Genomic DNA, 57,671 nt, shown 5'->3' on the forward strand with positions numbered 1-57,671 from the left:
TCATATCTGTCCAGCTCCGGCTCCTAGGTGCTCGAGGTCACAATCCATCTTGCTGCGGTGGTTGAAATACTACCTCCTCGCAAGCTGTCTTGTGCTTGTCGCACCTGAACAGTCGCCTCTGCTTTTCTTCTTCCTTAGAAAGGAGGTGATCCAGCCGCACCTTCCGATACGGCTACCTTGTTACGACTTCACCCCAATCATCTGCCCCACCTTCGGCGGCTGGCTCCCGTAAGGGTTACCTCACCGACTTCGGGTGTTGCAAACTCTCGTGGTGTGACGGGCGGTGTGTACAAGGCCCGGGAACGTATTCACCGCGGCATGCTGATCCGCGATTACTAGCGATTCCGGCTTCATGCAGGCGAGTTGCAGCCTGCAATCCGAACTGAGAATGGTTTTTTGGGATTGGCTCCACCTCGCGGTTTCGCGACCCTTTGTACCATCCATTGTAGCACGTGTGTAGCCCAGGTCATAAGGGGCATGATGATTTGACGTCATCCCCACCTTCCTCCGGTTTGTCACCGGCAGTCACCTTAGAGTGCCCAACTGAATGCTGGCAACTAAGGTCAAGGGTTGCGCTCGTTGCGGGACTTAACCCAACATCTCACGACACGAGCTGACGACAACCATGCACCACCTGTCACTCCGTCCCCCGAAGGGGAACCCTCTATCTCTAGAGGTAGCGAAGGATGTCAAGACCTGGTAAGGTTCTTCGCGTTGCTTCGAATTAAACCACATGCTCCACCGCTTGTGCGGGCCCCCGTCAATTCCTTTGAGTTTCAGCCTTGCGGCCGTACTCCCCAGGCGGAGTGCTTAATGCGTTAGCTGCAGCACTAAAGGGTGGAAGCCCTCTAACACTTAGCACTCATCGTTTACGGCGTGGACTACCAGGGTATCTAATCCTGTTCGCTCCCCACGCTTTCGCGCCTCAGCGTCAGTTACAGACCAGAGAGCCGCCTTCGCCACTGGTGTTCCTCCACATCTCTACGCATTTCACCGCTACACGTGGAATTCCGCTCTCCTCTTCTGCACTCAAGTCTCCCAGTTTCCAATGACCCTCCACGGTTGAGCCGTGGGCTTTCACATCAGACTTAAGAGACCGCCTGCGCGCGCTTTACGCCCAATAATTCCGGACAACGCTTGCCACCTACGTATTACCGCGGCTGCTGGCACGTAGTTAGCCGTGGCTTTCTGGTCAGGTACCGTCAAGGTACCGCCCTGTTCGAACGGTACTTGTTCTTCCCTGACAACAGAGCTTTACGATCCGAAGACCTTCTTCGCTCACGCGGCGTTGCTCCGTCAGACTTTCGTCCATTGCGGAAGATTCCCTACTGCTGCCTCCCGTAGGAGTCTGGGCCGTGTCTCAGTCCCAGTGTGGCCGATCACCCTCTCAGGTCGGCTACGCATCGTCGCCTTGGTGAGCCGTTACCTCACCAACTAGCTAATGCGCCGCGGGCCCATCTGCAAGCGGCAGCTTGCGCCGCCTTTCAACCTTCCTTCATGCGAAGGAAGATATTATCCGGTATTAGCCCCGGTTTCCCGGAGTTATCCCCGTCTTGCAGGCAGGTTGCCCACGTGTTACTCACCCGTCCGCCGCTAACTTTCAAAAAGCAAGCTTCTTGAAAGTCCGCTCGACTTGCATGTATTAGGCACGCCGCCAGCGTTCGTCCTGAGCCAGGATCAAACTCTCCAAAAAGAAATTTGACTTGGCTTGTTTCAATTGAAACATTGGTTTACGCTTCGTTTTGTTCAGTTTTCAAGGATCCATCTATTGTATTGGAGCGGGTGATGGGAATCGAACCCACGACAACAGCTTGGAAGGCTGTGGTTTTACCACTAAACTACACCCGCATCTCCAAATCGGGAAGACAGGATTCGAACCTGCGACCCCATGGTCCCAAACCATGTGCTCTACCAAGCTGAGCTACTTCCCGATGCGACATTTTTAATTGTACATGGCGCGCCCAAGAGGAGTCGAACCCCTAACCTTCTGATCCGTAGTCAGACGCTCTATCCAATTGAGCTATGGGCGCATTTGCCGATGCGGTCGAGAGGACTCGAACCTCCACGGGGTCGCCCCCACTAGGCCCTCAACCTAGCGCGTCTGCCATTCCGCCACGACCGCATTTTAAAGAACGTTTCTTATTATACTATTTTTTTAGAATAAGTCAATAATTTTTTTGGTGCGGGTGAAGGGAGTCGAACCCCCACGCCCGAAGGCGCCAGATCCTAAGTCTGGTGCGTCTGCCAATTCCGCCACACCCGCAAAATGTGAGCCATGGAGGATTCGAACCTCCGACCCTCTGATTAAAAGTCAGATGCTCTACCGACTGAGCTAATGGCTCATTTATAAGTTGGCTGGGCTAGCTGGATTCGAACCAGCGCATCACGGAGTCAAAGTCCGTTGCCTTACCGCTTGGCTATAGCCCAACAAACAATGGCGGTCCCGACGGGAATCGAACCCGCGATCTCCTGCGTGACAGGCAGGCGTGATAACCGCTACACTACGGGACCATAGATAGCAACAGCCAGTCCAACTGTTGCCGATTATAGATGGAAGTGACCCGTACGGGATTCGAACCCGTGTTACCGCCGTGAAAGGGCGGTGTCTTAACCACTTGACCAACGGGCCACGGTGGCGGAGAAGGCGGGATTCGAACCCGCGCGCCACATATCTGCGACCTAACGGTTTAGCAAACCGTCCTCTTCAGCCACTTGAGTACTTCTCCTTCATAAAGTGGCTCCGCAGGTAGGATTCGAACCTACGACCGATCGGTTAACAGCCGATTGCTCTACCACTGAGCTACTGCGGAACAATTGAAATAACTTATTAGCTTGTCGACTCTTCATATTATAATGACCTATATTTAACAAGTCAAGCATAAAATGAAAAATTTTTTTATTACCATGTTCTTCAAATGGGCATTCTATTTACGATCCCACCATCACTTTGCAACAAATTTTATGTTGGTTCCATTACACCCTGTCACTTACTGTCTCCATTCCCGCCTCAGGTTATTTCAAAATAACAAAAATGATATAAAAAACTTTTGAACAGTCAATGGAAAGTCGTCTTCTGTTTAATGCCTTACAAAATGACTTTCCATTAAAGAGAGTCGCCCTTTACATTTTCCGCAAACAAATTTCTTAGTATCCACCCTTCTCATACGCTTGAAAATTTGTTTGCACGATTGACATTGATAAATATATTGTTTTGTCGAGCGCTTTTTCTGAACAGTGGTCAAGGTGGAACAAAAACGAGGCGCTTTCACGCGATGCATTAATTCTTTAAAATCCCTGTCACGATGACGGTAGCCCTTCCCCTCTAGATGTAAATGATAATGGCAAAGCTCGTGCTTTATAATTCCTATTAATTCTTCTAAGCCATACTCTTCATAATGCTTCTTATTCACCTCTATATTGTGAGAATTCAACAAATACCTTCCGCCGGTAGTTCTAAGCCTCGGGTTAAAAAGCGCTTTATGAGTAAATGCTTTACCAAACCATTGTTGCGAAATAGTCTCTACTAGAGACTGCAATTCTTTGTTATCCAACCTCAACACCCCTCTGGAAACTTGACAAACCTATTCAGCATACTTATTAGTATTCGGATTTTTCTTTTGATTTTAAGCTTGGCATATTCTGTCACAACATCCGGCGCCTTCGTTTGATCGCATCATACAAACTGTATTTCGTGCCACTCGGTAAAAAAACGTGCTCATCCTTCGACCGCAAAAGAATCCTGTGCTTATGGCATCAAGAAAGCCGCAGCACCCGCCTTCAAAGCTAGAGTCCTGCGGCCCGTTTAGACGGTTGATTATCAACACTGGGAGGGTTTGATATGCCTAATTGGCTAAAAAATCAAATGCGAATGGCGTTTTTGCAAAAAGACCGAAGCCAAATCAAGTTATTGAACCAATGCTGGTTTTTTTACACGGAAAGAGAATTGAAGCAAAACGTAAAACCGCTCAAGTCAGTATAGACTGATGACATCCCACACTGCGATAATGCACTCTGGTGCATGTCTACTCATTAGGAGCAATCATCGTTAATGAAACTCTTCCTTTATTTAAGTCAACCTGATCGACCCAGACAGTAACCAAGTCGCCCACTGACACTACATCGAGAGGATGTTTCACAAACTCTTTTTTCATTTTGGAAATATGAACAAGTCCATCTTCCTTCACTCCGATGTCCACAAAAGCTCCAAAGTCTACTACATTGCGAACTGTTCCCTCGAGCTCCATGCCCGGTTTGAGGTCTTCCATTTTCAAAATATCTTTCTTTAAAAGCGGTTTAGGCAGTTCATCACGAGGATCTCTTTCCGGTTGAATAAGAGCATCGACAATGTCTTTCAGAGTCAGTTCACCGATGCCTAACGATTCAGCTGCATCTTTAATGGAAAGCCGTTCCAACGCTTCCCGCAATTCAGACGTGCCAAGATCAGCTGTCGTAAATCCTAGTTTCTCAAGCAATTGGCGGACTTGCGGATAGCTTTCCGGATGAATAGGAGTCCGGTCCAATGGCTCTTCCCCATCTAAAATTCTTAAAAAGCCAATAGACTGTTCAAACGTTTTTGCTCCTAACCTCGGAATGTCTTTTAGCTGCATCCGATTAGTAAACCGGCCATTTTCATTTCTATACTTCACAATATTGTTGGCAACGGATTTAGAAAGTCCAGAAACATATTGAAGCAAAGAGGCTGAAGCCGTGTTGACATTTACCCCCACTGAATTCACAACCGTCTCCACCACAAAATTAAGGGATTCCTGCAATTTTTTCTGTGAAACATCGTGCTGATATTGTCCTACACCAATGGATTGCGGGTCGATTTTGACTAGTTCCGCCAAAGGATCTTGAAGCCTTCTGGCAATCGATACGGCGCTTCTTTCCTCCACTTGAAGATCGGGAAACTCCTCGCGTGCCAAATCAGAAGCAGAGTAAACACTCGCGCCGGCCTCGTTTACAATGAGGTAAAAAATATCTTTTTTCATATTTTTTAAAATGTCCGCCACAAATTGTTCTGTTTCCCGAGAAGCCGTTCCATTGCCAATGGCTACTACTTCAATTGGAAAACGTTCCAAGAGATCAATAAAAAGGCGTTTCGCTTCTTCTTTCTTTGCTTTCGGAGGATGAGGATAAATCACTCCGATATGAAGCACTTTTCCCGTTTCATCGACTACGGCCAGTTTGCATCCCGTACGATAAGCCGGATCCACTCCAAGAACGGTTTTCCCTTTTAAAGGTGGTTGCATTAACAACCTTTTCAGATTTTCTGAAAAAATATGGATCGCCCTGTCTTCCGCTTTTTCCGTCAATTGATTGCGAATTTCCCTCTCAATAGAAGGTTGTATGAGCCGTTTGTAGCTGTCTTCCAGCGCTTCTTGAACAAAACGGGCAGATATGCTTTCCTTATTTTGAATGACCTTTTTCTGTAAAAAGCGTAAAATGTTTTCCGCATCTGTTTGAATTGACACCCGCAAAATCTCTTCTTGTTCTCCGCGGTTCACGGCCAATACACGGTGGGAAGCTGCTTTAATGACCGGTTCTTCATATTCGTAGTACATTTCATAAACCTTTTTTTCATCTTTTTCCGCATCTTTCACCGTACACTTTAACGTTCCATTTCGAAATGTTTCTTTTCGAATCCAGTCTCTTATAGAAGCATCATCCGAGACCATTTCCGCGATAATGTCTTTGGCGCCTTGGATGACTTCTTCTATCGAGAAAAGTTCTTTTTCGTCTGATAAATAGTTCGTTGCTTCTTCTTCAACAGACCCCGTCACCGGGAAACTTAGCAGCCAAAGAGCGAAAGGTTCCAATCCTTTTTCCTTGGCAATGGTCGCTTTTGTCCGTCTTTTTTGTTTATACGGGCGGTAATAGTCTTCTACCTCTTGCAGTTTATCAGCAGCTAAAATCTTTTGCTGCAATTCTTCCGTCAGCTTGCCTTGTCCTTCAATGCTGCGCAAAACTTCTTCTTTTCGTTTCTCCAAGTTCTGAAGGTAGTCCCATCTTTCCATAATCGAACGAATTTGAACTTCGTCGAGCGCTCCGGTTGCTTCTTTTCGGTAACGAGCGATAAACGGGACTGTATTGCCCTCTTCCAACATGGAAATAACCGTTTGTACTTGTTTCCATTTTAGTGATTGTTCTTCAGCTATCTTTTTTAGTAAATTCATTTCTCTGTCAGTCGATTGTTCAATCATATTCGTTCCGTTCAAAACGGAGTTCACTCCTTTTCCTAAACTTCTAGAAAAAGCAAAAAAGTCTTCCAAATGGAGAATCGAGGAAGTCCTTTTCAATCGATACACTATCGATGAGCAGCAAAAGCTTCTTCTTATCCGTTGAGTGATTAAGCTGCCCTCTAGTCGGATGATTCAACAACCCTCAGGTTGAGCTAATACATGCTCTCATAGACATTCGATTGATCATATATGTGTTCTCCCATTTTATCATAATTTCCTCTTTAGCAGATAAGGTGAGACGGAATGAGGAAGAAAGTAGGGGGTTGGTTGGGACTCTGGGAGCTCATTGATTCAATTTTTTCCAAAAAAAATGACTAGAGAACCCTTCTCGCCCGTGATCGCCATCGTCATTCTTTTTTAGAAAAAATCAACCAAACTGCTAATTCCTCTCAAAAAATACTTTCTTATCATTGGTTTCAAACGAAAAATTATGCTTTTTTGGTTTCACCAATCTCTATGTTCAAAAAAACTGTCTATGCCCAATTTTTTAAGAGATTGGGAAGCAGCAAATGACACACCAATTATGGATCGGTTTCATTTTTCCGAATTCATCGTTTCGGATCGAATGGCTTTTTTTAATTTTTGAACGGCGCGACGTTGAAGACGGGACACATGCATTTGGGAAATTCCCAACTTTTCGCCTGCATCTTTCTGGCTCATATTTTCCAAATACGTATACTGAATAATTTTCCATTCTCTCTCGTTCAGTACAGGAAGGACCTTTTCCAAGTCGAGGCGCTGATCCACTTTTTCATATCCTTTTTCCTCATTCCCCACCATATCAAGCAATGTCATGGTGCCGCCTTCAGAATCGGCTTCAATCGTATGATCAACGGATAACGTCTGGTAGCCTTTCACCATTTCCATTGCTTCCAGTACCTCTTCTTCCGTGATATCCAAGTAAGCAGCGATTTCCTTTACTTGAGGTGATCTTTGCATTTCACACGTCAATTTTTCGACTGTTGACTGTATTTTAGGACCTAGTTCTTTAATTCTGCGGGGAACATGAACACTCCATGTCTTATCGCGCAAATATCTTTTGATCTCACCGACAATCGTCGGTATTGCAAATGCTTCAAAGCTTTTGCCAAAAGATCGGTCATAGCGGCGGACGGCCCCTAAAAGCCCGATCATTCCAACTTGTACGATGTCCTCATGGTAAGATTTTCCCTTTGAATACTTTCGTGCAATCGATTCAACCAAATGATGATAATGCGTCACGATTTTTTCCTGCGATTCTTGGCATTTATGACGCTGAAACTCTTCGATCCATTTCATAACCTTTTGTTTAAAAGGACATTCATTAGGTTGAGATGGTTTTCGCATCCCTCTCCACCTGCTCTCTTTTAAGATATTTTGTCATAAAGACGGATACCCCTTCTTGGTGATGGATTTTCACATCATCCATAAGCATTTCAATCAAATATAATCCTAATCCTCCTTCACGAAAAAATTCTCCTTCCCTTTGTTCAAGATGGCACATCTCCTTTTTCAAATCAGATGATTGGAAACTTTGACCTCTATAGGCCACCATTAATTCCAATCGATCATGATATAGAGAAAATCCAATGACCATTTCTCCTTTTCCTTGTTCTTGGTACGCATACGGTATTGCATTGAGAATCGCTTCGCTGACAACAATTTTCAAGTCCTCAATAGCCTCATACATAAAACCCATTCGACTTGCGATCCCAGATAGCGTTAAACGGATTACTCCTATATACTCCGGCTTGGCAGGTATTTTCATCTCGATATAATCAAAAGGCTGCCCCATGACACTCCATCCTCTGCTTTCTTGTTAAATGTTCAAGATATCCACAAAATCTGATGATGTCAAATCATCTATTGAATCGTTCTGTAAGCCTCATTCAATAAAATTTCTTATGAATCTGCCATTTGTAAAAAGAATAACAAATACTTCGAGGCCTGTACTATCCAATTATTTCAAGTCGAACCAATCCACAACTACCTAATTCTCCTTTTCCTCCGCATAAGAATCGTAATTTTCTTAACTCATGGAAAACGCAATCTTTTCTTAATCGCTGCTCTTTTTCCATACCGTTCTTTATTCGGCTATATCTCATAGGTTTAGATATTAAAATGATCGAAGTACAATGAATGGTATAACTGGTTGCCAAGGTAGACGCCTGTCTCAATAAAAAACCAAAAACCGAATTGAAGAATTTCTATCAGTTAGTCCTATAACCTGTGTTAGGCAGCTGCAAAACTGGGTGTTTAAAAGGCTGTATCTATTGCGGCCCAACTTGCGTACTATTTGATGAAATGTAATGATGAGGCACACAGCATACGGGGGTAAAAATAAAAACCTTGATATTAATCCCCTAATTGTTAAGAGATCAAGTTTTTTGCTTTTTTTCCGTCTAAAAACCACATAAACAATCTAAAAAATACTACAAAAAACAAAGATTGTATCATGTTTTCAGTCCAATTGAATGTATTATTTTCAACATAATCAAAAATAACTAAAACAAAATATAATACGATGGATAATATGAAATTCTTATAAAAGACGTTCATATCATTCCTCCTTGAAGTGTTTAAAAACGAAAAACCATTTCTCTCCCACTCTAAAATTCCAACACAAATAGAGAATCCCCCATTCCATTTTACCTAAAATTTTCTATATTTTCAGATAATAATATCCGCTTATAAACATAAAACGAGTCATTTTAGTACTATTGAAAGTTTGCTGATTTCTGTCATGTAAACCACTTTAGTCAATCATAAACTATTCTCAGTCATATTTCTAATTTTCAGAATAACGGTTTTCCTTTTTCAAACAAGGCTGACTGAAATGCGTGCATCGGGTAAATAGATCAAAACAAACGGAAGTAAAAGGCGGGTTCATGTTGAATGCTATCCTTGCAAATCCGCAGAGTATGCTTTGCTTGACGGCAATCACACACCTACACGAAGGTGAAGGTGAAGATTTTTGAAGCAGATAGGCAGTCCAAAGAGAAAATCTTTTTTCTCTAAAGATAAGAGCCAATTTATTAAAGTAGACTTTCCGACAAATAAACGGCTTTTTTTGCATTTACACGCAACCGCAAACGTTTTTAAATGTGAGTAAATAACAACGCCCCTTTAGACAACCAAGGAGCGTTCATTTAAAAGTCTATTAGACCTAAACTGATTTGCAAGGCTTCGTCCACTTTTTCCATCATTTCTTCATCTAAATGGGAAATTTTATCCGTTAAGCGTTGTTTGTCAATTGTGCGTATTTGTTCCAGCAAGATAACGGAATCCCGCTCAAAACCATATCGCTTTGCGTCAATTTCTACGTGTGTAGGCAGTTTGGCTTTTTGGATTTGCGCTGTGATAGCAGCAACAATTACAGTGGGACTAAACCGGTTCCCTATGTCGTTTTGAAGGACTAGTACTGGACGCACTCCGCCTTGCTCCGAGCCGACAACAGGGGAAAGGTCTGCAAAATACACATCACCACGCTTAACAATCAAAGGATTAGCCCCCACTTACTAATCGTTCTACCGTATTCTCTGCCTCATATTCCGCTTGAATAGCCTCGGAGGCAATAGCAAGATTGATTTTTGCCATTTCCATATAGCCTCGTCTCATCGTTTCCCTTATTTGACGCTTTTTGCGTTCTCGAAGATACGCTTTTGTGGCGCGATAAATAAATTCATTGCGATTCACATTTTCCTGCTCAGCAAATCCGTCTAATTCGTTTAAAAATTGCTGCGGCAATCGAATTAAGATTTCTGTCGTTGTGCTGGATTCAGACACGAACTACACCTCCACCGTTCACTGCAATAACCGTCTCTTTACACTACCAAATCCATGATACCATCAATTGAGCCGCCCGAAAAGATAAATTATGAAACCCGTGGTGCTAGATAAAACTCAGACAAGCATAAAAATAGCCCTTGCTGGCGGATCTCCAGTAGAATGAAAGTGTCACCCAACATTCGAAAGGAGAGATCCCCCATGCAAGAGCACTTTCATTTTACTACAGATCCAGCCAAACTTCAAAAACAATATGCCGCTATTTTCTGTTTTGTTTCTGCCCAACTGTCGTTGATTCAAATGTATCTTCATCGCCGCAACCGTCACTTGGTCAAGCAAGAAGACGAAGTGGTCATGGCGGTTCACCTTTTGGGGAAGCTGCTGGGCTTTTCTTCCGAACGAGCCTGGCATCGTTTTGTCACGGGAAATTTGTTCACAAACGGCTCGTTTCTTGAACGCTCCCGATACAACCGCCGCTGCCGAGCGCTTGGTTTCGCCATCAAATGGATCCGTCATGAGCTGGCGAAACGTGGCCAACACCATGCTTATGCGGTCGTCGACAGCTTGCCTCTTCCGTTGTGCCATCCCGCAAGAATGCAGCGCGTCAAGCGGTTTCGAGGGATCGCGGATATGGGGTATTGTGCTTCCAAAAAGCAATGGTACTACGGTTTCAAGCTGCATCTTCAAGTGACCAATCAAGGGCTGGCCATGGGCTATGTCGTGACGGAAGCGTCCTGCCACGACGTCAAAGCCGCTGAAACGGTGATGACTCAAATCCCTCATCCCTACAACTTTGGGGACAAAGGGTACATCAGCCACGCTCTTCGAGAAAAGCTGTACGAAGAACACCAAGCCGCGTTCTGGACACCGTCTCGACACAATCAAAAGCACGGCCCATCCAAGGCATGGGAAGAATGGATCAGGAAAAAACGCAAAGTCATCGAGACGGTGTTTTCGATTCTCGTAGACCAATACCGGATCACCGACATTCGAGCGAATTCCATTGCCGGGTTTGAAGTGGCACTCGATGGCATCTTGTTGGCTTATTCCTTGGTCACACTAGGGCTGGTTGAGCGCTGACACTCAACTAGCACCACGGGTAAATTATGAATTCTTCACCTATTATCGTCATAAAAACACGAAAATTATGCATTTATATTGACAAAGAAAAAAATTCACTGCTTACATTTTCCGGTGAGAAGACAAAAGTGGGTTTGAAACGTCCACAATCTTTCCGGATTCTATATAGACACGGGGAACTCGATGGGAAATCATACAACCAATTTCATAATGAATCGTTTCAAGCTTTGCTGCAATTTCATCCATCGTGATTTCATCCCGGCCTTGCTTACCGATCAAAACGACTTCCGTTCCTACGGGCACTTCCTCATCTAAGCGGATCATGCATTGATCCATGCAAATTCGTCCTACGATAGGAGCTCTTTTCCCGCCAACCAGCACTTCTTGGCCTTGAAGCTTGCGAATCCAGCCGTCTGCATAGCCGATTGGCAAAGTAGCGATCCATTCATCTTCCTTTGCTTCATATACACCCCCGTAGCTGATTCTTTCTCCCTTCTTCACCTTTTTCACATGAACAATTTTTGTATGCAGAGATAATGCCGGTTTTAATTCAAAAGGAAGAAGGGATTGGATGTCGGCAGAAGGCGACAGCCCATACATCGAAATTCCATAGCGAACAAGATTAAAAGCATGAGATGTTTCTTTAAACCTTAAAGTAGCTGCACTATTCGCGCAATGAATATATTTTGGTTTTTGTTCCAGAAGTTGCACCATCACTTGAAATTTTTCAAATTGTTTCCGGAAATAATCTGTATCTACTTCGTCGGCTGTCGCAAAATGAGTAAAAATCCCTTCTAATCGAAAGGCAGGGGAACGCATAATTCGTTTTTCCAATGCTTTCAACTCTTTTTCGGTCCTTACACCGATTCGGCCCATTCCCGTATCTACTTTCATATGCACACTTAACGAGGAGCCATTCAAAAATGGTTCCGCTCTTTCCAACCATTCTTCCTGAAACACCGTCAACGAAATACGATGGTCTGCTGCCAACTTGGCGTCTTCCGGCCTGGAAGCTCCTAATACTAAAATCGGCACTTCGATTCCGCTGTTCCTTAATTTCAAAGCTTCATCTAAAAAGGCCACAGCCAAACCTTTGGCTCCCGCCTTTATAGCGGTGTTGGCAACTTGAACATCACCGTGACCGTATGCATTGGCTTTTACCACAGCAAATAAATCCGTTGTAGACGGCAAAAGTTGCAAAGCTTCTTTTACATTATAAGCAATGTGATCCAAATTAATTTCAACCCATGTATCCCTGTAAAACTGAGATGTATCCACTCATGACCCTTCTTTCCACTAAACTCCCCTTCATTATGACAAATATTGTCGAATTTTTAAATGCAAAAAAAGAACTGACCTAAAAGTAAAATCGCTTTTGGGCCAGCGTTTTCTGAATCATATGAGTTTCCGTTGTTTAAATAGGGTAAAATTACCAATCGAAAAAGAATTCCCTCTTATTTTTCCGGATTTCCTTGCATGGAACTCGCAATTCTGATCATTTCTTGCTTCGTGAGGTTCTTCGATGCCAACGTGTAATCAACCCCATGATACGTCCAAGAGAGCGAGTGATCGGTTATGGACCCGATGGCAAAGCCAAGATCCGCCACTTCACCATCCAAATCAATTGGTTCGGAAGCCTCAACAGCGTGAGCTTTTTCTTGAACAATCGTAAACGATTTTTTCCCGCCATAGGTAAGAACAACCCGTTTCCCATTATCAGATGACAACTCATTTTCTTCCACCAGCTTTGTTCCTTCTAAATCAGCAAGAGGATATTGAACGGAAAAATCTTGATCACCCAAATTTGCAGCAACCGGTACTTCAAGCTGAGCTCCTGTCATATTCTTTTTCATATCAAAGGACGACGAATCAAAATTGGCATGTAGATCCAAATTTTTGAATTTGACGGTGACTAATGGATTGTGGTCGGTGTCCATTACTTTTACGGAGACAGGTGTTAAGTCTTTTTTGTTAAAAACGATTTCTTGGTAAGGAAGGATTTGCTTGTTTTGATAGCGGGTTTTGGTTTCAAATACATAGTGGTTTTTCGTTTCTTTAAAATTCGCCTCTTTATCTTCTAAAATGTCTTTCACTAACGACTCATATAAGTATGCTTGACTGCTGTTCTTAGGCCAATCACTTTGGAATCGAAAGCTTTTATTAAGGGCAGGAGTTAATACGTACACACCGGTATCATTTCGCAAAATCATTTGGCTCTGGTCTCTTTTGGCCGCCTTTAGTTCTACCCGGTAATATTGATGTTCTTTATTCCATACTTCCACATTATACGTTTGTTTTTCTTCTCCCACTTTTAAGGTCATTTGCGCTTCCGCTTTATACCCTTTTAATTTGCCGATTTTTTCATTTAGATCGGAAACAACCTCCTCTTTTGTCTTAGAACCGCAGGCAGCGAGAACAATCATTGTCAATAAGCCAATGAATAAGAGCGCCACATTCTTTTTCATTCTTTTCACTTCCCCTTTGTCTCATTTAAACATGAAAGGGAGAGAGAAGATGTTCATAACCTAAGATGAACAGGCACTTATGCCTCTTTCGTCCAGCGCTGTTGCCTGCAATCTCGGCTTTTCGATCTTGTCTCTCCTGCTGTTATCCAATATATGAGACAACCATAGGGAATATGTACTTTAAAAATCTTTTCCCATTTTTTCGATGATCACTTGAGCAGCAGCAAATTCCCGGCTATGCGTAATAGTTAAATGAACTCCTTCTTTAAAAGGCTTGACGATCATCGGTTTTCCGTTCTCATTATATTGAATTTCGATGTCGTGAAACGTCAACTCTTTTCCGATTCCCGTTCCGTAGGCCTTGGAAAAAGCTTCTTTTGCCGCAAATCGCCCTGCCAAATATTCAGCTTGCCGTTTTGACGATAAAGATTGAAATATATTCATTTCATTTGCAGTCAGTATTCTACATGGAAATTTCGGTTGACGACGAATCAGCGTTTCAATCCTTTCCATTTCTACAATATCTAAACCAATGCCAATAATCATCACAGTTCGTCCCTTCTAAATGATTTCCGGCCGCATATAAATGGAGGTAGCATGTGAGAATCTTGCATCGAAATGCTTTTGGAACGCAGGATCGAAAAGCATTTCGTTGTTGCCCCAACTTCGTCACTCCCTTAACCAGAGGTGAAGTCCATGTTTCAGCACAGTGAACGAATGGCAGATTTTATCCGTTATTATCCTTGCGTTTCCACATTAGCCGGTATTCAGACTCTATTTTATTTGGCGACATGGATTCCTTTTTTCCCTGCTGTCGCTTTCTACCAATCTTTTTCCGGAACCAATATCGCGATTGCGAATGGAGAATGGTGGCGACTCATTTCCTCCATTTTCATTCATAGAGGATTCTCCCATTTTTTCTTCAACACGATCACACTGGTTTTATTCGCTCCTCCTTTAGAGATCATGTTAAAAAAAATCAAGTTTTTATTACTCTACTTATTATCCGGGATTTTCGCAAATGCCGCCACCTTTCTATTTATGCCTTTAACCTACACTCATATCGGTTCAAGCGGAGCCATTTTCGGGTTATTCGGGTCCTTTGCCGCTTTCTTGCTGGTGAAGCCCCCTTTGCTAGCCGATCATCATCAAAAAATCATTTTTCCGGTTGTACTCATCGCTCTATTGATGACGTTTATTCAAACCGAAGTGAATATCGTTTCCCACCTGGCAGGTTTTGCTTACGGATTCTTCATGGGCATCCTGTATCGAAAGAAACTCCTTGTTGAATGATCATCCTATTAAGAACGACAATGGCGGAAAGCAACCAGCCGTTTTCGCATTTCTCGCTCCAGATATTTGCAAACAAAAAAGCATAGGAATTCCTATGCTTTTGGAACGGATTTTCTTCGGCTCACGCGCGATCTTTGATTTTTGCGTTGATTTCCTTGTGTTTTATTAAAAGAACGTCTGCTCTCTTTTTTCATTGGCAGCGGCCCTTCCTCCGTAATATGGACAGGAGTGCGGTTCGGTTCTTTTGTAAGGAGTTTAAGGGCAGCGGCCACCACTTGACTTGGCGGGAACTGTGCCAGCAACTCGTTCGCTAATTCTTGATAGTCCTCTAAATTTTCATTATTTAAGCATGTCTCAATTTCATTCACGGCTGCTTTTTGTTGTCCGATGAGCGCTTCCGTCCATGTCGGCGGCTGCATCGGCGTCATCCGTTTTTTCGTCGTTCGTTCTACTTCTCTTAAATAGCCCATTTCCCTAGGGGATACGAACGTAATGGCAATTCCTTCTTTTCCGGCTCGTCCGGTCCTGCCAATACGGTGAACATAGCTTTCCGGATCTTGCGGAATATCATAGTTATAAACATGAGTAACCCCGGAAATATCCAATCCCCGTGCCGCAACGTCGGTCGCCACAAGAACATCGACTTTTCCTTCTTTAAACTTTTTCAGGACGTTCAAGCGTTTCATTTGGCTTAGGTCCCCGTGAATCCCTTCAGCAGAATACCCGCGCAAAGTAAGCGCCCTTGTCAATTCATCCACTCTACGCTTCGTTCTGCCGAATACAATCGCAAGCTCAGGAGATTGTACGTCCAGAAGCCGGGAAAGAACGTCAAATTTTTCTCTTTCTTGAATCTTGATAAAATATTGTTCAATTTGCGGAACCGTCATTTCTTTTGCTTTCACTTGAACTAATTCCGGATTTTTCATAAATTTTTCGGCAATAGCACGGATCGGTTCCGGCATTGTTGCAGAAAAAAGAAGGGTTTGCCGCTCTTTCGGCATATGGGAAAGGATGGCTTCAATATCTTGAATAAAACCCATATTGAGCATTTCATCCGCTTCGTCAAGAACGAGCGTATGAAGATGGTCTAATTTTAATGTCTGTCTATTGATGTGATCAAGAATTCTTCCCGGAGTTCCCACAATCACATGCGGCTGTTTTTTCAAAGCGCGGATTTGTCTTTGAATATCTTGGCCGCCGTACACTGCAAGAATGCGCACCCGTTTATGATAGCCGATCTTATATAATTCCTCTGATACTTGGATGGCCAATTCCCGTGTAGGGGCTATGATCATTCCTTGAATATGATGATTTTTCGTATCGATTTTTTCCATTAACGGAATACCGAAAGCGGCGGTTTTCCCTGTACCCGTTTGAGCTTGTCCGATCAAATCCTTTCCGTCTAAGCTTTTTGGAATCGTGGCCGCTTGGATCGGAGTCGCCTCCTCGAAACCCAGTTGGTCAATCGATTTCAATAGAGCTGGACTCAAACCTAATTCTACAAATTTTGTCAATTCTCTCTTCTCCTTCTTAAACCTAAATAAATGTTTGTTACACAATATGCAGTTTTTTTCGTCTTACTTTTCAAAAAGGCCTTCATTGTTTCACGATAAATTCCTTTTATTTATATTTTTCCTTTTGATGAAAATGATATGGATGAGAACAGTCAATCAAGAAAAAATATGGAAGTTTCAATCACATGAAACGGTCTTAAAACTAGTTTTTCAAAAAAACATGAATAAAACACCTTAAACAAAAAAATACTCTTCCCACTGAAGAGCGATATTTAGCGTCACTTTTATCCGCTAACTCAGTTTCCTACACACGGATACGAGTAAAGATATCGAAAAGCAATGAGCTTGAACTTTCCATTATAGTCTAGAAGTACACAATCGCTAACCCTCTTAATGGTGGAAATGAAAGGAGGCCTCCGGTTGGTATGCCGACTCCTTTGGCGGATTGATATGAAAGATGAATAACAAAGTGAAACTCCCACTAGCGGCAGCCTTTTTCGCTGAAACAATCGGCCTTTTGCGGGCAACTGACGTGCAACTACATTTTATGCCTGGCCTCATGGGCAGGGGCTGCCCATGAAAGCGTAATAAACAATTTACGGTAATCGTACCATTTCATTGAATAAAATTCAATTCCATCATCCTGATAACTTTATCCTTCTTAGTGGAAAAAAGCAAGGACTTTATTCCGTAAAGCAAATAAAAGCGTTCCGTTTTCATCGAAAAACAGCATTACGCTTGTAAAAGATGGACGACCTCTTCCAATTTCATACCTCGTGATGCCTTCACTAAAATCAGTTCATTTCCCGTTAACAAGGATTTCAGCTTTTCCACGAGTTTCTCTTTTTCCATAAAAGCGAAAACGCGGTGTTCCGGCAATACGGTTTTCGCACCTTTCGCAATATATTGGCCTAATGCACCAATGGTGAACACATAGTCAATAGCATGTGGATTGATTTCTTTTCCAATCTCTTCATGGTATTGCTTTTCTTTCGGACCGAGTTCAAGCATATCGCCCAGAACCAAAATTTTCCGTTCGTAGCCTTGAAGTTCGGAAACCAAATCAATCGCTGCTCTTACCGAGGTAGGACTTGCATTATATGCATCATTGATAATTTTTTCTCCTTTGCTTCCCTCTACAAGTTCCAATCTCATTTTAGTTAATTCGATCTTTTTTAAGCCGTCTTCAATCTCATCGTAAGAGATCCCCAATTCACGAGCAACGAGAATAGCAGCCAATGCATTAAACACATTATGCTTACCGAGCACTGAAAGAAAGAATTCTCGTTCCGGTTCTGTATTAATGGAAAACTGGCTTCCCTCATTGGTCTGACGGATTTTCGTCGGGTATAAATCATTTTTTGCCGATTCCCCAAACGTTTTCGCCGTCAAATGAGGCGTATTTTGGACTAGTCGCTCCAAAAGCGGTTCATCGCCGTGGTAAACAAGCACACCATTTTTGTCTAAGCCGTTAATAATTTCAAATTTTGCTTCTGCGATCGCTTCCCTCGAACCTAAATCTAACAGATGAGCTTCTCCAATATTGGTAATAACGGCTATATCCGGTCGAGCCATCCGCGTCAAAAAATCAATTTCCCCTTTTGAACTCATTCCCATCTCTAAAATCGCTGCTTCTGTATCTTGTTTTAAGGAAAGCAGCGTCAAAGGCAATCCGATATGATTATTGTAGTTTCCTTCCGTTTTTTGAACACGGTATCGACTCGACAAAAGGCTGCTGATGATATCCTTTGTAGTCGTTTTTCCGTTGCTTCCGGTTACACCTACCACTTTGATCGACAGTTCATCACGATATGCTTTGGCAAGACGTTGGAGCGCTTCCAATGTATCGTCCACCATAATGATCGGGAAATGTTCCGGTGGATTGGGAACATCTTTTTGCCAAAGGGAAGCAGCTGCCCCGTTTTGAAACGCTGTTTCGACGTAACGGTGCCCATCCGTATGGTCTCCCTTTAAAGGGACAAACAAATTCCCTTTTTCGATTTTTCGGGAATCAATACTCACTCCTTGAATCACAATGTCTTTATGGGAAAGTTCATATGGTGCTCCCATCATTTCAGCAACTTGTTGAATCGTTTTGACAATCATTTCCCTTCACCTTTTCTTCCTCGGAATAAACAGACGCGGCATTTTGAAAAACCGCGTCCACTCTATGAAACTGTGTATTTGATCTTTTAAACGGTGTATTTGATCTTTTGTTTTTCCTCATGCCTTTTTATGGCCAAATCAATTAATGTTTCAATCAGCTGAGGGTAATCTAAACCGCTATGTTTCCAAAGAAGCGGAAACATGCTGACGGGGGTAAATCCCGGCATCGTATTGACCTCATTAATCAGAACTCGGCCGTCTTCTGTCAAAAAGAAATCGGCACGAACCAGTCCGGAACAATCTAAAGCTTGGAAAGCTTTGATCGCTATTTGCTCCATCTCTGCCTTAACTTTCTCAGAAATTTCTGCCGGTATAATCAATTGCGTACTATTATCTTGATATTTCGCTTTATAATCATAAAATTCCTTTTTAGGAACGATTTCTCCCGGTACGGAACATTTCGGATCATCGTTCCCGAGCACTCCCATTTCTATTTCTCTCGCTTTTACTCCCTGTTCCACAATGATTTTACGGTCATAGTGAAAAGCTTCCTTAAAGGCCTTTTCCAATTCATCTCGATTGGAACATTTGTTAATTCCCACGCTGGAACCGAGGTTGGCCGGTTTCACAAAACAAGGATAGCCGATTTCTTTTTCCGTTAATTCGTATGTTTCTTCTTGATTTTTTTCCCAATGGCTGCGCGTAAACCAAACATAATCGACTTGGTCAAGGCCTGCTTCTGCAAATATATGTTTCATGATCACTTTGTCCATTCCCGCCGCCGAGGCTAAGACTCCATTTCCGACATAAGGAATGTTTAAAAGTTCAAGCATCCCTTGAACTGTGCCGTCTTCACCATTTGGTCCGTGCAAAAGCGGGAAGACCACATCAAACTCTTCACCGCCTTCCAGGAAAGCCGCTAACGGATGAGTGGATTCTTGGTTTTGAGGCGAAAACTGCAAAGCTTCCACGCTTTCTGCCGGCCTTTCCAATTTCGGTCCTTTAATCCATTGCCCTTCTTTATTTATATGAACCGGATACACGTCGAATTTTTCCAAATCCAACGCTTCCGTCACTGCTTTGGCCGTCTGAAGGGAAACTTCATGTTCTGCTGATTTCCCGCCATATAATAAACAAACTTTCGTTTTCATCACGAACCTCCAATAAAGTTGTTGATTTTCATTAAGAAAAATCATTCTATTCCTGTTCATTGAATAACATTTCTATTTTATCATTTCTTTACATACCGGAAAAACGTTTCTTCATATGATTATATGCAATCACACTATGAAATTTTAAGAAAATCTGGATAATACATGGCTTTTCGTTCTTTATTCAAGATTTCCTGTTTACTAAAGAAAGGCAGAAAGGTTCCAATTGGAATGGTCCGCCTCACTTTCCTGAAACGTACATCTTCTGGAAAAAATTTCTTCAAAGCTCTCCATTGCTTTTTCCACAAGAAACCGGAAATCAAGGGTCAATCCGAAAATAGATTAGAAAATGGAGATCGTTTTTATTCTTATATTCGCATTATAAAAACGCCAGCCGTGAACTACCCACCACCTACGCTTCGCTTAGAGGCGGGGGCTTCAAGCGACTTGTGCGTGTTCGCTGAACGGTAAGCCACACACAAGAACCCTTTACGCTTCCCTTCGTTCCGAAGGTGTCCGTTCTAGCTATATTCTATCCTATTAGTTGGCTATCGCCAACCAAAATTCATCCCCCACTTATCGTTGGGCTACGCCCTTCTCACGCTTGAAGTGGGAGACTTCTTTCGGAATATCTGTTAAAAAGAACAGCCCATGAATGCAAAAATAATGGAAACAAATAAGCCTTTTGATTTTTTTATCATTGACAAAATATAACCTTGACGTTAACGTTAAATGTAAATTGATGCCATATTGGATGAATACATGATTTTTTACAAGGAATAAACGGCAAAAAACGATCTTGGGCAACATCATTCCGAGTATCATTCAGGTGCCGGAAAGGACGTGAAAAAAGAAGCTGTTTGTTTTTCGGCAAAAAAGGAGGCTTGTTTTTTCCCGCATGCGTTTCGTTTCAAAAAACGATGGAACAAGCAAGTGCAAACGTCTGGCCACTCTCAATGAAAAACGAGCGAGCGAACGAGTGAGTCGACCTAAAAACGAGCCTGATTTTGTTTGGTCCATCGTTTTAAACCAATACAGAAAGGAAGGATTTTTCATGGAAGAAAGAAACTTTGCACGCGCGCGATTGATTACCGTATTTGCGTCATTTTTAGCGTTTATGGGGATAGGAGTTGTGGACCCGATCCTGCCGGTTATTGCCGAGCAAATCGGGGCTTCTCATTGGCAAGTAGAAATGCTGTTTACCGCCTATATTTTCATCATGTCCGTTATGATGATTCCCGCTGGCATTTTGGCCAGCCGCGCCGGAGATAAAAGGCTTATGGTTGCTGGTCTTATCGTGGTAACGATTTTTTCATTGTTATGCGGACTTTCCCAAAATATCCCGGAATTGTCCATTTTCCGAGGTGGCTGGGGACTTGGCAATTCGATGTTTTTCGCTACCGCTATGACATTATTAATCGCTCTGTCCGACGATGCCCAAAAAGCGGTTGGTTTATATGAGGCCGCCATCGGTTTAGGTATGGCCGGCGGTCCTTTAGTGGGCGGTCTGCTTGGGGATTTTTCCTGGCGGTTTCCTTTCATTGCGACCGGCATTTTGATTTTTACTGCGTTTTTGCTTGTGACGTTCTTTGTATTTGAACCGTCGTCTAAACAAACGCGTAAACCGGCCGGATTGAAAGACCTTAAAAACTTGTTTACGTTCCCGCCTTTTTTGATTGCCTCGCTTTCGGGAATGCTCTATTATTATGGATTTTTCGTTGTTCTGGCTTATACGCCGCTTACTCTTGGACTTTCAGCCATTCAAATCGGCTTGGTGTTTTGTGGATGGGGGCTTTTCCTTGCATACGGATCTGCCGGTTTAGCTCACAAATTAGAAGAAAAATATTCTCCAAAACAAATTTTGCCGTTTAGTTTACTTGTTTTTGCAATGTTAGTCGGGGCCTTATTCTTTGTGCATTCCAGCATCGCATTGATTACCATCGTCATCGTCTCCGGTTTAGCATGCGGGTTAAACAACGCCTTGTTTACAAGCTACGTGGTGGAAGTATCTCCTTATGAACGTGGGGTTACATCCGGTACTTACAATTGCATCCGCTGGATCGGGGCAGCCGTTGCTCCTGTGTTGTCAGGATATCTAGGAGAATCCATTTCTGCCCACACGCCATTTATCATTGCCTGTACCCTTGCGATTATTTCCATCTTGTTAATGATGATTAAGCCAAAGCAAGCAAAAGTTTCTGTCCGCAAAACCATCGCCAAATAATCAAGTTCGCATGCGTTGCTTAGTGTATACGAAAACTCCACCGAAAAAGGATCTGCTATAAAAGAGGGTGTCCCAAAAGTATAGCTTTTAGGGACACCCATTTTTTGTGAATGGTTCTTTGAACCTGGTCTGTTGATTTCCGTTCCAGGCGCTTCGCTTTCCGCGGGCGTGCCGGGGAGCCTCCTCGTCGCTTACGCTCCTGCGGGGTCTCCCCTGTCCCGTACTCCCGCAGGAGTCTTCGCGCCTTCCACTCCAATCAACAGAGTGAAAAATTAATCTTGAAACTCTGTACAAAAAAATAAAGAAAATCGTTCTTTTTTGGTATAATTTAGTCACTACAACCAATCTACCGGAAAGGAACGATTTTCTTATGTACATAAATTATACCACGACAGGACAATTAGTTCTACCAATGGATATAGAAGTTCTAATCCCCGAACATCATCTTTGCCGAATTGTGGATTTGGCAGTAGAAAAGATGAATCCAAACATCCTTCTTTCTCTTCATCCTGGTGGCGGCCGCCCGCCTTACCATCCCAAAATGATGTTAAAAATTATCCTTTATGCCTACGTCAATCGAATTTATTCTTCCCGGCAAATTGCTAAACAACTGGGAGAAAACATTTATTTTATGTGGCTTTCGGGAAACCAAAAACCTGATTTTCGTACAATCAATCGATTTCGCTCCAATCGTATGAAGGATGTCATTTATGAAACCTTCTTCGGAATTGTGGATCTTTTATGCCAGGAGGGGTTAGTAAAGCTTGAAGATTATTATTTTGATGGAACGAAAATTGAAGCTAACGCTAATCGATATACTTTTGTTTGGAGGAAGGCGACCGAAAAGTTCGATACAAAGCTGGATGAGAAATACAAACAGATCGTCTTATCGATTGAGGAAGTAATGAAAGAAGATGAGCAAGCTGAAAAAGAAATGGATTTTCAAGAAAAATTGGAGGCAGCTCCTGTTACCTCCGAGAAAATCCAAGAGACCATCAAAAAGGTAGAGAAAAAATTAGAACAGGAACCTACAAATCGAACCCTGAAAAAAGCAAAACGACAATTGGAAAAGGATCTTTTGCCCAGAAAGCAAAAATATGAAGAACAAAAAGCAACATTTGGCGACCGAAACAGCTATTCAAAAACGGATAAAGATGCCACTTTCATGCGCATGAAAGAAGACCACATGAAGAACGGTCAATTAAAGGCTGGTTACAATGTACAAATCGGAACGGAAGGACAATTTATCACAGGGTTCAGTCTACATCAACGTGCCGGAGATCCCGGCTGCCTAATTCCTCACTTTGAATTAATGAAAAAGTATAATCGGCCAAAACCAAAGACACTCATTGCCGATTCTGGTTATGGTAGCGAAGAAAACTATGATTATTGTGAAAAGGAAGAAATGGAAGCACTGGTTAAATACAACACATTCGATAAGGAACAAACAAAAGCTTGGAAAAATCAAATCGGTAAATTGGAGAACATGACTTATGACGAGGAATTAGACGAATGGATCTGTGCAAATAATAAACGACTTACCTTTAGTTACGAAAGAAAACGGAAATCAGAAAATGGGTATGAATCGGTGAAACGAACTTACATGTGCACAGACTGCTATGGATGCCCTTTTCAATCTTCTTGTGCAAAAGGAAAGAACACAAAAAGCATCAGTGTTTCCATGAAGAATCAGAAGCAGCGCCAAGAAGTCCGTGAAAGATTAACCTCGGAGGAAGCGAAAAAGAAGTATAGACAACGAAAAATAGAAGTGGAGCCAGTATTTGCTCAAATTAAGCACAACAGCCACTTCCAACGATTTACATTAAGAGGCCTTTCCAAAACAACGGTGGAATGGGGTCTTATTTGTGTTGCCCACAATTTGAAAAAGTGGGCAACATACACTGAAAAACAACAAAAAGTGAGGGAATAAAACAGGGGAATGATCTTCTGTGCACGAATTACAACCAATAATATCCAATAAATCATTCTAAAGAAAAAGGCTGAGCCCTAAAAAGTCGATTTTATCGACCTTTTGGGACACCCTCTTTTACACTCATTTAGGAGAACGCATATTTTTCCGTCAGAAAATACTAGCAGTTCAGATCTTTTTTCGTCTTAAGGAGAATTCGGAGCTCTTTCCAGTATTGGCTTTCACCATTCTATTGCTCTACTGTCTTGGCCAAAACATCATTTGGCCATGGTGGTTCACAAAGATCGCAAGCCAAGTGCTGCTTAACCTTCGTCTGGTATACAGAGTTCCTTCGTTTGTTTTGTCGGCTTCTCTATTTAAATAAAGCGCTCCATTCCCGCATTTTTTTATCATAGACCAGCTGCCCGTCCGGAGTCTCTCCCGTTTTATCCAAATAGTCATCCACCATTTCATCCATATTGATATAATCCCCTATGACCCAAACGGGAATTTCAATTTTATGTCGAGTTTGATTCGCTCTAGATATGGAGATGACCATGCCTTCTTTCATCTTGTCTTTGAAGGAAGCGATCACATCCCTCGGAACCGAAGGAAATTCTCTCCCTCTTTTCAGATTAAACAGCCCCTTTTCTCCTCTTATATGGCTCATTTTCAAAGCAATCACATGTCCGAGCATATAATAAAAATCGGTTAAAAATCGATAATAGGTTTTATTGAACCAGCCATCATCATGGGATAAATATACGTAGCGGTTATTCAGTTTGCTGTAAAAAGGACCGCTTAAATGCTGTTTGCTGTGCCCTAAATAAAGGAGCTCGGCGATTTCCTGCCCCTCCAATTCATTCAACCCGTCCGTGTCTTCAAAGTCAAGCCAGCAAAAGTCGCCATATTCATACACATCTTCTTTCAGCAGCCGATCCAAATTGTCTTTTTCCACATAATCTAAAAGAGTGTGCATGTTAAAATCGCTGTAGTCAAAGTTATGCTTCAAAAGTAAAACATTATTCAGTTCCTTGGGGAGACATTTTACAAACTCGCGGAACTCAATTCCATATGACATCGTATATTGATGAACCGCATTTAAATGAATATAAATAAGCTCCTTCATAATCCCATGATTTCTCAATCTTATGACCTCCGAATCTTCCCAATCTCCTTTTTCCATCCGATACACATATTCTCATTACTATTTTAGCAAAACTAGGTGAAAAGACGTATGATAAAATATGATTGAAGCAATAAAAATTCGTTCTGTCATTAGATTTATTCTATTTCTATCGTGATTTGGAATATAGGCCATTCTTCCTCCTCATTTCATCACGCCGGAGAACAGAAAGAGCCGGGAATTCCAAAACATACGACTCCATTTTTTATGTTTCGATTTATAATAATAAGGACTTAGCCCATTAAAGGAGGGAATGACGGTGATTCAAAATTTGACAGAAGATCAAATGACGCTTCTTGTCATTAAAGCCTTAAAAGAAGGGAAAAAAACAGACTTTCAAAAGCTTTTGGAAGAATTGCATCCCTACGATATGGCTACGATCTATAAAAATTTACCGGAAAAACATAAACTGCGTTTTCTTTTACAGCTAAACATTCCCGTCCTAACCGATATGATTCAAGAGCTGGGTCATGAAGAACAGCTTGAAGTTTTGAAAAAGCTCGGGAGAGAAAAATCACGGAAGGTCTTAGACGATATGGACAACGACGACCTTGCGTCCTTGCTCGACGACATGTCTCCCGAAAGAATCAAATCGTTTTTGTCCGGAATGAAAAAAGAAGAGTCCACCATCATTAAAAACATGATGAATTATCCTTCTGAAACGGCCGGCCGTCTCATGACGAACCGTTTCGTATGGATTCGCAATTATTATACGGTGAGAGAAGCCGTAGATAAGTTAAAGACGTTTGCAGAATATGCTGAGACCATCAACTATTTATACGTAATTGACGAAAACCGAAAACTGGTGGGCGTTGTTTCCTACCGCGATCTTCTTCTCGCTGATATAAACGCCAAAATCAAGGATATCATGTATGAGCGTGTCATTTCAGTATCCGTTCTAACCGACCAAGAAGAAATTGCCAGGCTCATTGAACGTTACGACTTTTTGGCGATACCGGTTGTCGACGAAGAAGGAGTTTTGCAAGGAATCGTCACGTTCGACGACATTATCGACGTTGTCATACAAGAAGCGAATGAAGACATTGAAAAACTTTCCGCTTCAGGGAAAGCGATCGATTTTGATACAAAAGCGCCTGTAGCGGCCTTTCGACGGCTTCCATGGCTGATCTTGCTGCTGTTTATCGGCCTCGTTTCCGGAAGCATCATTTCAGGATTCCAAGCAACATTGCAAAAAGTAGTCGCTTTAGCTTTTTTCATGCCTATGATTGCAGGCATGACCGGAAATACAGGAACACAATCATTGGCAGTGGTGGTGAGGGGCCTTGCTTCTAAAGACATTAATATGAAAACAGCTTTAAAATTAGTCGGACGTGAATTCGTTGTCGGCGTCATTATCGGTGCGATTTGTTCTATTCTTTTGTTTGCGATCGCTTTTTTCTGGCAAGGAAGCGCCATTCTCGGATTGGTGGTCAGCCTCTCCATTCTTCTCACGCTCATCATTGGAACTTTGGCCGGAACGGTGATCCCTCTGATCTTGTACTAATTAAAAGTTGACCCGGCAGTAGCATCCGGTCCGCTGATTACGACCATTAACGATATTTTTTCACTTCTCATTTATTTTACGATCGCTTCCTGGTTCCTGGATCGGTTAATTTAATAAACAGGTGTGAAAGTTTGCTATTTGGGAAAGATAAAGAGAACCTTTATATAGAGCTCTCGTTACTCTATATTTTTCCATTAATCGATGGAGTTTACCAATTTGGTGCTCTCACTGCTGATCTAAATCGGAATTATGATACAATAGGACAATAGATATAGACATGAAAATTATTATAGGAGGTGTGGGAGGCTATTTTCAAAAAGAGCCGATCTTCCCTATGTTAATGGCTTCCGTTGGATCGGAACGCTAAGATTCAAGAGGTGGATCGCCCTCAGGAACTAGCCTCACGCTTTGATTACTGTCAAAATCATAGCTATTCTTGCGCTAATCGCTTTCGCAGCGTTTTTCGTAGTAGCAGAATTTTCCATCGTAAAAGTGCGATCCTCTAGAATTGATCAACTCGTATCAGAAGGAAACAACAAAGCAGTGGCCGTAAAACGTATTATTACCCATATGGATTCCTATTTATCCGCCACTCAATTAGGGATTACCATTACCTCTTTAGGACTTGGTTGGCTTGGAGAGCCTACAGTAAAGGCTCTCATCCATCCATTGTTCCGCGCGATGCATTTGCCAAACAACATCGCTCATGTGCTTTCGTTTTTGATTTCTTTTTCCGTTATCACGTTTTTAAGCGTGGTTTTAGGAGAACTTGCTCCTAAATCAGTAGCCATTCAAAAAGCCGAAGCGATTACGCTGGCGATTGCAAAGCCATTGATCGGTTTTTATCGGGTGATGTTCCCTTTTATATGGGTATTAAATCAATCCGCACGGCTTGTTACTCATTTATTTGGTTTAAAGCCTGCGACCGAAACCGACATCGCTCACTCTGAAGAAGAATTGAGGATCATTTTGTCAGAAAGCTATAAAAGCGGTGAAATCAACCAATCGGAATACCGATATGTCAATAAAATTTTTGAATTCGACAACCGCCTGGCAAAAGAAATTATGGTGCCGCGGATGGAAATTGTCAGTTTTGATCAATCCGATACGTTAGAGGATATTTTAGAAACGATTTTAGCGGAAAAGTATACCCGATATCCGATTACGGACGGAGACAAAGATAACATTATCGGCATGATTAACATGAAGGAAGTATTGACAGACTGTGTGTCTAATTTAAACAATAAGAAAAAGCCGCTTATACACTATGTCAAGCCGATCATCCGCGTCATAGAAACGATCCCTGTTCAGAGCCTTTTGGTAAAAATGCAAAAGGAAAGGACGCATATGGCCGTCCTTCTGGATGAATACGGCGGCACTGCCGGAATTGTAACAGTTGAAGATATCCTAGAAGAAATCGTAGGCGAAATTCGGGACGAGTTTGATACAGACGAGGTTCCTCTTATCCGCAAAATTGGAGATAACCATTACCTCTTAGATGCCAAAGTGCTGATCGAAGACGTGAACGATCTTCTCGGAACCGCTTTGGATGAAGAAGATGTTGATACTATCGGAGGATGGCTCCTCACACAAAAATATGATTTAGCCGAAGGAGATATTATTGAATATCTTCCGTACCAATTTAAGATTGCAGAAATGGACGGACACCATATTTTGTATGTAGAAATTTCTAAAGTCAGCACCGCTCCCTCAAGGGTTTAACTTTTCATCAGACTTTAAGCATCCATGCCTCTCCATCCTTTCAAAGGCGAAGATGCTTAAAGTCGCTCATTTCACCATTCTCCTCTCTCCAATGAGTTCATAGGCGATAATCCCCTGTTTTCAAAAAGACTCCAATACTTTTTTAGATAAAAGTGTATAAATCTTGAAAACCATCTTAAGATGACTTAGAATAAAACCATTTTCCCCGCCATAAAATAGGGAAATAAAGCCTCCAATTGACGGGAGTTCAAGTATTTTTTATAATATTGTTAATTTAAACACGAATTTGGGGTGATAAAATGGGACATTGATGCTTTTTTTCTTGACGTCCGTTCACCTGTTTATTTCGACTTAAGAACTATTTGTTATTCACAATAAAGAAAAAATATAACAATAAAGCCATTCAAATACTTTAGGAGGTGACTCCTTACTCGCCATCTTAGCGAGATAAGGAAATTTATTTGGACATATTTAGTCTGGTTCTTGTCGTTATGTTAATTGCAATAACGGCGTTTTTCGTAGCTTCTGAATTTGCCATTGTAAAGATTAGAAGCTCGCGGATCGACCAATTGATTGAGGAAGGCAGCAAACGAGCCGTTGCCGCCAAAACTCTCATTACGCACCTGGATGAATATTTGTCGGCTTGCCAATTGGGAATTACGATTACCGCACTTGGGCTTGGATGGTTAGGCGAACCTGCTGTAGGCCGCATGCTTCACCCGATATTTGAAAGCATGAATTTAGCCGATTCCGTTCAACACATTTTGTCAGTGGGAATTGCTTTTGCTCTGATTACCTTCATCCACGTAGTGGTAGGAGAATTAGCGCCAAAGTCATTCGCCATTCAAAAAGCAGAAGCTATCACTCTATTTGTGGCGCAGCCGCTCATTTGGTTTTATCGGATCATGTTCCCATTTATATGGTTGTTAAACGGTTCATCCCGACTCGTAACGAGAATCTTTGGTTTAAATCCGACATCAGAAAGTGAACTGGCCCATTCGGAAGAAGAACTGCGCATTCTTCTTTCTGAAAGCTATAAAAGCGGCGAAATCAACCAGTCCGAATATAAATATGTCAACAACATTTTTGAATTCGGTGATCGAATTGCAAAAGAGATAATGGTTCCCCGTACCGAAATCATTTCTCTTTCCAAAGATGAAACAATAGAATCCTTTATAAAGACCGTCAAAGAAGAAAAATTTACCCGTTACCCTATTATTGATGGGGATAAAGACCACATTATCGGACTAGTAAACTTAAAAGAAATCCTTACAGATTACGTGCAAAACCAAGAAAACATCCAACAAACGCTCGAATCCTATGTCCGCCCCATTATAAGAGTGATCGATACCATTCCTATTCATGATTTGTTAATCAAAATGCAAAAGGAACAAATCCATATGGCCGTTTTAATGGATGAGTACGGAGGAACGGCGGGTTTGGTTACGGTAGAAGACATTCTTGAGGAAATTGTCGGCGAAATTCGCGACGAATTTGATTTGGATGAAGTTCCCTTGATTCGGAAGATCAACGAGCATCATTTTATATTGGATGCGAAGGTGCTGGTCAGCGAAGTAAATGATCTGCTTGGACTAGAAATTGAAGAAGAAGATGTAGACACGATTGGCGGCTGGGTTTTGACGAAAAACTATGATGCCAGCCAAGGGGATGTTATTTTTTATGAAAACTATGAATTTCGTATTTTAGATATGGAGGATCACCATATCAAATATATTGAAGTTCTAAGAAAGGAATCACCTGAAGAGCAAATAGCACCGGCCAAACAAATTTCGCTCGCGGAAAATGAAGCCATCTCTTAACGAAAAAGGCGCCAGGAATTCATCCCGGTGCCTTTTTCACGATTCTTACGGTGTCTTTACCCTGAATTCTCAGGCAACGAATGACCTTCAACATACCATTCAATCATAAGGTGGATTTTTTATACGCGCATACTAAACTATGTAAACACCTTTACAACTTTACAATTCCTCTGATATCTTTATATCCTTGTAGAGCTCGGAACAAATCCAAGCGAGACTTCGTTTTCGTTACTTTAACGCCCAAACTGGAAAGCTGGTTGATTACTCTTGCGATCCGCTCACTGTCCTTCACCACAACAGACACCTCTTCTTTTGAAGTTTATACTTTTTCTACGAATCAAACGGCAAACAGTTTCATCTTTTTTTTGAAAAAATATTGACCTTTATCTCCTCTTCTTAACAGCCCATCATCCCTCCCCCATCCTTGCATTTAAAGCGGCGGTCCTCTTGCAAACCATGATAGTACAGTTTCCTTAATAAATTCTTATCATTTAATGAAAAATCATCGAATCCTTTCCTAAACAAAAAGAAAAATAAGGTATCGTTATAGCAAACAAAGGAATATACTGATAAAATATGCTAAGTATAAAGTGTCCCCTTCTTTATACAAGATGGCTGCTGCTATTTCCATTTAAAACAGGGATGAAGAATAACCAATTCAATAGCTGGAAGTTGGCGGGGATGAATATGGAAATATTGGCAATTTTATTAATTCTCTTGTTTCTTCTGAATATCCTTTTTGCTGGCGTCATTATTTTCTTGGAAAGGAAGGAACCAAGCGCTACGTGGGGATGGCTGTTAGTATTGTTTTTTATCCCTCTCGTAGGATTTATTCTGTATTTAATCTTTGGACAAAATTTAACAAGACGCCGATTGTTTGATTGGGATGATATTAAAAAAATCGGGATAGAAAAAATGATTGACCAGCAAATCGCTGCTTTAAAAGAAGACCGATTTGATTTTCGCGATCCACATGCCGCAAAAAACCGCGATTTAATTTACATGCATCTTATCAACAATGACGCGGTGCTCACTCAAGACAACGATATAGACATATTTGTTGACGGCCAAGAAAAATTTGAGGCATTACTAAAAGACATCGCCAAAGCAAAAGACCACATTCATCTTCAATATTACATTTTCCGTGCCGATCACATCGGAAAACAGCTGATTCAGCTTTTAACAAAAAAAGCGAAAGAAGGAGTCGAAGTTAGAATTCTTTATGATGCAATGGGGTCTAGGCGGTTGTCGAAAAGATCATTCCGTCATTTAATAGCCGCCGGAGGCCGAGTGGAAGTGTTTTTCCCGTCCCGCATACCTTTAATTAATTTACGATTAAATTACCGCAATCATAGAAAATTGGTCATTATCGATGGGAAAATTGGGTATGTCGGCGGGTTTAACGTGGGGGATGAATACTTAGGATTGAATCCTAAATTTGGCTACTGGCGTGACACACATTTACGAATTACCGGAAAAGCAGTTCATGCGATTCAAACACGCTTCATCCTGGATTGGAATCAAGCGGCGCCGACACGCTACGATATCCAATATTCAGACCGGTATTTTCCGGAATCCCGTCCGGCCGGACAAATCCCCATTCAAATCGTGACAAGCGGTCCTGATTCGGAATGGGAAGCCATTAAAAACGGCTATATCAAAATGATTTCCAATGCCGAAAAATCAATCTACATTCAGACTCCTTATTTTATTCCTGATGCCAGTTTACTCGACGCTCTTAGAATCGCCGCTTTGTCTGGCAAAGACATTCGCATCATGATTCCTAACAAACCTGACCATATTTTTGTTTATTGGGCGACCCTTTCTTATATCGGGGAGCTATTGAAAGTTGGAGCAAAAGTCTACATTTACGAAAATGGCTTTATTCATGCTAAAACGATTATCGTAGACGAAAAGATCAGCTCCGTTGGAACAGCGAACATTGACGTCCGAAGTTTCCGGTTAAATTTCGAAGTCAATGCCTTTATTTATCATGAAGAAACAGCTCAAAACCTATCGGAATTTTTCAAGCAAGATTTAACGAAATGCCAAGAATTAACGATTGATCGTTATCAATTACGTCCTCTCAGAATTCGCTTTAAAGAATCGATTTCGCGGCTGCTCTCACCAATTTTATAAGGCTGTTGTTTTCTGTTGTCGTCCGCTTCCATCTCTGCCGTGTTTGGCCTATTTGATAAAAAAATAAAGATAGCAATCTCATCTCATTTTCTATATAATGGGAATAACGATTGATCGGGAGGGGCGACATTGAAACGGGCCGACATTGAATATGCCATAAAAGAAATCAAGATGGATTATATCCGCATTCAAGGCGATATAGAAAAACTGGAATCCACAGGCCAAAGCGTCTCCAATGCGGAAAAGATGTTAAAACAAATGGAAGACCAGCTTCAACATTTGAACGAACAGTTGTTAAAATGCGAAGAATGACAAAAAGTTGACCCCTAGTGGAGTCAACTTTTTTATTTCGACGATTTTAATACATCGTGGTCGACATAGCGCTCGCCGTTCATCTCGCTCAAGACATTAATCGCCACATTGGCTCCGTCGCCTGCAGTGATAATTGTATGAACGCTTGTCCCTGCCGCAACTCCGGCTGCCCAGACACCTTCCATGCTAGTCCGCCCTTGACCGTCCGTCTCAATGATCTGTTTGACGCGTGGTTCCGTTCCTGCTTTCACCTTTAATCCAAGCGTTTCGGCAATCTTCGTCAGCATTCCGGTAGCAATAATCAATTGTTTCGCTTCGTAGCGGCCTTTCTCTGTCACAATTTCAAAACCATTGTCTGTTTTCTTCACGTCTGTTACTTCCGCTTCCACCCATTCCGCACCAAATTTTTCTGATTGTTTTCGACCGATTTCTACTAAATCCGGTCCCGTTATTTCCGCAACACCGTAATGGTTTTCAATCCACGCTCTTTTGGTTACACTTTTCCCGTTATCAATAACCAACGTCCTTTTTCCGGCTTTGCTGGTAAAAAGAGCAGCACTTCCGCCGGCAGGACCTCCGCCGATAATGGCAATTTCAAACATGTTTTCATCCCCTTTTCCTTTCATTCCTCCATTTTTATTATGACATTGCCGGTGGTATTTTTCAAAATTTCTAAACTTTTCATCCGAACGAAAACGATTCCATTTTTTTTCGGGAAAATGGGTGTGGAAATGTTTTGTTTGCAGTCGAAAATTCCATACTAATGAAATAAACACTTATGGACTTTTTCTATCATCAATCGCTTACTTTTACGGAAATCAACGAGAAGATGATGGAGCCAAGCAGCACAAAATCGTTGGTTATACATGTTTCACCAATGCTTTCTCCAAACATGATCCCTTGCTGTCAGAGCCAATATTTATGACAAAAATCGTTCTACAGCAAGTTGGATGGTCCACACTGAATAATCATTCTATTGTACTTTTTGGAAAAGTTTGTGTATGTTCAAAGTAGACCTTGTATTTCTTACAGAAGAAAGGTGAATACGCATTGGATAGGATATGGACTTCCATGATCATCATTTTATTGCTCATTTTCATGAACGGAATTTTGTCCATGATGGAAACGGCCATTGTCGCTTTACGCAAATCGGAATTGGAAGAAAAAGCGAAATCAGGTGCAAAAAAAGCGAAGAGGGCCTTTCGGATAGCAAAAGAACCAAATCAGCTGTTATCTTCGATTCAAATTTGTCTGACCTTGATTGAGATGACGATTGGCGCCATCAGCAGCATATCTATTGCTAAAGAGCTTTCTCGCTGGCTTTTCGCCGTTTTCCCGTCTATGCCATATATCGATCTCATCAGTTATGCTCTCGTGATCGTTTTGATTGCATTGCTGATCGTTATTTTTGGAGAAATGGTTCCGAAAAGAGTCGCATTGAATCGTCCTGAAAAAACGGCTATTGCTCTTGCCAACGGAATGTATTGGCTAGCACTAATAACCAAACCGATTGTGCGCTGTTTTACTTTTCTGTCTCGTTTCGTTCTAAAGATGTTTCACATTCAATTGATGCCGGCCCGTTCAGTTACGGAAGAGGAAATTCGGCACATGATTGAACAAGGTGTATCAAGCGGAATCGTAGAAGAAGTAGAACATGAAATTGTGGAGCAAGTATTTAATTTAGGCGATTTGCGTTTAAATGATATTTTCACGCCCCGCACTCAGTTGACTTGGATCGACTTGGAAGATCCGTTAGAAATCAATTTGAGAAAAATCATTGAAGGAGGCCATTCCATTTATCCGGCAGGAAACGGAGATTTAGATAACTTTGCCGGAATGATCCACACGAAAGATTTGCTCACTCAAAGCTTGAGCCAAGAACCGATTGATTTACATAGCATATTAAGGCCCGCTCTTTTCCTCCCAGAACCAATGAAAGTGTATCATGCCTTGGAAGCGATGAAAAAAGAAGGCCGCAACGAGGCGATCGTCATTGATGAATACGGAGGAATTGAAGGGCTGATCACTCTCCATGACATTATGGAGGAACTGATTGGGGAGATTCCCGGGGAAGACGACCCCGATGAACCGAAAATTATAGAACGGGATGACCATACTTGGCTTGCTGATGGGCTTGTCAGCATAGAAGATTTTAAACGGTATTTTGATATCGAAGAGCTTCCTGATATTGAATCCAAAATCTCCTATCATACGATCGGCGGTTTTATGATTCTTTATTTAGGAAAAATTCCCGCCGTCAAAGATAAAATCGATATTGAACATTTGACACTGGAAGTCATCGATATGGACGATGTCCGTGTAGATAAAATTTTAATCACGAAAAAAACGGACGAACCGGATCATCAAACGGAAGATTTTTCATAAGTCATATAGAGAAAGGTTCTGCCTTTGGGTCAGGACCTCTTTATGTATACATAGACACGATGAAGTCCTATTTTCCCAAAAATAGAAAAATTCCGCACAAAATGAATTGTATTTTCAAATGCATAGGAGTAGTATTTTTATTATGGAAAGAATTTTGAAGAGTGGTTGAATAGGTGGGATATACGTTGAGCCAAGCAGCTATCATTGCATTGAGCATCTTTATCATTACCTATATTTTTATTATTCTAGAAAAAATTCATCGAACCATTGTTGCTATAATCGGCGGATTGTTGATGATTGTATTTGGCGTATTGACACAGGAGCAGGCCATTGATCATATTGATTTTAATACGATCGGATTGTTGATTGGCATGATGATCATAGTATCGATTGCCTCAGAGACAGGCTTGTTCCATTACATTGCCATTTGGTCGGCCAAAAAAGTGAAGGCAGATCCAATCAAATTGCTTATTATCCTTTCCTTGATTACAGCTTTCGGTTCCGCATTCTTGGACAATGTGACAACGGTGCTTTTAATCGTGCCGATGACTTTCAATATTACGAACCGCTTGAACATCAACCCGGTTCCTTATTTATTAGGAGAAGTGTTCGCTTCCAACATCGGCGGAACCGCCACATTAATCGGCGATCCGCCGAACATGATGATCGGAAGCGCCGTTAAGGAATTAACCTTTCTGTCCTTTATGAATAACTTAGCCCCCGTCTGTTTCCTTGTATTGCTCGTTACGATCGGCATTCTCGCCTTTTTATTTCGAAAACAGCTCACCACTTCGGCTGTTCTCAAAGAAAAGCTGCTCGCTTTGGATGAAAAAAAGGAAATAACCAATGCCGTACTTTTGAAAAAATGTTTGTCCGTCCTGCTTATCACGATTGTCAGCTTTTTTTCCCATCCGCTTCTGCATGTTGAAACAGCCGTGATCGCTCTGTTAGGAGCTTTCATACTGTTGTTATGGACGGGAGGAAAATATTTGGAATCAGCTTTGAAAAAGGTGGAGTGGACAACCCTTTTCTTCTTTATAGGACTGTTTGTCATTGTGGGCGGGCTGGTCGAAACAGGACTTATTTCCGCACTCGGCAAAAAGGCGATAGAAATAACCGGCGGGAATGTGACGATCGCATCGTTTTTGATTTTATGGCTAAGCGCGATTGTTTCGGCGTTTGTCGATAATATTCCTTTCGTTTCCACCATGATCCCGCTTGTCCAAACGATGGGCGATTTGGGAATTAAGAATCTCGAACCGCTGTGGTGGAGTTTATCTCTTGGTGCCTGTCTTGGCGGAAATGGTACGTTGATCGGCGCCAGCGCCAACTTAATCGTAGCCGGTCTTGCCGCCCAACTAGGCGTCAAAATCACCTTCACTTCATTTTTAAAAATCGGATTTCCGCTTATGCTTATTTCGATTCTTATCTCAAGCGTCTATATTTATCTTCGTTATTTATGGTAGACCGAAAGAGAAGCCGGCACATCTTTTCCTATCAAAACAGGAGGGTTCTGTTGTCTCTTTTGATGTCGTTGAAAGACAAGAGCCCCGGCCTCTACCAATAGATTCAAAGGCGCAGGGCTCTGCCATTGGAATGGAATCGGTTTAAGGCTAAGCTTTCATCCGCATCCGTTCGGGGAGGGTTTGAATCGAATGGATAACGTCATCCAGCTTCGTCTCTACACGATACAACAGATAAAATGTCACCACGATCGGAAACCCTACATCTTGGATGAATGAAAGTAATTGTTCCATTTTCCCCCTCCTATTCTTCGTCAATGTTCGGAAAGAATGATCCCGCATGAACCTATCATACGGGATCATTCATCATGGATGGACCGGAAATTACTCAAGTGAATAGTCAGTAGTATTACGTTCTACCAGTCGCGCACCTTGGATTCCAACCAATGAACCGTTTGACGTTTGGAAAATGTTAGCCGCGATGATGCTGGTCATGGCCATTTTCATCTCTGCAGGACTGAGCGTTTCTTTCGGACTGTCCACCGTAATGGACGCTGTTTTCCCAAGTTCCGTTTTAAACTGCAGTTCAAGCGTTTTAGCCATATTTCTCCCCTCCTTCATTCATTACAAAATGTCCAACTGATCACTGCGTTCGACTCTCACAAGCGGCTTATCCGACAACGAACCTAAAGCATTGGCAGCTTGGCTCAACTGATCCGGTGTCGCTTCCAACCGGATGTTGGAAAAAGTCTTCGCTTTATAAACCGGCTTTCCTTTTTCATCCAAACCATAATCGAACACCAACCGCAAACTCGATGCTCTCAAATTAGCTTCTGCCATGTTCTCCCCTCCTTTCACTCCTTATATAGAAAAAAATGACCGGACAAGACACCATGCAAGTAACTCTATCTCTCTAAAACTCTGAAAACTCAAAACGCGGCATATGCACTCTTCTGTTTAAACCCCTTGTCAAGAAAAGATTTTTCAGTCATACTAAAAAATAGAAAATGGAATAACGTAACCACAATCAGCGGAAAGTTGAATCTTGCGCTGATAGGTCCAAGATGAGAATTTGTAGGGGGGCCGGTAGTGCCGGCTGAGAAAGCATCCGCTAGATGCTGACCCTTCGAACCTGATCTGGTTGATGCCAGCGTAGGGAACATATTCTCAAACAGGTGGTTTTTTCTTGTTTGAAAATATGGCGTTCGGGATCAACCCGGACGCTTTTCTTTTGTTCCTATTTGCTTCCATGAAAAGATTGACTTCTACCTGATTGCGGTTCGACATCTTAAAAAATAGATTAGGAGGAACAAAAATGAAAAAATGGCTTCTTGCTCTGTCGGCTGTTTTTCTTCTTGCCGGCTGTGGCCAACAAGGGGGAAAAGATCAAACAGCCAAAAACACGAAAGGTGTAAAAAAAGTGTCTGTTGTACTTGACTGGACGCCCAACACGAACCACACCGGTCTTTACGTGGCGAAAGAAAAAGGATTTTTCCAAAAACACGGTCTTGATGTCACGATTTTGCAGCCTGGAGAAAGCGGACCGAATCAACTGGTAGCTTCCGGAAAAGCTCAATTTGGGATCAGCTCGCAAGAAGAGGTAACACAAGCGCGTGCTCAAGGAATTCCGCTCGTATCCATCGCAGCTGTGATCCAGCATAATACATCCGGATTTGCTTCTCCTGTAGCCAAGCATATCCAATCACCGAAAGACTTTGAAGGAAAAACATACGGCAGTTGGGGATCTCCTGTTGAAAAAGCGGTTATACAATCGATCATGCAGCTGCAAAAAGCTGATGTTAACAAAGTGAAATTTCTCAATATCGGTAATACCGACTTTTTAACCGCTGTAAAACGGGATGTTGACTTTGCCTGGATTTTTTACGGATGGGAAGGAATCGACGCCGAATTAAAAGGGGAAAAACTCAACATGTTGTATCTGAAGGATTTTTCCAAAAAACTAGATTACTACACCCCTGTCATCATCACGAACGAAAAACTGATTCAAACCCAGCCCGATATCGCCAAAAAATTTATGGCTGCTGTTTCTGAAGGCTATACGTATGCCATCGACCATCCAAAAGAAGCGGCCAATTTGTTGTTAAAAGGAGTTCCCGATTTGGATAAAAAGCTCGTCATGAAGAGCCAAGAATGGCTTTCCCCAAGATATCAAGATGATGCCCCGCGCTGGGGAGAGCAAAAGAAAGAAGTTTGGGAAAACTACACTGATTGGATGTACGACCATCACGTATTAGACAAGCGAATTGACGTCCAAAAAGCCTTCACAAATCAATTCTTGCCGAATGCAAAAGGAGGAGAAAAATGAGCAATTCATTAGTCAGTATTCAAATTATTCCCCATACTAAAAATGGAGAAGACGTAATCCCTTATGTGGATAAAGCGATAGAAGTGATAGCCGACTCAGGAGTGAAATATGAAGTCCATCCGCTGGAAACGACAATGGAAGGAAACTTGGAAGATTTACTTCCCATCATTCAAAAAATGAATGAAAAAATGGTGGAAGCAGGATGTCCAAGCGTCATTTCACAGGTGAAGATTTTATTTCGGCCAGATGGGATTACCATGGATGAATTGACGGAGAAATATCGATGAAACGCACTTTTTCAAAAGGAGGTCGCTCCGCTGCGATCCTCCTCCTTTTCTTAGCTGTCTGGGAAACGATAACCCGGCTCGTGAATATTCCCAACTGGCTGCTGCCCGCCCCTTCCGCCATTGTCAAAACTGGAGTGAAAGTTTTTCCGGATTTTCTTCCGCATTTTATCGCTACTGTAAAACTATCGTTAACCGGCTATTTGATCGGCTGCGGGTTTGGCTTTTTAGCTGCCGTTTGTCTTCATTTGCTGCCAAAACTTAAAGAAGCGGTATACCCGTTTCTGATTTTGTCTCAAAATATCCCGATTATTGTATTGGCGCCTCTGCTCGTGATCTGGTTTGGGTTTGGAATTCTTCCGAAAATCATTATAATTACTCTCTTTTGCTTTTTCCCAGTGGCCGTCGCTGCCCTGGACGGTTTCCGGCAAGTGCCGCATGAACTGAGGTATTATATGGAAATGGCAGGAGCTACGAAATCGCAATTATTCTTAAAACTGGAGCTTCCCGGAAGCCTTCCGTCCATATTTTCCGGATTAAAAATTTCCGCTGCCTACAGCGTAATGGGAGCAGTAGTTTCGGAATGGATAGGCGCTCAAGAAGGGATCGGCGTCTTCATGACGATTGCTTCCTCCTCTTTTCAAACGGAAAAAGTGTTTGTCGCGATATTTGTTATTATGGCATTGAGCCTCCTCTTCTTTCTTGCCATCGTCCTGTTGGAAAAGAGGCTGATGAAATGGCAGCCGAAAGGAGACGATAAAAGATGACCCACCTGGAAGTGAAACATGTATATAAAAGCTTTGAAAACAAGCCGGTTATCCAGGATCTCTCCTTTTCCCTCCAAAAAGGGGAATTTGTATCCATATTAGGGCCTTCGGGAAGCGGGAAAACCACTCTCTTTCATTTAATCGGAGGCATTATCGTGCCAGACAGCGGAGAGATTGTGTTGGACGGAAAAAACATCACCGGCCAAAAAGGACACGTAAGCTTTATGCCTCAACATCCTTCTCTCCTTCCATGGAGAAACTTGCTGGATAATGTGCTTCTTGGACAAGAGCTGACAGGAAAAAGAGAGGTAGAAAAAGCTAGAAGCATGCTGGCGGCAGCCGGTCTTGAAGGCCACGAGAAATCCTACCCCCATCAACTATCCGGTGGAATGCAGCAAAGAGCTTCTTTTTTGCGCGCTTTGATCAGTCCGCAATCGCTTATGTGTTTAGACGAACCCTTTTCGGCTTTAGATGAATTTACACGCTTGGAAATGCAAAAGTGGTTGATTTCGATTTGGGAGCAATACCGAAGAACGGTTTTGTTTATCACTCATAATATTGAAGAAGCGCTGTTTTTATCGGACCGAATTCTGATATTTTCCGAACGGCCGGCACGGATGCTGGCAGATATTTCCGTGCCATTTCCAAGACCGCGTCAGTCATCGCTTTTCTTGGAAAGAGAATTTTTTGATTGGAAAAGAAACATTTATGAAATTCTTCGAGGCGAAAAGACGACCGGATTTTGAGATCTCGATGGACGGAGAGTCCTTTCATAAAAGCGCCGAGCATTGCTATCCAACGAGGACAGCCTGTATGGCTGTTCTCGTTTTTTTAACGTCTTTCCGAAAGAAGTCTCCCATCCTCTAGGAATGTGAAGGTGCGAATAGCACCAATGAGTAGGTGGGAGATGAATTTCGGTTGGCTTTAGCCAAAGTTATTTTTCCAATCCCTTTCTCAACAATTCTAAGATTGCGGCTGTTCTAGTTGGAATCCCATTTTCTTTTTGATATTGCTCCAATTTTTCTAATATCGTCTTAGGCATACGAATTTCTACACGTTCTTTCTCTTCTCTCATGATTATCACCTCATATTGATTGTACGGATTTTTTACGGTATAATCAATATATACGAAATTTTTCCGCACAAAGTGAGGTGAATTGATATGGCCAAGCAAAACAAAGCTTTCAAGTTTCGTTTGTTACCAAACAAAGAACAATCCGCATTATTAGCTAAGACATTTGGTTGTGTTCGCTTTGTCTACAATAAGATGTTAGCTGAACGCAAAGAAACGTATGAAAAGTTCAAGGATGATAAAGAATTGCTTAAAAAGCAAAAGTTTCCGACCCCTGCAAAATATAAAAGTGAATTTCCATTCCTAAAAGAAGTGGATTCTTTAGCTTTGGCAAATGCACAAATGAACTTACAGACTGCTTATAAGAATTTCTTTGAAGGAAATGCGGATTTTCCAAAGTTCAAAAATCGTAAAGCAAAACAATCCTATACAACTAATATGGTCAACGGAAATATTAAGCTAGAAAATGGTCATATCAAACTGCCAAAAATCAAAAAGCCAATAAAAATGAAACAGCATAGAGAGATACCTGCTGATTATAAAATCAAATCTTGCACTATTTCTAAAACAAAGACAGGCAAATACTACATTTCAATTTTGACAGAATATGAGAAAGATATTCGTCCAGTTAAAATACAGAAAGTTGTTGGTTTGGATTTTGCTATGGATGGTCTATATGTCGAGAGTGAACAGGGTAAGAAAGCCAATTACCCACGTTACTATCGGCAAGCCTTAGATAAATTAGCAAAAGCACAACGAATTCTTTCTCGAAGAAAGAAAGGTTCTGCAAGATGGGAAAAACAACACCTGAAAGTGGCTAAGCTACATGAAAAGACAGCGAATCAGCGCAGAAACTTTCTTCATCATAAGTCAAAAGAATTAGCAACAAACTATGACGCTGTGATTATTGAGGACTTAGACATGAAAGGCATGTCTCAAGCCCTCAACTTTGGAAAAAGCGTTCATGATAACGGCTGGGGGATGTTCACTACTTTCTTAGCGTATAAGCTAAAAGAACAGGGGAAACAACTTGTGAAAATTGATAAGTGGTTTCCCTCCACTAAGAAGTGTTCATGTTGCGGCAAGGAAAAAGAAATGCCATTATCTGAACGTGTATATAAATGTTCTTGCGGCTTTGTATTAGATCGCGATCACAATTCAGCAATCAATATCAAAAATGAGGGATTACGCTTATTAGCATAAAGAATAATAACTTTCGGAACGAGAGGGTTAGCTCGGTCAATTTTCTGTCATTAGACGGGATTACCCGAGAAGCCCCCACTTCAATCAAACCGTAAGGTTGATAAGTGAAGGGTAGTTCACAACCATGGTGAATGGCCGCTTTTGATGGAAGAGTCAAATCAAATTTTTCCAATTATTTCGATACAGGTCATGGTGAAAACGAATTTCCTCGCCTTTTGATCTATCTATCCAAAGAACTATTTTCCTAATCTTACATAATATGGAACTGTTATAGAACAGAAGCAAAAAAACATGAAAAAATGAAAAATTTATCTGGAAGAAAAGAAACAAAAAAGTTAGAATATATAAGTTGAATTAAAGATTTACAACTGAACACACAAACGATCGATCGTTTGTTCTGGTTTCTGGTTGATTCGCTGAATAAAGGCTTGGACATTCTTTCTAATTTCTTGCACACTCGAATAGAACACGTTGTAAATCACGTCTGATTTCAGCCATTTCCATAGCCCTTCAATCAAGTTCAATTGCGGACTGTATGGTGGCAAAAAGACGAGCTCTAACCGATCTTCGTGTTCTTTTAAAAATGGCTGAATGAGTTTGGCATGGTGAATTCGAGCGTTATCTAAAATCATCACTATTTTGCCTGTGGGATAGCGTTCTAACACAAGTTGAAGAAATCGAAGAAATGTTTCCGCGTCATAGCGTTCTTCTTCGATGCAAAACACTTCCCCTGTTTCGTAGTTCAACGTGCCAATCAGCTTCAGCCCTTGATGTTTTCCAAACGTCGGAATGATTCGTTGTTTTCCTTTGACAAACCATGTTTTTTGAATCGCTTGGTAATCACGAATCATCGACTCATCTTGAAAGAGGACATGGGCGATGTTCCCATCTACCAGTTTTTTTTACTTCAGGGAAGGTGATTTCGACGAATTCTTTTTGTTTCTCTTCATCGGCATTGGCTAGTGTATAGGTCGGTTTCGTATAGCTTAGCCCTAACCGATGCAGAATGTCACTTGTTCCGCGAAGCGTGTATGTTGGCCCCCACTTTTGTTGAATGAGTTCAGCGATTATCGCAAGCGTCCAATTATATTTTGCTTCGAATCCCACATCTACGGGGAGCTGATGTTCAATGATCAAAGCCAGCTCTTTTTCCTGCTCAGGGGTCAATCGACGTGGGGCGCCAGGTGAGTATTTCATCTCCAGTCCATCAAGACCGCGCTGGGCGTAGGCATGAATATAGTTATAAATAGTTTTCTTGGATCGACCAATAATCGTTGCGATTTCTCCTTTGGTATATCCCTGCAAATGAAGATAAATCGCTTGGTAGCGTTCATATGCTCGTTTACTTTTTGCTTCTTTCATGGCAGTGGACAACTTTTCGATCTCGTCTTTGTGATTTGGCATCATATTTTCTCTCCGTTCCCCTATTTTCTCTTTGTATTTATTCGCCGTGGAACGGGAGAAAACCTTTATTTCAATTTATATATATTTAAAATTGAATATTTAAATTATTTTCTTTCTACAGGGAGGTACTTCTATGAAAAACGGAATTATTTCTATTATCATTTGGACGGCTGTTTCCATTTTAGGCGCATCGGCGCTAGCCATTCTCGCGCTAGCCAATAATGAAACCGTTTCCGCCGCTTGGATAGTGGTAGCCGCAGTATCCTGCTACGCCGTAGCTTATCGTTTTTACAGTAAATTTATTGCCAATAAAATCTTTGCGCTGAACGATCAGCGGGCAACTCCTGCTGAAATTCACAACGATGGAAAAGATTTTGTTCCGACCAACAAGTGGGTGCTGTTTGGCCACCATTTTGCAGCCATTGCAGGGGCCGGTCCTCTTGTAGGTCCGATTTTGGCAGCTCAAATGGGATATTTGCCGGGGATGCTTTGGATTATTATCGGTGTCGTGCTCGGTGGAGCTGTCCAAGATGCCGTGATTTTGATGGGGTCCATGCGTCGTGACGGAAAATCGCTTGGACAAATTGCCAAAGAAGAGGTAGGTCCGTTTGGCGGGCTAATTGCTTCTATCGGCGTTATTGCCATTATGATCATCCTCATCGCTGTTCTGGCGTTAGTTGTCGTGAAATCGCTTGTCAATTCGCCTTGGGGAGTTTTCACTATTGCTTCCACGATTCCAATCGCCATTTTGATGGGTCTCTACATGCGCTTCATCTCTTTATCATTCTTGTTTATATCCAGTCACTGTTACTTTATTTTGATGGGTCTCTACATGCGCTTCATCCGTCCGGGACGAGTGCTGGAAGGATCGCTGCTCGGAATCGTTCTGTTAATGTTGGCGCTTTGGGGCGGTCAGTTTGTGGCTGAGTCTCCTGTTTTAGCCAAAATGTTTACGTTTACAGCGCCTCAACTTGCCATCATGATTGGGATTTACGGTTTTATCGCTTCCATTTTGCCTGTATGGCTGCTGTTGGCGCCACGGGACTATTTGAGTTCTTTCCTGAAAATCGGAGTCATCGTACTATTGGCTGTCGGTATCATTGTCGTTCTTCCTGATTTGCAAATGCCTAAGGTGTCCCGTTTTATTGACGGCTCAGGTCCGGTCTTTGCAGGTAATTTGTTCCCGTTCTTATTTATTACCATCGCCTGCGGGGCAGTTTCCGGATTTCACGCTCTCGTTGCTTCGGGAACGACGCCTAAAATGATTGAAAAGGAATCCCATGCACGCACCATCGGATACGGAGCCATGCTGATGGAATCAGGGGTCGCCATTATGGCCTTGATCGCCGCCTGCGCTATCCATCCGGGACTATATTTTGCCATGAACGCTCCGGCTTCGGTGATCGGAACTGACGCTGCTCACGCCGCATCTGTCATCTCTTCATGGGGATTCCAAATCACCCCCGATGAAATTACGAATGCGGCTAAAGAAATTGGAGAAGCGACGATTATGTCTCGTACCGGAGGAGCGCCGACGCTGGCCGTGGGAATGGCCGAAATTTTTACGAATTTCCTTTCAGGGGCTAAAGCATTCTGGTATCACTTTGCCATTCTGTTTGAAGCGGTTTTCATTTTAACGACCATTGACGCAGGAACGAGAATCGGTCGTTTCATGCTGCAAGATTTTATCGGCAACTTTTATAAACCATTCGGGCGAACTGATCATTATTTGTACAATATCATTGCATCCGCACTGATTACGCTCTGTTGGGCTTATATTACGTATCAAGGAGCGATCGACCCATTCGGAGGAATCAACTCGCTTTGGGCGCTGTTTGGAATTTCCAACCAAATGCTTGCTGCGATCGCGCTGGCCGTGGGAACTACGTTAATTATTAAAATGGGCAAAGCCAAATACAGCTGGGTCACAATCGTGCCTTTCGTTTTCCTGTGCGTCACCACATTGGCTGCTGCCTTCATGAAGCTGTTCTCATCTGTACCGGCTATCGGCTTTTTGGCGCACGCAAAAATTTATCAAAAAGCCATTGACGCAGGTCAAGTACTAGCACCTGCCCCCAATATGGATGTCATGAAGCAGATTGTATTTAACGACCGGCTAGATGCTGTCATTACAGCAATCTTTATCGCTATCGTCATTCTATTGATTCTTGATTCCATCCGGGTATGGTACAGCATTATCATCAAAAAGCAAAAGATTGAATTGAGAGAAGCTCCGTTTGTTCAATCCAAATATTCGAACACTTCGATCGGAGGTTAACATTTTGGAAAAAGTAAGGACATGGATCAAAAAAACAAGATGCAACATCAAAACGATTTTTGGACTTCCTAACTACGAATTGTACTTGGAGCATCACCAAAAGGCGCATCCTGACAAACCGATAATGTCTGAAAAAGAATATTATCTGTTTGCCTTGAAAGAACGATATGAAAGCGGCAAAGTGAATCGCTGCTGCTGACTGTTTAGAAAGGACCCCGTTGCCGTTAAAGCGTGAACTGCACCCCAATTGTTGGACACAACGAACAATTGGAGGTGTAGTTCAGCGGACGGGGCCCTCTTTTTTATTCTATTAACTGCAAGAAATCTTCGACGTCTTGAATGCAGAGGCGGATCCCCTTTTCCCAAAATTCTTCTTTTGTCGGATCTTCTCCTAAATGCTTTTTGATTAAATCTTCGACTTTCATAACCGCTGTATCACGAAGCAGAGCGATATATTTTTCTTCATACTCCGCCCCTTCTTCCAAAGCCCTCGCGTAAATGTTTAAGGCCAATAAATAGCCAAATGTATACGGAAAATTGTAAAAAGGTACATCCGTTAAATAAAAATGAAGCTTGGAAGCCCAAAAATGCGGATGGGTCACACCGAGAGCGCCGCCGAACGCTTCCTGCTGCGCCTCCTCCATCAAAGCATTTAATCTTTCCGCGGATACGACTCCTTTTTGGCGTTCTTCATAAAAGCGAGTTTCAAACAGAAAGCGAGCATGTATATTCATGAGCAGAGAAACGCTGCGCTGAACTTTATCTTCCAGCAAAGCGATTTTTTCTTGTTTCGTTTCCGCTTCTTGCAAGGCGGCATCAGAGACAATCATTTCGGCAAGAGTAGAAGCCGTTTCTGCTACATTCATGGCATACTGGCGATTTAAAATATTGAGCGGCCGCAGGACATCGGAGTGAAAAGCATGCCCCAATTCATGAGCAAGGGTCGCTACACTTTCAAGAGTGCCAGAATACGTCATAAAAATGCGCGATTCTTCCGTTTTCGGGAAAGTGGTGCAAAATCCTCCCGGACGTTTTCCGGGCCGATCTTCCGCTTCAATCCAAGAAGACTCCAATGCGTGCTTGGCAAATGCCGAAAGCTTTGGTCCGAATTTCGCAAAATGGCGAATGATAAAAACGGCCCCTTCAGAATAAGATCGTTTCTCTGCTGTAGAAGCAATAGGCGCTTCAAGGTCATACCAAGCGATCTTTTCCTCCCCAAGAAGCTCCGCTTTCCGACGCAAGTAGCGGACAAATGGTTCTTTATGTTTCGCAATGGCCTTCCACATCGCATCGAGTGTTGCTTTCGACATGCGATTCCCCTCTAAAGGCTCTTTCAGGAACGACTCCCATCCTCTTTTTCGATAAACATTTAAACGAAATCCGGCCAAATGATTCAAAATATCAGCGAATAATCCTTCTTTTTCTTCCCATGCTTTTTCCAGCTTTTCAAACGCTTCTTTTCTGAGGCTGCGGTCTGGCTCAGAGAACAGATTATTGGCCTGGCCGATCGAAAGCGTCTTTCCCCCCACTGTCACTTCCATGCCGCCGACCATTGAATCGTACATCTGTCCCCAGCCATGATAGCCGTCAACCGCAAGAGCCTCGATTAAAGCCTCTTCTTTTGTTGAAAGCTTTTCACGGGCTTCGTCGCGCCATTCATTCAGCACAAATTCGATTTCTTTTAAAGATTCGTCTTGAACCAACCGTGCCCAAACATCCTCTTTTGTTTGGCTGAGAATCTGCTGAAACAACACAAAGCTTGTTTGGTACTCGGCAGCAAGGGATGTTAGTTCGTTTCGCAAAGCTCCGGCTTTCGGATCGGATGTATTTTCAGCTTCCAAGCAGCTGATAAAAGACTCCGCTTCCTCCAAATCCACCAATATACTTTTGATAGATTCTATGTATTTTAGAAAGGCAGTTTTCTCGCTTTCATTCACTGATTTCAACGGCTGACCGTTAGAAACCATATCAGAAAATATGTTCACTTTCCCTTTTAAGTCGTCTAAAAATCGACGAAAATCAGGCGATTCACTTCCGCCCGGAAATATAGAGTTCAAATCCCATACATCAGAATAAGATGTATTTGTCATTGCCTATCCTCCTCTTAGTCAATCCACATTCTTTATTATTATTCACCTTTTATGAAAAAAATTCCTCTCTTGTGCTCAAAAATGGATGCACTTTCCAATGGATACATTCAACCGTTCATAAAGCAATTAAACAGCAGATGGCCGTGCATCCGTTTCGTCAGAAGAATCGCTCAAATTCATTCCGGAGACACTTTATCCATCATCAAAAAAAAGGATCTTCCTGCTCTGCGGTTCATGATATCCACAGCGATGGAAGATCGATCAAATCTCAGTATCTTTTCATTTGAGAAAAAAGAGTTCTCATTCATCACTGATCGTTCACGAATTCTCTTGAAAACTGATACGATCATCCTCAAGTTTGGCATAAAAAGTCTTCAACATCCTTTTAAATCCCATTGCGGCTATTCAGTATAGAGAAAATTTCCGGTAAAAAAAGAGGCCTAGCTGCCCAATGGCGCTAGACCTCATTTCGAATCAGCGATTTTATGCGTGGTCGATCTGCTCAGAAGTGACGGACTTTTTACGTTTGAAAAAACGTTTTCTTCTCAATTTGCTCATCCACTCATAGACGATTGGAACAATGAGCAATGTCAGCAACGTCGAACTTGTCAATCCGCCAATGACGGTGACGCCGAGATCTTTAGAGATCAATCCGCTTCCTTCCATACCGATCGCGAGAGGAATTAATGCACCAATCGTAGCGATTGCTGTCATTAAAATCGGACGGATACGAGTGGCGCCCGCCTCCAGCAGCGCTTCCCTGGTGCTGAGACCTTCCCGTTCTTTATGAATCACTCGGTCAATCAAAACAATGGCGTTCGTTACTACAATTCCGATCAGCATCAGCGCACCTATCATTGTTGAAACGCTGATGGTTTGTCCCGCAATGAACAATGCCACTAAAGCGCCAATGATCGCAAATGGCAGCGAGAATAAAATCACAAACGGCGCCCAACCTTGACCAAAAGTGATCACAAGAACAAGATATACAATCGCAATTGCCGCAGCCATTGCCAATCCAAGCTTCGTAAACGAATCTTTTACATCCTCTGTCACCCCGCCCATTGAAATATCAACGCTTGACGGGTGATGAATTTGATCAAGTCTCTTTTGCAGATTCACGGAAGCTTTAGAGATATCGTCCTCTTTCACTTTTCCGCTCACCTGAACAGAATAACGTCCATCTCGACGCGTGATCGTATCGGATGTTTTTCCTTCTTTCACATTGACGAGTTGTTTGATTGGAACGTCCATTCCGAGCGGTGATTGTACTGTTTGATTCGTTAAATCTTGAACAGATTGATAGTTTTTCTTGTTGTTTTCCACATAAACATTGAGCTCTTGACCCTTTTCTTTAACAGTGGTTAAAGCCGGCTGATCGCTCTGTTGATTCAGAGCCATCGCAATTTGGCTGGCTGTCAGCCCTAATTGACTTAATTTCTGTTGGTTTACTGCGAGCACATATTCATCGTACGTTTTAGCCGTACTTGCCTCCACGTCTTTAAAATCCCCTTGCTCTTTCATTTTCTTTTCTATTTGATCGACTACAGGGGTAATCTCTTTCATATCATTTCCGTAAACATACACCGTTACTTCATTATTGCCTGCGCTCGCTGAGAAATCTTGGGTGCTCCATTCCCCTTTTCCACCTAAAGTTTGCAGGTGTTTAATCACTCGATCCGGTTCTTTATCAAAATTTTTTGTGTCTTTGTCGTATTGAACAAAGAAAATGGCACTGTTGCTTTGGCCCGGATTCATCGGATTATCGCTGCCCACTGAAAACTGAACGATTTCCGCTCCTTTTCGACCGCGTAAATAATCCTCTGCCTTAAGCGACACTTTTTTGACGTCTGCAAACGTCTCGCCCGGAGCCGGCGTGTATGTGGCCACCACCATTTTGTCCCCCATATTTGGAAGGAAGCTGACACCGATGGCCGGGATCAAGCATAAACTTCCGATCAACAGTAAAATGGCTGCTGCCGATGAAATAAACTTATGATTTAACACCCAATTTAATACCCGTTTATAGAAGGACGATAATTTATTAGGTTGTCCTGACTTTAGCTGTTCTGGACGATGAATTCCTTTTTTAAACAATATGCTCGCCATCATTGGCACGATGGTAATAGCAACCAGCAAAGAAGCCAGCAGCGAGAACACGATCGCCAATGCAAAAGGCAAAAACAGCTCGCCAATCATTCCTTTAACAAGAGCGAGAGGCAGAAATACCGCAATCGTAACAATGGTGGATGACATGATAGGAATAAACATCTCTTTCGTTGCTTCCCGGATTAGCTCTTTTCCTTTCAATATTTCTTCTTTTAAGGACATTCTCCGGTAAATATTTTCAATGACAACGATCGAATCATCCACTACCCGTCCAATGGCTACCGTCATCGCCCCAAGAGTCATCATGTTGAGTGTGATATTCATTTGTTTCAAAACAAACAAAGAGATGACTAGAGACAACGGGATGGAAATAACGGCAATGAGCGTCGATTTAATATTTCGCAAGAATAAAAGAATTATAAGCACCGCAAAGACGGCCCCGAAAACAGCTTTATTGAGCATTGTATGCACAGACTCTTCTATAGGCTTAGCCTGATCCATTGCCGTAATAACGTGAAGATCTTTGTTTTTCCCTTTGATTTCATTCATTTTATCTTTAACGGCATTCGCCACATCCACCGTATTGGCATCGGCCGCTTTCACAATTTCCAGTCCGATCGACTCTTTCCCGTTTGTGCGGGAAAAAGATTCCGCTTTTCCGACTAGCTTGATATCAGCTATATCCGATAATTTCACGGTCGGAATACCGGCCGACGAAACATTTCCTTGCTGCGGTCCTCGGACGGCGGTTGACTGTTGCCCGGCGCCTTGCAATCCGCTTTGAGATGAACCTGGCTGCACTTGGGAAGATTGTCCGGCTCCCACAGATGCTCCTGCCGATAGTCCAATCGGAATTTCCATGTTTTTTAAATCTTTAATGGTGGAAATATTTCCGTCTACTTTGACCGATTTTTCGCTGTTGCGAAACGTATATAATCCTAGAGGAAGAGAGACATTGGAGCCTTTAATAAAGTTTTGAACGGATTCTTCATCCAAACCGTACTTTTTCAGTTTTTCCTGATTAAAGTCGATTTGGACTTGATCTACTTGTTGTCCGCTTATTTGCACATTCGCGACTCCGTCGATTCTTTCAAGCTTCGGCACAATATCTTCTTGTACTTTTTTCGTTAATTGCGACAACGATTCTTTGTCACTCGATAAGCTTAACGAAAGAATAGGAATTTCATTGATGCTCAGCTTTTTGATGTCAGGTTTTTTAACACCATCAGGAAGCTGCACATCAGAAAGGGCTTGTTCCGCCTCTCTCTTAGCATCATCCATATTTTTCTCATATGTATACTCCACTTGGACAGAAGATGCATTTGCGAAGGAAGAAGAACTGACAACGTTCACCCCGTCTAAATTTTGAAGTGCCTGTTCGATCGGCTTGGTTACTTTTTCAGTCACTTCTTCCGGGGTTGCACCTGGATAAGCGGTCGTTACCGTTAGAATAGGCGTATTAATATTCGGAATTGTTTCTAATTTCATCGTTAGTCCGGCATACAGACCTGCTACCGTCACGATGATGGTCATGAGCCAAACTGCCAATTTGTTCTTCAAAACAAAGTGAATAATTTTGTTCATCGATTCTTCCCCTTTATTAGGATAATATATGATCCATTATTCATATTAACACTATCATAATTGGATTAGTGTCTATTCGTCAACGAATAGAAAGGTAGAATTAGGAATAATTCCTTAAGATTAAAATGAAACCATTTTCATTTTTGTTTCCATATATTTGAAATAAAACTGTATGAATGGCAGCTCTCATTTGATCTCTATTGATCTGTCACTTTTCGATCCTTCCATTCACGATAAAGGATGAATGCAGACAAGAATTGGCGAATATGACTTTAAAGGAATGTTTTGGTTGTTTTATTACTTTTGTTACATTTATATTGCAATTTTGTAAAAAGATAAATATAATAAAAATCGTTAGTACATGATTTCCTAAGGAGGTTGAATATAACGATGGTTCCAGTTCTTTCAAAATCTAAATGGGCGTTTTCTCTTGCAGCCGCTTTGACTCTGGCCGTATCTTTCCTTTTGGCGCCTCTGTCAAGCAAAGCAGAAGCTGCAGCTCCTGTAAAAGGGGATAAAGTTGCCGCTTACGCCAAAACACTGGTTGGAAAACCTTATAAATACGGTGGTACAAGCGAAAAAGGATTTGATGCATCCGGTTTTGTACAATATGTTTACTTAAAATCAGCAAATGTGAAATTACCGCGCACAGTGGCTGATCAATTTAAACAAGGCCAAAAGGTAGACTATAATCACCTCCAGCCTGGCGATCTTGTATTCTTTAAACTGGACGGCAAAAAAGTTTCTTTCGTTGGAATTTATTTAGGTAATAGTCAATTTATCGCCGCAACGAGCAAAGGCGTAAAAATCCAACCCCTCGGAGCAAAATATTGGAAACCGTATTTTGCATCCGGAGCTAGAATACTTTCACAAAAATAAACAAACAGGGACCGGAATCACACATCCGGTCCCTGTTTGTTTATGACAAAACGTTCAAACCAAAAGCAAGATAAACAATCCAACCAACTCAACCAAAACTTCTATACATTAATGCTTTAACGCACCATGGGGGTCTGGCCCCTTTAATTGAGTGCGGCGCAGCCTGTGTCGCCTGTTCGTATTTTGATGGCGTCGGCCAATTCGTAGATGAAAATTTTCCCATCTCCCGGTTTTCCGGTATTTAAGACATTTCGGGCTGTATCGACAACCTGTTGGACAGGTACTTTGCATACGACAATTTCTACTTTAATTCGTTCATGCATGTCATCTTCTTTTTTCTTGCCGCGATACAGCTCGGTAAATCCTTTTTGAAATCCACACCCAAGCGCATTGGTTACGGTAATCCCGCTGATACCAATCTTGGACAATGCCTGTCTCAATTCGTCAAATTTGGTAGGACGGGTAATGATTTCGATTTTCGTCAATACATCACTCATAACAAACATCACACCCCTATAAAAAATTAGTCGTGATACGCCTTTTCACCGTGAATGGTAATATCCAGCCCAACCGTTTCTTCTTCCTCGTTCACTCGAATCGGCAAGACCAATCCGATTGCCTTAATAATGATAAAAGAAACAAGTGCAACAAATACATATGTCGCGCCAATGGCTACAAGCTGCTTCCAAAGCAAGCCGGCACCGCCGTAAAACAATCCGTTGGCCCCCGCAGAGTTGACGGAAACGGTGGAAAACAAACCGGTAGCAATTCCTCCCCAAGTACCGCCGATTCCGTGCAAACCGAATGCGTCGAGAGCATCGTCATAGCCTAACTTTGCTTTTAAGTAAGAAACTCCCCAGAAACAAAGGGCTCCTCCAACAAGTCCTATGATGATGGAAGCGAACGGTGTTACGAATCCGCAAGCGGGCGTGATGGCAACGAGTCCAGCAATGGCGCCAGAAACGGCTCCAAGCATCGTCGGCTTTTTATTCACCAGCCATTCCACTACTACCCATCCAATAATACCGGCAGCTGCCGCTGTATTCGTATTAATAAAGGCGATCATTGCTACATCGTTAAGGGTCAAAGCACTGCCGACATTAAAACCGTACCAGCCAAGCCAAACCAGCGCTCCCCCCATAATGGTAAGCGGCAAATTATGCGGTGTCGTATTCTGCGCATCTTTACGTTTGCCTAATACAATAGCCAGCACAAGGCCTGTGACGCCTGAAGAAATATGAACGACATTCCCGCCGGCGAAATCAAGAACACCTAATTCGCGAAGCCAACCGCCGACGCCCCACACCCAATGAGCGACAGGCGAATAAACGAACAAAGACCATAAAGTAATGAATATAAGATAAGAAGAGAAGCGCATCCTTTCCGCAAAAGCCCCTGTAATAATCGCTACTGTCAAAATGGCAAACGTGAGCTGAAACATCATAAAAAGATTATGTGGAATATCAGAACTATAATCCGGGTTCGGCTTAAAAGAGACTCCTTTCAGACCCGCCCAATCTAAATTTCCGATAAGAGCATTTCCGCCAGTGGAAAAAGCAAGTGAATAACCCGCTATAATCCAAATAATCGAAACAATGGCGATAGAGCTGAAACTTTGCATCGTTGTACTTAGAACATTCTTGCTTTTCACCATTCCGCCGTAAAATAATGCAATTCCAGGTGTCATAATCCAAACAAGAAGCGTAGCAAGAAACATAAATGCAGAAGTGGCGATATCCATTTCCCATCTCCCCTTTTTATTATGTTATATTTTCTATCATATTATGTCTGTATTATTATCATAATACGTTATTCCTATTGAATCAAGACTATAAATTGAAAAAAATCCGAAAAATCTGTATTCAAATCAGTCACATCGTTAGCTTTTCTTACATAAAATAAATCCTATGTGTGTTGCGACCTTCAATACTGCTTCTTTTTACCTAGTGACCATCCCAAAAAACAAGAAAGAACTATATGAACAATCTTCAAAAACCGCCTTTTTATTTTGGACAAAAAAAGAACCCTTCCCAATGAAGGGAAGAGTTCTCTTTTATCGAGCATTATGGCTGTTTCCAGAATTAGGATTAAGCCCTTGAAACTGGCGCATAAGTTTTTGGCGGGATTCTTTATTTCGAAGCAAATAGGCAGCTCCCAGAGCCAACGTTGTCCACGCTAATTTCTTCATCTTATCACTCCCCATTTTCCGTGTTCTATCTTATACTCTTCCCGCTGCAGAAGTTTTTTAATCGATCGTTCGCAAATAAGAAACAACTGCCTCATGGCGCCAGAGTCAGTGATCTTTCTCCGGGATTTTCCGAAAAAAGCATTTTCCGTTCCAGAGACCAGCTTACAAGCGAGCTTTGCCTCAACGCTTACTTTCTTTATTCTGTCTCAACTCAGTTCACCATGTGTCTCTTTTTGGCCAAATAGCCTCCCAAAACGGCAAACAGATAAGAAAAAAGCAAACTGCGAATAAAGACCCCAAACAAATGAAATCCTAAAGAAAAATGAAAGGACTGTTCTAAATTATTATCAGATGAAAAGAAAGTGGTTCCTACAGTCCAATTAGAAATTCCGGCCAAACAAAGCATAAAAAAACTGTAAGTCAAACTAAAAACTGCGATTTCCTTAAAGGATAATCCATTTTTCATCGTCAGCCGATAGCCGGCGAAAAGACACAAGAAAATGGGGATTAAAACCGCAAGTTTTAAATAAATGGGAGGATCCAGTAAATTCATCAAATCCGCATCCGATGGAAGGAATTCCGGATGTGAGCTATTTAAACCGGAAAACAAGGAATATGTAAGTTCCCCCTCGCTGTCTTCCCATTTCCAATGATTAGTGAGCGGTGATAAATGCAATAAGTTCCAAATGAACGCCCCTAGCTGCGTTCCGACTAATGTGGCAAACATAGACGTATTTTCCGTCATTTTATCCATACCAGAGACATCTAAAAGGAGCGCTAAATTTTCCTTCCACTTGTTTACTTGGATCAAAACAACGATAACGGTGACCGCCATCACACTGACGAGTCCGCGAATAAACGTTGAAAACCCTTGGTGAATGGCATGTCCAAATGATACATTCCCGATTAAATGGCTGGTAAAATGGCGGTAATCTCGGGCAAATAACATGCCGATCAAACTAAAGATCGCTGCTATGAAGCCACCCGTAAAAAAGCATTGAATAAATGAATAAGAAGTATGAAAGTCCCAAATGAATTTTATAATATTGACTTGCAAAAGATCGATCAAATGAAAAACCGCTAAAAAGAGAAAACACGCTTAAAAATATACCGTAAATCAATCCAATGGCTGCAGCTTTATAGATTTGCTCATAAAAGCTATCAGTCCGTTGCTTCCGTCCCTTGAAAACCCCGATGCAAAACGAGGAAAAAATCGGAATAAAAATCAATAATAAAAACAAAGTATCAATATGTAATGTTCCCTTCATTGAACCTGTGTCTCCATAACCTGCAGATCCATTGACGCTAAAGTGAAAGGTAGGCTCCACCAAATGAGTAAACATCACGACATCGGTCAATCCTATTGGATGACTTAATGGATATAAATCGGTGTTTACTTCACGAGAAAGATCCTCTACAAAAGTGAACTACCCACCACCTACGCTTCGCTTAGAGGCGGGGGCTTCAAGCGACTTGTGCGTGTTCGCTGAACGGTAAGCCACACACAAGAACCCTTTACGCTTCCCTTCGTTCCGAAGGTGTCCGTTCTAGCTATATTCTATCCTATTAGTTGGCTAACGCCAACCGAAATTCATCTCCCACTTATCGTTGGGCTATCGCCCTTCACACGCTTGAAGTGGGAGACTTCTTTCGGAAATAATGTTAAAATATTGATTGTTTTCGCTTATGTTTTGGATCAGCTCATCAAACTTGTGCTGCTCAAAAAGAAATAACGCAGCATTAAGAATTAACATGAGTATAAAAGCGCTAATAGACGGAATAAAGGCTTTTTTTAAATACGAAAATTGAAAAGCAGGAAATCCCAATGAAACAGCAGGTTTTATTTGCTTTTCCCGTTCAGCACCCTTATAAAGAAATAACTCCTTGCCGCAGGATTGGCAATAATTGTCCGTTTCCGACACTTTTTCACCGCAATTCGAACAATAGACACTCTCATTTTTCGGCGTTAGCAGTTGATACGCTCTTCCATCTCCCGCTAAATACGCACCATCTTGCCAACAGTAATTACTGGAATCACTATTTTCCGCACCACATGATTTACAATACATTGCTCCACCTCCTGTCAATGCATTTTTGTCCCACAACATTTGCAAAATTGGGCGGATACAGGAACTTGTTCACCACACAAAGAGCAAGCCACTGTTTCGGTCTCTTTTACATCTTCTTCCCGAACTACCTTCGCACCACAGGAGCCGCAAAACTTGTCCAAAGGGGTCACTTGAGCCCCGCATTGCCGGCAAACATTATCAGATCCAAACTTTTGATTCAGTCTTTGTAATTCTTGTTTGGCCCTATAAATGGTTTGATCAAGCCCAGCAATCTCAGCTATTCTCTCACTCCACTCTTTATGCTCCCATTCGCCGGATCTCATTTTTCTATAAACCTCTTCCCCTAACTGGAGAATAAAATCTGCCCGCTTGGCTCCGGCTTCTTCGATCACTTTTTTGTGCTGGAGGATTTCCTGGGTCAATAGGACCTTCTGCTTACCTTGCTCAAGACCACCTTTGATCTTAAACAAACCCCCTCCAATTCTAGTTTGCAATTCGCCCATTTCCATACCTCCTTATGGTCAGATATTACAAATTTATCATATAGATCCATTATTGTATATAACTATAGGCTTATGAATCTGGATAAATATAACTTCATTTCCAGAAAACATTGTGAACTTTATCTTGTTCAAGTAATATATTAATAGTCCTATTGTCATGGTTTATTTTAAAAAGGAGGGGGCTTATTTGGAAATTTATTGCAAGCAATGCGGCCAAAAATTAAAGCAAGGGCAAGGATTCTGCACTCATTGTGGCGCCGCAGTAGAAAACTCTGAGCCTGTCGGGCCGGAAACACCAAGCCCGAGCCGTAGATTGAAATCATTTTCAGGAAAAGGAATTTCTAAGAAAAGCAAAATCATTTTGTCCATATCTGTGATTGTATTGGCAGCCGCTTTTTTTGCTTACAAAATAGCGGAATCGAACCATAAACCGTCCAAATTAGTGGAACATTTCAATAAAACAGTCGAACAGGGAAATGCCAAAGAACTTGCCAACCTGTTCAATTCAGGCCAAACAGAAATGAAAGTTGACGAAGAGGGAGCCAAACAGTTCATTCAGTATTTAAAGAAAAATCCGGACGAGTATACGAGCATGATCAAAAAACTGAGGAATGATGCTCGTCTTTTGGAAAACG

General features: G+C 42.1%; 48 protein-coding genes, 11 tRNA genes, 1 rRNA gene, 1 pseudogene and 1 riboswitch (1 of these 62 only partly in view). Of the genes and pseudogenes, 21 read left to right on the plus strand and 40 right to left on the minus strand.

Annotated features, from left to right (window positions below):
- Nucleotides 1-138: 138 nt before the first annotated feature.
- The 13 genes from N1I87_RS16065 to N1I87_RS16125 form a co-directional block, all read right to left on the minus strand.
- Nucleotides 139-1,693: ribosomal RNA gene (locus N1I87_RS16065) — 16S ribosomal RNA — on the minus strand.
- Nucleotides 1,694-1,774: 81 nt separating this feature from the next.
- Nucleotides 1,775-1,848, minus strand: a tRNA-Gly gene (locus N1I87_RS16070).
- A gap of 9 nt (nucleotides 1,849-1,857) precedes the next feature.
- Nucleotides 1,858-1,931, minus strand: a tRNA-Pro gene (locus tag N1I87_RS16075).
- Between the two features lie 22 nt (nucleotides 1,932-1,953).
- Nucleotides 1,954-2,030, minus strand: a tRNA-Arg gene (locus N1I87_RS16080).
- Nucleotides 2,031-2,039: 9 nt separating this feature from the next.
- Nucleotides 2,040-2,122 (minus strand) — tRNA-Leu (locus N1I87_RS16085).
- Between the two features lie 56 nt (nucleotides 2,123-2,178).
- Nucleotides 2,179-2,263 (minus strand) — tRNA-Leu (locus N1I87_RS16090).
- A 6-nt stretch (nucleotides 2,264-2,269) separates the two neighbouring features.
- A tRNA-Lys gene (locus N1I87_RS16095) sits at nucleotides 2,270-2,342 on the minus strand.
- 10 nt (nucleotides 2,343-2,352) lie between these two features.
- Nucleotides 2,353-2,427: transfer RNA gene (locus N1I87_RS16100), tRNA-Gln, on the minus strand.
- A gap of 8 nt (nucleotides 2,428-2,435) precedes the next feature.
- Nucleotides 2,436-2,511, minus strand: a tRNA-Asp gene (locus N1I87_RS16105).
- Between the two features lie 46 nt (nucleotides 2,512-2,557).
- A tRNA-Glu gene (locus N1I87_RS16110) sits at nucleotides 2,558-2,629 on the minus strand.
- Between the two features lie 4 nt (nucleotides 2,630-2,633).
- Nucleotides 2,634-2,726, minus strand: a tRNA-Ser gene (locus tag N1I87_RS16115).
- Between the two features lie 9 nt (nucleotides 2,727-2,735).
- Nucleotides 2,736-2,810, minus strand: a tRNA-Asn gene (locus tag N1I87_RS16120).
- A 267-nt stretch (nucleotides 2,811-3,077) separates the two neighbouring features.
- Entirely contained in the window at nucleotides 3,078-3,551 is a 474-nt protein-coding gene (locus N1I87_RS16125) for a SprT family protein (protein WP_004439361.1), read from the minus strand.
- A gap of 287 nt (nucleotides 3,552-3,838) precedes the next feature.
- Between N1I87_RS16125 and cmpA the strand changes: the two genes are divergently transcribed.
- Nucleotides 3,839-3,979, plus strand: coding sequence for a cortex morphogenetic protein CmpA (gene cmpA / locus N1I87_RS16130; RefSeq protein WP_147542788.1), 141 nt, complete (start codon nucleotides 3,839-3,841; stop codon nucleotides 3,977-3,979).
- Nucleotides 3,980-4,022: 43 nt separating this feature from the next.
- Here cmpA and N1I87_RS16135 read toward each other — a convergent pair whose 3' ends face one another.
- The 5 genes from N1I87_RS16135 to N1I87_RS16155 form a co-directional block, all read right to left on the minus strand.
- Nucleotides 4,023-6,176 carry a Tex family protein gene (locus N1I87_RS16135; RefSeq protein ID WP_445285719.1) on the minus strand — a complete coding sequence of 718 codons (2,154 nt, stop codon included), beginning with the start codon at nucleotides 6,174-6,176 and terminating at the stop codon, nucleotides 4,023-4,025.
- 600 nt (nucleotides 6,177-6,776) lie between these two features.
- The gene (sigB, locus tag N1I87_RS16140) at nucleotides 6,777-7,568 is read right to left on the minus strand and encodes an RNA polymerase sigma factor SigB (RefSeq protein WP_341095671.1); all 792 of its coding nucleotides are present in this window, start codon (nucleotides 7,566-7,568) and stop codon (nucleotides 6,777-6,779) included.
- A complete protein-coding gene (gene rsbW / locus N1I87_RS16145; RefSeq protein WP_341102878.1) occupies nucleotides 7,546-8,016 on the minus strand; it encodes an anti-sigma B factor RsbW in 471 nt (156 codons plus the stop codon). Before rsbW ends, sigB begins: the two co-directional genes overlap by 23 nt.
- A gap of 1,354 nt (nucleotides 8,017-9,370) precedes the next feature.
- Complete coding sequence (gene ndoA, locus N1I87_RS16150) at nucleotides 9,371-9,721, minus strand: type II toxin-antitoxin system endoribonuclease NdoA (protein WP_004439372.1); 351 nt, start codon at nucleotides 9,719-9,721, stop codon at nucleotides 9,371-9,373.
- A gap of 4 nt (nucleotides 9,722-9,725) precedes the next feature.
- Entirely contained in the window at nucleotides 9,726-10,007 is a 282-nt protein-coding gene (locus N1I87_RS16155; RefSeq protein WP_004439375.1) for a CopG family ribbon-helix-helix protein, read from the minus strand.
- A 201-nt stretch (nucleotides 10,008-10,208) separates the two neighbouring features.
- On the opposite strand from N1I87_RS16155, the gene N1I87_RS16160 reads away from it, so the two are divergent.
- Nucleotides 10,209-11,087 carry an IS982-like element ISGsp1 family transposase gene (locus N1I87_RS16160; RefSeq protein WP_011231214.1) on the plus strand — a complete coding sequence of 293 codons (879 nt, stop codon included), beginning with the start codon at nucleotides 10,209-10,211 and terminating at the stop codon, nucleotides 11,085-11,087.
- Between the two features lie 102 nt (nucleotides 11,088-11,189).
- Here N1I87_RS16160 and alr read toward each other — a convergent pair whose 3' ends face one another.
- The 3 genes from alr to acpS all read right to left on the minus strand — a co-directional run bounded on the left by alr (nucleotide 11,190) and on the right by acpS (nucleotide 14,098).
- Nucleotides 11,190-12,365, minus strand: coding sequence for an alanine racemase (alr, locus tag N1I87_RS16165; RefSeq protein WP_341101759.1), 1,176 nt, complete (start codon nucleotides 12,363-12,365; stop codon nucleotides 11,190-11,192).
- 176 nt (nucleotides 12,366-12,541) lie between these two features.
- A complete protein-coding gene (locus N1I87_RS16170) occupies nucleotides 12,542-13,552 on the minus strand; it encodes a LolA family protein (protein ID WP_341102881.1) in 1,011 nt (336 codons plus the stop codon).
- Between the two features lie 180 nt (nucleotides 13,553-13,732).
- Nucleotides 13,733-14,098 (minus strand): holo-ACP synthase, encoded by a 366-nt coding sequence (acpS, locus tag N1I87_RS16175; protein ID WP_341102259.1) that lies wholly within the window; start codon nucleotides 14,096-14,098, stop codon nucleotides 13,733-13,735.
- A 150-nt stretch (nucleotides 14,099-14,248) separates the two neighbouring features.
- Here acpS and N1I87_RS16180 point away from each other — a divergent pair, with 150 nt between their 5' ends.
- Complete coding sequence (locus tag N1I87_RS16180) at nucleotides 14,249-14,845, plus strand: rhomboid family intramembrane serine protease (RefSeq protein ID WP_341102882.1); 597 nt, start codon at nucleotides 14,249-14,251, stop codon at nucleotides 14,843-14,845.
- A gap of 92 nt (nucleotides 14,846-14,937) precedes the next feature.
- On the opposite strand, the gene N1I87_RS16185 is transcribed toward N1I87_RS16180, so the two are convergent.
- The 3 genes from N1I87_RS16185 to N1I87_RS16195 form a co-directional block, all read right to left on the minus strand.
- Nucleotides 14,938-16,359 (minus strand): DEAD/DEAH box helicase, encoded by a 1,422-nt coding sequence (locus tag N1I87_RS16185; RefSeq protein WP_270583420.1) that lies wholly within the window; start codon nucleotides 16,357-16,359, stop codon nucleotides 14,938-14,940.
- Between the two features lie 732 nt (nucleotides 16,360-17,091).
- Nucleotides 17,092-18,465 carry a UDP-N-acetylmuramoyl-tripeptide--D-alanyl-D-alanine ligase gene (locus N1I87_RS16190; RefSeq protein WP_341102884.1) on the minus strand — a complete coding sequence of 458 codons (1,374 nt, stop codon included), beginning with the start codon at nucleotides 18,463-18,465 and terminating at the stop codon, nucleotides 17,092-17,094.
- Between the two features lie 86 nt (nucleotides 18,466-18,551).
- The gene (locus tag N1I87_RS16195) at nucleotides 18,552-19,616 is read right to left on the minus strand and encodes a D-alanine--D-alanine ligase (RefSeq protein WP_341102887.1); all 1,065 of its coding nucleotides are present in this window, start codon (nucleotides 19,614-19,616) and stop codon (nucleotides 18,552-18,554) included.
- 1,054 nt (nucleotides 19,617-20,670) lie between these two features.
- Here N1I87_RS16195 and N1I87_RS16200 point away from each other — a divergent pair.
- Complete coding sequence (locus tag N1I87_RS16200) at nucleotides 20,671-21,840, plus strand: MFS transporter (RefSeq protein WP_341102889.1); 1,170 nt, start codon at nucleotides 20,671-20,673, stop codon at nucleotides 21,838-21,840.
- A gap of 370 nt (nucleotides 21,841-22,210) precedes the next feature.
- Nucleotides 22,211-23,770, plus strand: a complete 1,560-nt coding sequence (locus tag N1I87_RS16205; RefSeq protein WP_270584763.1) for an IS1182 family transposase — start codon at nucleotides 22,211-22,213, stop codon at nucleotides 23,768-23,770.
- A 352-nt stretch (nucleotides 23,771-24,122) separates the two neighbouring features.
- Here the strand turns inward: N1I87_RS16205 and N1I87_RS16210 are convergent, their stop codons facing one another.
- Nucleotides 24,123-24,896, minus strand: coding sequence for a hypothetical protein (locus N1I87_RS16210; protein WP_341102891.1), 774 nt, complete (start codon nucleotides 24,894-24,896; stop codon nucleotides 24,123-24,125).
- 298 nt (nucleotides 24,897-25,194) lie between these two features.
- Here N1I87_RS16210 and mgtE point away from each other — a divergent pair.
- The 3 genes and pseudogenes from mgtE (at nucleotide 25,195) to N1I87_RS16225 (ending at nucleotide 29,981) form a co-directional block, all read left to right on the plus strand.
- Nucleotides 25,195-26,553: pseudogene (mgtE, locus tag N1I87_RS16215) on the plus strand (magnesium transporter).
- A 294-nt stretch (nucleotides 26,554-26,847) separates the two neighbouring features.
- The gene (locus N1I87_RS16220; RefSeq protein WP_341102893.1) at nucleotides 26,848-28,161 is read left to right on the plus strand and encodes a hemolysin family protein; all 1,314 of its coding nucleotides are present in this window, start codon (nucleotides 26,848-26,850) and stop codon (nucleotides 28,159-28,161) included.
- Between the two features lie 461 nt (nucleotides 28,162-28,622).
- Nucleotides 28,623-29,981 carry a hemolysin family protein gene (locus N1I87_RS16225; protein ID WP_341102895.1) on the plus strand — a complete coding sequence of 453 codons (1,359 nt, stop codon included), beginning with the start codon at nucleotides 28,623-28,625 and terminating at the stop codon, nucleotides 29,979-29,981.
- Nucleotides 29,982-30,132: 151 nt separating this feature from the next.
- Here N1I87_RS16225 and N1I87_RS16230 read toward each other — a convergent pair whose 3' ends face one another.
- A complete protein-coding gene (locus tag N1I87_RS16230; RefSeq protein ID WP_004439410.1) occupies nucleotides 30,133-30,276 on the minus strand; it encodes an Lmo0850 family protein in 144 nt (47 codons plus the stop codon).
- A 392-nt stretch (nucleotides 30,277-30,668) separates the two neighbouring features.
- Between N1I87_RS16230 and cls the strand changes: the two genes are divergently transcribed.
- Nucleotides 30,669-32,120, plus strand: a complete 1,452-nt coding sequence (cls, locus tag N1I87_RS16235; protein WP_048624552.1) for a cardiolipin synthase — start codon at nucleotides 30,669-30,671, stop codon at nucleotides 32,118-32,120.
- Between the two features lie 129 nt (nucleotides 32,121-32,249).
- Nucleotides 32,250-32,432, plus strand: coding sequence for an SE1832 family protein (locus N1I87_RS16240; protein ID WP_327798239.1), 183 nt, complete (start codon nucleotides 32,250-32,252; stop codon nucleotides 32,430-32,432).
- Nucleotides 32,433-32,464: 32 nt separating this feature from the next.
- Here N1I87_RS16240 and N1I87_RS16245 read toward each other — a convergent pair whose 3' ends face one another.
- Complete coding sequence (locus N1I87_RS16245) at nucleotides 32,465-33,034, minus strand: FAD-dependent oxidoreductase (RefSeq protein WP_004439420.1); 570 nt, start codon at nucleotides 33,032-33,034, stop codon at nucleotides 32,465-32,467.
- 448 nt (nucleotides 33,035-33,482) lie between these two features.
- On the opposite strand from N1I87_RS16245, the gene N1I87_RS16250 reads away from it, so the two are divergent.
- Both N1I87_RS16250 and N1I87_RS16255 read left to right on the plus strand, forming a co-directional pair.
- Nucleotides 33,483-34,817: a hemolysin family protein gene (locus N1I87_RS16250; protein ID WP_341102898.1), complete on the plus strand. Its 1,335-nt coding sequence runs from the start codon at nucleotides 33,483-33,485 to the stop codon at nucleotides 34,815-34,817.
- A gap of 185 nt (nucleotides 34,818-35,002) precedes the next feature.
- Nucleotides 35,003-36,283 carry an ArsB/NhaD family transporter gene (locus N1I87_RS16255; RefSeq protein ID WP_341102899.1) on the plus strand — a complete coding sequence of 427 codons (1,281 nt, stop codon included), beginning with the start codon at nucleotides 35,003-35,005 and terminating at the stop codon, nucleotides 36,281-36,283.
- A gap of 147 nt (nucleotides 36,284-36,430) precedes the next feature.
- Here the strand turns inward: N1I87_RS16255 and N1I87_RS16260 are convergent, their stop codons facing one another.
- The 3 genes from N1I87_RS16260 to N1I87_RS16270 form a co-directional block, all read right to left on the minus strand.
- Nucleotides 36,431-36,574, minus strand: coding sequence for a YvrJ family protein (locus N1I87_RS16260; protein WP_004439428.1), 144 nt, complete (start codon nucleotides 36,572-36,574; stop codon nucleotides 36,431-36,433).
- Between the two features lie 90 nt (nucleotides 36,575-36,664).
- Entirely contained in the window at nucleotides 36,665-36,883 is a 219-nt protein-coding gene (locus tag N1I87_RS16265) for a DUF2922 domain-containing protein (protein ID WP_341102900.1), read from the minus strand.
- 21 nt (nucleotides 36,884-36,904) lie between these two features.
- Nucleotides 36,905-37,120: a DUF1659 domain-containing protein gene (locus N1I87_RS16270; protein ID WP_328202897.1), complete on the minus strand. Its 216-nt coding sequence runs from the start codon at nucleotides 37,118-37,120 to the stop codon at nucleotides 36,905-36,907.
- A 226-nt stretch (nucleotides 37,121-37,346) separates the two neighbouring features.
- A riboswitch (TPP riboswitch) is annotated at nucleotides 37,347-37,456 on the plus strand.
- A gap of 139 nt (nucleotides 37,457-37,595) precedes the next feature.
- Here N1I87_RS16270 and N1I87_RS16275 point away from each other — a divergent pair.
- From N1I87_RS16275 to N1I87_RS16290, 4 genes are read left to right on the plus strand one after another with little or no spacing between them, the layout of a single operon-like run.
- Nucleotides 37,596-38,606: an ABC transporter substrate-binding protein gene (locus tag N1I87_RS16275; RefSeq protein WP_341102903.1), complete on the plus strand. Its 1,011-nt coding sequence runs from the start codon at nucleotides 37,596-37,598 to the stop codon at nucleotides 38,604-38,606.
- Nucleotides 38,603-38,893 carry an MTH1187 family thiamine-binding protein gene (locus N1I87_RS16280; RefSeq protein ID WP_328202904.1) on the plus strand — a complete coding sequence of 97 codons (291 nt, stop codon included), beginning with the start codon at nucleotides 38,603-38,605 and terminating at the stop codon, nucleotides 38,891-38,893. Before N1I87_RS16275 ends, N1I87_RS16280 begins: the two co-directional genes overlap by 4 nt.
- Nucleotides 38,890-39,657, plus strand: coding sequence for an ABC transporter permease (locus N1I87_RS16285; protein ID WP_341102906.1), 768 nt, complete (start codon nucleotides 38,890-38,892; stop codon nucleotides 39,655-39,657). The genes N1I87_RS16280 and N1I87_RS16285 overlap by 4 nt, the downstream gene beginning before the upstream one ends.
- A complete protein-coding gene (locus N1I87_RS16290) occupies nucleotides 39,654-40,403 on the plus strand; it encodes an ABC transporter ATP-binding protein (RefSeq protein WP_341102908.1) in 750 nt (249 codons plus the stop codon). The genes N1I87_RS16285 and N1I87_RS16290 overlap by 4 nt, the downstream gene beginning before the upstream one ends.
- A 188-nt stretch (nucleotides 40,404-40,591) precedes the next feature.
- On the opposite strand, the gene N1I87_RS16295 is transcribed toward N1I87_RS16290, so the two are convergent.
- Nucleotides 40,592-40,732, minus strand: coding sequence for a ribbon-helix-helix protein, CopG family (locus N1I87_RS16295; RefSeq protein ID WP_003352379.1), 141 nt, complete (start codon nucleotides 40,730-40,732; stop codon nucleotides 40,592-40,594).
- An 87-nt stretch (nucleotides 40,733-40,819) separates the two neighbouring features.
- Between N1I87_RS16295 and N1I87_RS16300 the strand changes: the two genes are divergently transcribed.
- Nucleotides 40,820-41,932 (plus strand): RNA-guided endonuclease TnpB family protein, encoded by a 1,113-nt coding sequence (locus tag N1I87_RS16300; RefSeq protein WP_003353982.1) that lies wholly within the window; start codon nucleotides 40,820-40,822, stop codon nucleotides 41,930-41,932.
- 362 nt (nucleotides 41,933-42,294) lie between these two features.
- Here N1I87_RS16300 and N1I87_RS16305 read toward each other — a convergent pair.
- Nucleotides 42,295-43,339, minus strand: a protein-coding gene (locus N1I87_RS16305) for an IS630-like element ISBs2 family transposase (RefSeq protein WP_015374552.1) whose coding sequence is annotated in 2 segments (ribosomal slippage) — nucleotides 42,295-42,834 and nucleotides 42,836-43,339 — 1,044 coding nt in all. Because the reading frame shifts where the segments join, the coding sequence is not laid out codon by codon here.
- A 130-nt stretch (nucleotides 43,340-43,469) separates the two neighbouring features.
- On the opposite strand from N1I87_RS16305, the gene N1I87_RS16310 reads away from it, so the two are divergent.
- Nucleotides 43,470-45,614 (plus strand): carbon starvation CstA family protein, encoded by a 2,145-nt coding sequence (locus N1I87_RS16310; protein ID WP_341102910.1) that lies wholly within the window; start codon nucleotides 43,470-43,472, stop codon nucleotides 45,612-45,614.
- Between the two features lie 4 nt (nucleotides 45,615-45,618).
- A complete protein-coding gene (locus N1I87_RS16315) occupies nucleotides 45,619-45,813 on the plus strand; it encodes a YbdD/YjiX family protein (RefSeq protein ID WP_004439467.1) in 195 nt (64 codons plus the stop codon).
- A 103-nt stretch (nucleotides 45,814-45,916) separates the two neighbouring features.
- Here the strand turns inward: N1I87_RS16315 and N1I87_RS16320 are convergent, their stop codons facing one another.
- Nucleotides 45,917-47,704 (minus strand): M3 family oligoendopeptidase, encoded by a 1,788-nt coding sequence (locus N1I87_RS16320; protein ID WP_341102912.1) that lies wholly within the window; start codon nucleotides 47,702-47,704, stop codon nucleotides 45,917-45,919.
- Nucleotides 47,705-48,187: 483 nt separating this feature from the next.
- Complete coding sequence (locus tag N1I87_RS16325) at nucleotides 48,188-51,397, minus strand: efflux RND transporter permease subunit (RefSeq protein WP_341102914.1); 3,210 nt, start codon at nucleotides 51,395-51,397, stop codon at nucleotides 48,188-48,190.
- A 390-nt stretch (nucleotides 51,398-51,787) separates the two neighbouring features.
- On the opposite strand from N1I87_RS16325, the gene N1I87_RS16330 reads away from it, so the two are divergent.
- Nucleotides 51,788-52,276, plus strand: coding sequence for a C40 family peptidase (locus N1I87_RS16330; protein ID WP_004439475.1), 489 nt, complete (start codon nucleotides 51,788-51,790; stop codon nucleotides 52,274-52,276).
- Nucleotides 52,277-52,419: 143 nt separating this feature from the next.
- On the opposite strand, the gene N1I87_RS16335 is transcribed toward N1I87_RS16330, so the two are convergent.
- From N1I87_RS16335 to N1I87_RS16360, 6 genes are all read right to left on the minus strand, one after another.
- Nucleotides 52,420-52,773: a P-II family nitrogen regulator gene (locus N1I87_RS16335; protein ID WP_327798231.1), complete on the minus strand. Its 354-nt coding sequence runs from the start codon at nucleotides 52,771-52,773 to the stop codon at nucleotides 52,420-52,422.
- Between the two features lie 26 nt (nucleotides 52,774-52,799).
- The gene (locus N1I87_RS16340; RefSeq protein WP_341102916.1) at nucleotides 52,800-54,017 is read right to left on the minus strand and encodes an ammonium transporter; all 1,218 of its coding nucleotides are present in this window, start codon (nucleotides 54,015-54,017) and stop codon (nucleotides 52,800-52,802) included.
- 312 nt (nucleotides 54,018-54,329) lie between these two features.
- The gene (locus N1I87_RS16345) at nucleotides 54,330-54,464 is read right to left on the minus strand and encodes a hypothetical protein (protein WP_341102918.1); all 135 of its coding nucleotides are present in this window, start codon (nucleotides 54,462-54,464) and stop codon (nucleotides 54,330-54,332) included.
- A gap of 211 nt (nucleotides 54,465-54,675) precedes the next feature.
- Nucleotides 54,676-55,533: a hypothetical protein gene (locus tag N1I87_RS16350; RefSeq protein WP_341102920.1), complete on the minus strand. Its 858-nt coding sequence runs from the start codon at nucleotides 55,531-55,533 to the stop codon at nucleotides 54,676-54,678.
- Nucleotides 55,534-56,077: 544 nt separating this feature from the next.
- Nucleotides 56,078-56,533: a zinc ribbon domain-containing protein gene (locus N1I87_RS16355; RefSeq protein ID WP_341102922.1), complete on the minus strand. Its 456-nt coding sequence runs from the start codon at nucleotides 56,531-56,533 to the stop codon at nucleotides 56,078-56,080.
- A 14-nt stretch (nucleotides 56,534-56,547) separates the two neighbouring features.
- Nucleotides 56,548-57,036, minus strand: coding sequence for a zinc ribbon domain-containing protein (locus tag N1I87_RS16360; RefSeq protein WP_048624175.1), 489 nt, complete (start codon nucleotides 57,034-57,036; stop codon nucleotides 56,548-56,550).
- Between the two features lie 187 nt (nucleotides 57,037-57,223).
- Between N1I87_RS16360 and N1I87_RS16365 the strand changes: the two genes are divergently transcribed.
- Nucleotides 57,224-57,671 carry the 5' end (the start) of a zinc ribbon domain-containing protein gene (locus tag N1I87_RS16365; protein ID WP_341102924.1) on the plus strand. Its footprint extends 668 nt past the window's final position, so only the first 448 of its 1,116 coding nucleotides appear in the window; it begins with the start codon at nucleotides 57,224-57,226; its stop codon lies off the right edge, out of view.

The sequence above is a fragment of the Bacillus sp. FSL W8-0102 genome (assembly GCF_038007225.1).
GTDB lineage: Bacteria > Bacillota > Bacilli > Bacillales > DSM-4216 > Bacillus_O > Bacillus_O smithii.

Coding starts and splice junctions, on each gene's coding strand:
- N1I87_RS16295 (WP_003352379.1), bottom strand. CDS start 40,732: ATGAGAGAAGAGAAAGAACGTGTAGAAATTCGTATGCCTAAGACGATA.
- N1I87_RS16135 (WP_445285719.1), bottom strand. CDS start 6,176: ATGAATTTACTAAAAAAGATAGCTGAAGAACAATCACTAAAATGGAAA.
- N1I87_RS16245 (WP_004439420.1), bottom strand. CDS start 33,034: ATGTTTGAAATTGCCATTATCGGCGGAGGTCCTGCCGGCGGAAGTGCT.
- N1I87_RS16275 (WP_341102903.1), top strand. CDS start 37,596: ATGAAAAAATGGCTTCTTGCTCTGTCGGCTGTTTTTCTTCTTGCCGGC.
- N1I87_RS16200 (WP_341102889.1), top strand. CDS start 20,671: ATGGAAGAAAGAAACTTTGCACGCGCGCGATTGATTACCGTATTTGCG.
- N1I87_RS16340 (WP_341102916.1), bottom strand. CDS start 54,017: ATGGATATCGCCACTTCTGCATTTATGTTTCTTGCTACGCTTCTTGTT.
- N1I87_RS16330 (WP_004439475.1), top strand. CDS start 51,788: ATGGTTCCAGTTCTTTCAAAATCTAAATGGGCGTTTTCTCTTGCAGCC.
- N1I87_RS16205 (WP_270584763.1), top strand. CDS start 22,211: ATGTACATAAATTATACCACGACAGGACAATTAGTTCTACCAATGGAT.
- N1I87_RS16160 (WP_011231214.1), top strand. CDS start 10,209: ATGCAAGAGCACTTTCATTTTACTACAGATCCAGCCAAACTTCAAAAA.
- N1I87_RS16170 (WP_341102881.1), bottom strand. CDS start 13,552: ATGAAAAAGAATGTGGCGCTCTTATTCATTGGCTTATTGACAATGATT.
- N1I87_RS16260 (WP_004439428.1), bottom strand. CDS start 36,574: ATGGAACAATTACTTTCATTCATCCAAGATGTAGGGTTTCCGATCGTG.
- N1I87_RS16355 (WP_341102922.1), bottom strand. CDS start 56,533: ATGTATTGTAAATCATGTGGTGCGGAAAATAGTGATTCCAGTAATTAC.
- N1I87_RS16180 (WP_341102882.1), top strand. CDS start 14,249: ATGTTTCAGCACAGTGAACGAATGGCAGATTTTATCCGTTATTATCCT.
- sigB (WP_341095671.1), bottom strand. CDS start 7,568: ATGCGAAAACCATCTCAACCTAATGAATGTCCTTTTAAACAAAAGGTT.
- cmpA (WP_147542788.1), top strand. CDS start 3,839: ATGCCTAATTGGCTAAAAAATCAAATGCGAATGGCGTTTTTGCAAAAA.
- N1I87_RS16280 (WP_328202904.1), top strand. CDS start 38,603: ATGAGCAATTCATTAGTCAGTATTCAAATTATTCCCCATACTAAAAAT.
- N1I87_RS16345 (WP_341102918.1), bottom strand. CDS start 54,464: ATGAAGAAATTAGCGTGGACAACGTTGGCTCTGGGAGCTGCCTATTTG.
- N1I87_RS16300 (WP_003353982.1), top strand. CDS start 40,820: ATGGCCAAGCAAAACAAAGCTTTCAAGTTTCGTTTGTTACCAAACAAA.
- N1I87_RS16320 (WP_341102912.1), bottom strand. CDS start 47,704: ATGACAAATACATCTTATTCTGATGTATGGGATTTGAACTCTATATTT.
- acpS (WP_341102259.1), bottom strand. CDS start 14,098: ATGATTATTGGCATTGGTTTAGATATTGTAGAAATGGAAAGGATTGAA.
- rsbW (WP_341102878.1), bottom strand. CDS start 8,016: ATGGGGCAGCCTTTTGATTATATCGAGATGAAAATACCTGCCAAGCCG.
- N1I87_RS16285 (WP_341102906.1), top strand. CDS start 38,890: ATGAAACGCACTTTTTCAAAAGGAGGTCGCTCCGCTGCGATCCTCCTC.
- cls (WP_048624552.1), top strand. CDS start 30,669: ATGGAAATATTGGCAATTTTATTAATTCTCTTGTTTCTTCTGAATATC.
- N1I87_RS16195 (WP_341102887.1), bottom strand. CDS start 19,616: ATGAAAACGAAAGTTTGTTTATTATATGGCGGGAAATCAGCAGAACAT.
- N1I87_RS16265 (WP_341102900.1), bottom strand. CDS start 36,883: ATGGCTAAAACGCTTGAACTGCAGTTTAAAACGGAACTTGGGAAAACA.
- N1I87_RS16290 (WP_341102908.1), top strand. CDS start 39,654: ATGACCCACCTGGAAGTGAAACATGTATATAAAAGCTTTGAAAACAAG.
- N1I87_RS16190 (WP_341102884.1), bottom strand. CDS start 18,465: ATGATTGTCAAAACGATTCAACAAGTTGCTGAAATGATGGGAGCACCA.
- N1I87_RS16325 (WP_341102914.1), bottom strand. CDS start 51,397: ATGAACAAAATTATTCACTTTGTTTTGAAGAACAAATTGGCAGTTTGG.
- N1I87_RS16360 (WP_048624175.1), bottom strand. CDS start 57,036: ATGGGCGAATTGCAAACTAGAATTGGAGGGGGTTTGTTTAAGATCAAA.
- N1I87_RS16270 (WP_328202897.1), bottom strand. CDS start 37,120: ATGGCAGAAGCTAATTTGAGAGCATCGAGTTTGCGGTTGGTGTTCGAT.
- N1I87_RS16310 (WP_341102910.1), top strand. CDS start 43,470: ATGAAAAACGGAATTATTTCTATTATCATTTGGACGGCTGTTTCCATT.
- N1I87_RS16335 (WP_327798231.1), bottom strand. CDS start 52,773: ATGAGTGATGTATTGACGAAAATCGAAATCATTACCCGTCCTACCAAA.